This window comes from Mycolicibacterium sp. XJ662 (assembly GCF_053484035.1).
On record NZ_JBEFTL010000002.1, the window covers coordinates 680,589 to 738,259 of the forward strand.

A 57,671-nucleotide genomic window follows, 5' to 3' on the forward strand; every position below is an offset into this window, starting at 1 on the left:
CTCGGTCGGCGCCGGGCTCACACTGAAGCTCGAACACACCGCGTTCGACCGGGGCGCGGCCGGGCGGTTGCTGGATCCGGCCCGCAGCCTGATCGATTCGGGACTGCGGTCGGGTTCGACGATCAGCATCGTCGCCGCACCCGCGACGGTGCCGCAACGTCGCCGGGGGCGCACCGCCGCGGTGGTGCGGGTGTTGGAGGGCCCCGACGCGGGTCAGGAATTCGCGCTGCCTGCCGGCAATTCGTCGATCGGCACGGGAATCACCAACGATGTCACGCTCACCGACCACGGGATCACCAATGTGCATGCAGCAGTCAGCGTCGGCGAGAGCATCGAGATCGTCAATCTGGCCGGCCCGTCCGGGGTCCGCATGGGTGGTCAACCGGTGCAGCGTGCGATCGTGGGCACCACCGACGTCGTGCAACTGGCGAACACGTCGCTGGCGATCCTGACCACGGCGCGACAGGGTACGACTCAACACGACAGCGTGGCAATAGAATTCAATCGCTCGCCGCGGGTGGTTGCCCGGTTCGAAGAGCAGGAATTCGCCGCTCCGAAGCCGCCGCAGCTTCCCGACCCGGCCCGGTTCCCGATCGTCTCGATCTTGGCGCCGTTGATCATGGGGGTGGTGCTGTTCGCGGTCACCCGCAGCATGCTCGCCGTCGCGTTCATCGCGCTGAGCCCACTGTTGATGATCGGCATGTACATCGACACGAAGCTGCAGGCGCGCAAGAAATACCAGCAGGAGTCGCAGCGATTCGCCGACTCGCTGCGCGCTCTGGCCGGCGAACTCGAGGAGGCCCAGCGGGTCGAGCGTGCGGTGCGGTTGGCCGAAGCTCCGGCACTGGGTCAAGTGGTGGAGGCCGTCCATCGACTGGGGCCGCTGCTGTGGACACACCGGCCCGAACACCCGGCATTTCTCACCGTGCGCCTCGGGTTGGGCGATGTCGCCTCACGGTGCCGAATCCGGCTGTCTGACACCGAAAATGCCGAGATCAAGTACGTCGAACAGCTCAAGGACCTCCAGGCGCAGTTCGCCACCGTGAAGGACGTACCGGTCGTCGCGAGCTTGCCCGAATCCGGCGCGCTGGGGATCTGCGGGCCGCGCGGGGTGGTCGACGGTGTCGCACGGGGCATCGTGATGCAGTTGGCGGGGCTGCATTCCCCCGCCGACCTGACCATCACGGCGTTCAGTTCGGCACAGTCGCGGGCGTCGTGGCAATGGCTGGAATGGATGCCGCACACCGGATCGGTGCACAGCCCGCTGTCGGGTAACCATCTGACCGACAGCGCCAACGGTGGCCAGGCGCTGCTGTCTCGTCTCGAGGATCTGATCGATCAGCGTCGGTCCGGCGAGACGACGTCGGGTGCCTACACATTTGGTGACATCAGGGCCAACGACAGCGGTACCTCCCAGGCGTCCAAGGTCACCCCCGCGGTGATCGTGCTCGTCGAGGACACCGCTCCCATCGACCGGTCGCGGTTGACCCGACTGGCCGAACATGGCGGCGCGGTCGGGGTGTATGTCATCTGGGTAGCCACCCAGATTGCCAGCCTGCCGGCCGCCTGCCGGACATTCGCGTTGGTGGAAAGCGAGTCCGACGGCGCCACGGTGGGTCAAGTGCGGCACGGACAGCACAACTTTCCGGTGGCGTGTGACAGCATCGAGGTCGCCGACGCGCGCCAGGTTGCGCTGCTGTTGGCGCCGGTAGTCGATGTGGGTGCGGCGGTCGAGGACGCAACCGATCTACCCCGCAGCGTCTCGTATCTCACGCTGGCCGGGAGCAGGGTCGCCACAGATGCCACTGCCATTGCCGCGCAGTGGATCTCCAACGATTCCGTGCTGAACCGCAACGGTGAACCGCGGGCCGCCGCCGGACAGTCGGCCGGGCTGCGGGCACTGGTGGGCTCGACCGGCGCCCAGGAGTTCTACCTCGATCTGCGCGAACACGGCCCGCATGCGCTCGTCGGCGGCACCACCGGATCGGGCAAGAGCGAGTTCCTGCAGTCGTGGGTGATGGGCATGGCGGCGGCCCACAGCCCCGACCGGGTGAGCTTTCTGTTGGTCGACTACAAAGGTGGTACCGCGTTCGCCGACTGTGTCGGCTTACCGCACACGGTCGGTCTGGTCACCGACCTGTCACCGCACCTGGTCCGTCGGGCACTGACCTCGTTGGGCGCCGAGATCCGCCGTCGCGAACAACTGCTGAACGTCAAACGGGCCAAGGATCTGATCTCGCTCGAGCAGACCGGTGACCCCGACACGCCCCCCAGCCTGGTCATCATCGTCGACGAGTTCGCCGCACTGGCCTCCGAAGTGCCGGAGTTCGTCGACGGCGTCATCGACGTCGCCCAACGCGGACGCTCCCTCGGTCTGCATCTGGTGCTGGCGACCCAGCGACCGGCAGGAGTCATCCGCGACAATCTGCGTGCCAACACCAACCTACGGATTGCCCTGCGACTCAACGATGTCGACGATTCACTCGACGTGATCGATGATTCGCTGGCCGCCTACTTCCCGCCGGAAATCCCCGGCCGGGCAGCAGCGAAGACGGGCCCCGGCCGGTTGACCACCTTCCAGTCCGCCTACGTAGGCGGCTGGACCAGTGAACAACCCGCGAAGGCCCCCATCGACATCCTGGAGTTCGTGTTCGGCCGCCGTCGACCCTGGCACAATCTGATCGCCCCGAAAGGCGCGAGCAGGGCCACCGGACCTACCGACATCACCAGGATGGTGACCACGATTCGAGGCGCCGCGCAGCAGCTGCGCATTCCGCCGCCCCGAAAGCCGTGGCTGCCCCCGCTGGACGTGACCTATGCACTCGAGGGCCTTGTCCAGCAGACAGATACCCCAGAGTTGGTGGTCGGCAAGTGCGATGTTCCCACCGAGCAAGCCCAACCCATCAAGGTGTTCTCGCCTGACGACGCAGGCAATATGGCGATCATCGGCACCGGCGGATCCGGGAAGTCGACCGCGCTGCGCACGCTGGCGATCTCGGCGGCGCTGAACCCGCACGATGGCCCGGCGCACGTCTACGGGCTCGACTTTGCGTCCGGCAGCCTGAAGATGCTGGAAGCATTGCCCCATGTGGCCGCCGTGGTCGGAGCCGACGACGAGGAACGCATCGGCCGGGTCCTGCGTCGGCTCGTCGGTCTGCTGGAGGAACGCTCGCGCAAGTTCGCTCGGGCCAACGCCTCGACGCTGACCGACTACCGTAAGCGCATCGACCCGGACGAACCACGGGTGCTGCTGTTGGTCGACGCCATCGGCCCGTTCCGCGACCAGTACGAACATGTTTCGCACACACCGTTCTTCGCCATGCTCAGCCAGCTCGCCTCCGACGGGCGCATGCTTGGCATCCACGTCATCATCACCGCGGACCGCCCGGCGGCTATCCCGTCCTCGCTGGCGTCCACGATCCAGCAGCGTCTGGTACTGCGCTTGGCCTCCGATGACGACTACGTGCTGGCCGGTGTGCCCGGTGACATCCTGTCGGCCACCTCACCACAGGGCCGCGCCATCCTCGACGGACGGGAGCTGCAAGTCGGGGTGTTCGGTGGCGATGCCAACGTCGCGGTGCAGGCTCGTGCAATCGAGCAGTTGGCCCACCGGATGCGCCAGGACGGGTTCGTCCCGCCCGATCCGGTGGAGCGCCTTTCGGAGCGAATCGAGCTCGATGCGTTGCCGGCAAGCACCACGTCAGGTTCCGCGGTGATCGGGGTCGCCGACGAATCCCTTGCGCCGTTGGGGATCACGCCGACACGAGCTTTTATGGTGACCGGCCCATCGGGCAGCGGGCGGTCCACCGCGTTGGTCACTTTGGCCCAGGCGATGCGACGGCAGCATCCCACCGCGCGGATCGTGCACTTGGCGCCGTCGTCGTCAACCATTGCCGGCGTGGATGTCTGGGACGACACCGCGGCGGGCCAGGAGCCCGTCGCCGATCTGGTGAACCGATTGATGCTCGACGCGACGCCGAGTGGCAGCGGCGAGCTCATGGTCGTCATCGAGGGTGTCGCCGACTTCGGCGGCACCGCCGCCGAAAACGACCTGGCGCAGCTGATCAAGACGCTCGGCGACACCGCATTCGTTGTGGGTGAATCCGAAGTGTCCGGGTGGGGACAGGCCTGGCTGCTGGCGCAGCCGTTCAAGGCAGCTCGACGTGGACTGTTGTTGTGGCCCAGCGGTGTTGAGGCAGACAGTCTGTTCAGCACTCCGATCGGTGTGGTGCGTCGCAGCGAGTTCCCGCCGGGACGTGGGGTGCTCATCGAGCGGGGTAAGGGGGTGTGGATGCAGGTCGCCCAGCCCGTCATCTAAAGCAGACAAATCACCGGAAACAATGGGAGGAAAAGACATGGCACTCTACGGACAGGATATTGAGCAGGTTCGGCAGTTGGCGACGCAGCTCAACGCCAAGGCCGCCGACATCGAAGGCGTGATTTCACAGCTGACCTCGGCGGTGAACTCGGTTCAGTGGATGGGGCCCGACGCTGAGCGGTTCAAGGCGGACTGGCAGGGCCAACACGTACCTCAACTCAAGCAGGTGGTGACCGCACTGCAGAATGCTTCGCAGCACGCCAACCGCAACGCCAGCGAGCAGCAGCAAGCCAGCATCTAAGGCTGCTGCCGTGGATCACCTTGGGAGACGCGCGCCCTGGACGCTGTGTCCACGGTGCGCGTTCCCCCGGTGTTCGAGGAGGAACCCATGACGGTGATCGGCGCAGACCCCGATCAGCTCCGGGCGACCGCCAACCAGTTCATGCAGGCCGCTGACCGGTTGCAGGGCTCGCTGAAGGGACTGAACAGTTTCGTGTCCAATGCGGCGATCTGGCGTGGACCGGACTCGGAGCGGTTCCGTTCGGAGTGGAACGGCCAATCCATCTTTGCGCTCAACGGTGCCATCAACGCGTTACGCGCCGGTGCGGAAGTGTTGCGCCGCAATGCCGACGAGCAGGAGAACGCCAGCCGGGCCGATGCGGCAGGTGGCACTCAAGGTGCGAACAAGTCCGACGCCATGTGTTACCGGCCGGCCCCCAAGGGTTTGAACGGCATGTGGGACGAGATTCAGGACATTCCCAAGGAGTCTTCGGGCTATCGAGTGCAGAAGGTCATCGGTGCGGACAAGGTAGAGCGTTACATCGTCTACATCGCGGGCACCGACGCGGCCAAAGGCCAGACATTGGGCTCCAATGCGCCGGCCATCTATGGCGAACTCGATCAAGCGCAGTTCGACGCGCTGAAGAGGTTGATCCCCGAAGGCGCAGACGTCATGTTGGTCGGCTACAGCCAGGGCGGCATTGATGCGCAAAATATCGCAGCCAGAGACTATTTCAACGTCGAGCAGATAGTGACGTACGGATCACCTATCCGCAACGATCTGAATGTCGATGCCATTCACCTGCAATATTCCGAGGACCTCGTGCCCCATTTGTCGCTCGCCAATCCGGGCTTATACAGCGCCGCAGCCCAAGACGGTAACGAAAACGTCGAAGTTTTCTCGTCACAGCCGAACCTCCTGACTGTCTTCGGCCTCGGCGAGCACGCGGGCGGGTACGGCGACCTGTCCGAGAAGTGGGACGATGCAGCGAGCCAGGGGACAGACGTCCGTGCGGCGGAATCTGCCGACGGTCTGAAGAAGTTCCAAGGCGACATCGTTGGTCAGGTCGACATCGACGTAAAGGGCAACGGCTCCTGGTGACTGACGCCAACTTTGGGTGGGTGGATCCGAACCCGCCGGACCCGGTTGACTCGCGGACACCGGTGATCTTGGCGGTGTCCGGCGTCGTGCTGACCGTGTTGGTCGTGGCCACCCTGGTCGGCGTTGTCCTGTTCGACGCCGGTGACGACAACGGCAAGAGCGCCGACGAAGTTGTCCTGATCGCGGCGAACGCTCCGGTCGATGAGCCGTTTTCTCGTCCCATCGTCGTTACTCCCGTTACGATTTCGGCTCCGGCAGCCACAAAAGTTGCCGAACTACTCGGACAGGTCCCGGTACGCGCCGACCGCGGGGTGCGCTTGGTGTCCGGCCGCCAGGCCGGCCTCTACGGCGCCACCGGTCAGACCTATCCGTGTGATGCGGTCACACTGGCCAACGACCTGGATGCCGATCCCGCGACCGCGGAGGCCTGGGGATTGGCGCTCGGCATCACCGCGAATCAGATCCCGCACTATCTCAACACATTGACGGCCGTCGTGCTCATGGCGGACACCTGGGTTACCACGCACACGCTGAGTGATGGCGAAGCAGGTGCGAAACAAGCTGTGCTGCAAGCTGGAAACGCGGTGCTGGTGGACCCGCTTGGCGTTCCGCGAGTGCGCTGCGCTTCAAGCGCCCCGCTCAGCCCACCGGACAACGGCACGCTGACGCACTACCGCGTCGATGGCGATCAGTGGAGCAAGTTCGCCCCGCAGAACGTGGTCGCCATCAAGTACGCCGCAGCCGACACCGCCGACCCAGCCACCGAGTTCACCCTGATCGATATCAACACCGGCCAGCAGGTGATCCGCAAAGCCGGCGGCGTGATCGACCTCGGGGGTGCGTCGGTGCCGTTACCCAGCCCCGCCGTGATGAACATTCCGCCGCCTAACCGAGAAAGTGGAAACCGATGAACCCGGAATCACACGCCGACTACCGTCGGCAGGCCCAACGACACTTCAGCGAAGCCACGGAGAGTGCGCACCTCAGTCCGAGAAGCGCGGGTGCCACGCCGGGAAACTTTGAACACCAGAATATTGCGTTGTCACCCGGTGAGGAATCTCTGTACGCCGCAGACTTCACTCCATCGCCCCTTCTGCGGCACATCAAAACAGGTTTGGTGATAACTCGTGACCGCATCACCGTACGACACCCGCAGTACATGCTCTTCGTCATCAGAGTCGGATACGGGGAGTCGAGCGTCCCGATCAGGCACGTGTGCAACGTGATGACCGGTCGCCAACTGTCGCAGCAACGGATGCTGTTTGCAGGGATCGCCGGCTTTTCCGGCCTCTTCCTGTTGATGTCGAGCCTTTCGATGATGGGCTTCGGCTTCATGGGTCCGCTCGTGTTGCTATTCGCGTTGGCGCTGCTGGGGTTCGCGGCATTTCAGGCGTGGATGGCACGCGGCCTCGCCCTCGTTATCGCGCATGGTGGGGGCGGGACGATCCGCGTGGACGTCGATAAAGCCGAATATCAGGACATGCTCACGGCCGCCAACCTGATTCAGCAACTGGTCGTGGAGGCGCCTCGCGCTGCAACGATCGAGACGTTCTCCACACCGCCTACTGCGCCAGTTCAGGCCCCACCGCCGCCTCAGCGTCCGTCGGGAATACCGCATCCGGTTACTCCCCCGCAGTCTGCACCTGCGCCTGACCCGTCGACTCAGTGGCCGGGCGCCTCGCCGTCGATTTGGCGCGGCTAGTGTGGGTCCCGACAGCGAGCAGCTGAGTTGTCCGGCTCACCTCACAATCGCGTGGGCGGCACCTGCCTTGTGCGGGCGGTGCCGGATCAGGCACCACACCATGTCGTCGGTGGTGTAGACCTCGATGTGATCGGCTGCGTTGGTGCTGATCTCATCGGCCACCGCTGGCGCCGCATCACATACGATGCTCATGCTGACATCCTCGGGTGAAACCGTCACCACCAGCCGGGCCGACGCCACCGCGGCCGCAAGCAGACGGGCCGCCGGGGCCACCAGAGAATCGATTTCGTCGTCCGCGAGCTCCGGTAGCTGACCCGCGAGATCGACGACCACATCGATATGTCGGGCTTCTGCGACGTCGATGACGGGTCTGAGCCGCTGCATCAGCGGATGGTCGAACGTCTTGGCCTGATCGAACAGGGCACGCAGCCGGCGTGATTCGGCACGTGCGCGCCGTTGCAGGCTGCTATCAACCGGGTCGCCCTCGCTCAGCGACTCAATCAACGGCACTACGTTGGCGACCAACTTGGCGTACCGATGCTGATACTCATCGCGAAGCGCCTGCGCTACTCGGTCGCGGGTGATAAGTCGCTGGCGCGCCTCGGTATCCGCCTGGGCGTCAGCCGCCGCAGCGCGCATGAGGCCGTTGAATATCAGGGCGAACAACTGCACGCCCAGGATGCTGGCGCTGCCTAGACCGATGTTCACCAGGAGATCGCTCGACGGATTGCGAACGAGGGCAACCACCGCTCCGACGCTCCAGTACAACACCAAAATGGCTGCGCCGACGCGGGTCGCCAGACCGAGCACCAACGGCAATACGCACCACCCGATCGCGTTCTGCGCCCAATGGGCATATCCGCCGATGAGTTCGGTTGGCAGCAATGCAGGCTGAACGATGGTCACCACCATCAGCGCGGCCATCGCCGGCCACACCGCATATGAGCGTCCAAACCAAATGCCGATGACGGCAGCCAACGTGCTCACGGCTGCCACACCGGCCAGCACCGCATCGGCGCTCGCGTCACCTGCCGTCATGACCGCATGTGGTACCGCGAACCCGAGGTTCGCTAGGGCATACGCGGTCAGCGCCAACCCGTACCGCCCGCGGATGCGGTCGATCAGCCGGTCCGGATCCGTGGCCGCCGCTCCAGCCCCATCAGCGTTCGGCGGTGTCACCCAGAATAATTCGGTGATCGTTCCGGCACCGGGCGCCGACGTGATCTGGGCATGTCCGCCGCCGCGTTGCATCCGACCGATGATCGAGTAGGTGACGCCGTGGCCGCTTCGCGGCCGGTCCGGGTCGAAGCCGACGCCGTCGTCTTCAAGCCGAACCATGTCGGCGGTCACCGTGACTGTCAACCTGCTGGCGCCGGCGTGCCGGTCAACATTGTTCATCGCCTCGCGTGCAGCAGCGATGACGGTTCTTGCGGCCTCACCGGGCAACGACACTTCGGCCTTACCGCAGAACTGCACCGGTGTGGACAGAAGTGATGCGCAGTCACGGAGGGCCCCTACGAGTTCCACGCGCGGCGGCGGCGCCACCCATGGCCCTTCATCGAGCAGCTGCAAATCACGACGGGCCTGCGCGGCCAGCCGTTGCGGCGACAGCGACGTGCCCTGACCGACCATCAACAACGTAGACGCCGCGGTGTCATGCAGCAGCGCAAGCTGCTCCCGTTCGTAGTCGTGCAGTGCGTCGCTCACTTGCTGGTTGAGTTCGGCAGCATGCCGGTCGCTACGAGCACGGTCCACCGCGTCGGCCACGCGCAGCAGCATCATCCGGATGAGCGAGGCCGTCAGCCACTGCAAAGCGAAGTAGTACAACGCCGCAACCGAACCCAGGTTGTCGACGCCGACAACGGTGACCGATCCGAAGGCATACGCCGCGGCGACGCCAATTGTCATCGGCAGGCTCGCAGACAGCGGCACTGCGACAGAGATACTGATCACGGCCGTTCCAGCGATCGCCTGAGGCGCAGTGTTGAACGCGTAGAAGTGCGGATCGGGAATCAATAGCGGAATGCCTACACATACCGCCAGCACAAATCCGTAGTCAACGGCAAGAATTCGGTGACCGAGCGAGCGGGTCCCGATGCGGTACAGCGACCACACGGCAAGCGCTGCTAGCAGCCATTTTCCTGTCGGATGTGCCAACGAGTCGGGGCGGGCGACCGTGACCAGGGCGACAACGAGGTTGACGCAATTGCGCATCAGCAGCCCGACAACAGCGGCAGATTGCATAAGCCGGCGACGCGACGCGTCGAGCGGTAGCCCCGTTACGCGCGCCTCAGAGGCGATCTCCGACTCGACCAACGACCCTTGTTCCAACATCTTGCCTTGCCGCGCAGCACGTTCGTATCACGGCCGGGCGATACGTTAGCCCGTCGCAGCGCCTCCCGCGGGACAATCGCCGTAACGATTGAGTCCAGCGTGAACATAGTTACTGGTGTTTCATTTGTTTTTATTGTGGCAAATTATATTCGCGCGTGAAATTGTGAATCATTACGGCAATTGCGGTGTAGTACGAACATATCAATGGCACTGAAATGGAGTCGTCCGTTCGTATTATTTGGCGTGCTCAGGCTATTTATACATCTGATATCGCGGTAATTTCTTTCATATAACCATCAGAGCGGAGGACAGGGAGACGCCAGGGCCACGCGGACCAACTGATCGACCGTAACCCGTTGCAATGACGAATCTTACGGTTGTCAACCGGTCACTGACAACACAATCCGAACAGTCGGAATTCGACTCAACGGGACTCTTCAAGGTTATGAGTTGTCGCGGCGTAAATCCTTTTCTTCGCAGAAGATATGAAAGGAATGTGACAACCATGAAAAAGATCATCGTGGGTGCAGCGATAGCCTTTCTGACCGCGAGCGGCCTCGCAGTCGCTACCCCTGCAAACGCAGGCTGCCAAAGCGCATGGGTCGGCATTTTCGGCGGCGGGCAGCGCTGCGACGGACCGATCGACACGCTCGGAAACTTCACTCGCTGTGACCGCGGACATGGCATGGGGTTCGGCGGGTCGAACTGCTACGTGGTCAACGTCGGCGACCCCGGTCAGCCACCGCATATCCCAGGCTGAGCGCTCGGGGAGGAGCGCCTGCGATGCCGGGCGGTCGACAGCGAACCGGCTGTCGACCGCCCGGCCTGTCTACGGCTGGGCGACCACCACAACCCATTTGCCCCGAACGGTGGTAGACACCAGCGCTTTGCCCTCAGGCAGCCAGGTGATGGGGTCCAATCCGGACACCCGCACAGCTTCGTCAACGGTCCACATGGGCCGCACGGTGGTGAACTCCAGCCTGGTTGAGCTCGGCGCACCTAACTCCCGTGAACACATGGCGTGTTCATCGGCGCACACGTACACGAGCCTTCCCGCATCGTTGACGGCGATTTCGGAGCTTGAATCGATGTCATCGATCGCCACCGTCTCCAGATCACCGTCGTCGGAGATGCGCAGCAGCTTGGCAGTCTTCTCGCCCAACTGGCCGGCTTCGATGTGGAGCAGAACCTGCGAGCGTGAATCGACTGCGAGCCCCTGGACATAACCCGGAACCGTTGCGAGAACGTAGGGTTCACCCCGTGCCGATACGCGATACACCGTCGTCGTCGCTCGATAGTTGTCGTTCTTGTCTTCCACCGACACCGAATAGACAAGGCGACCGCGAGCGTCGATAGCTGCGTGTTGAGCCCGCTCGGAGGTGATTTGCTGGATGGTTCCGGTGTGTGGATCCCACAGATGGGATCCGGTGAACACGGATCCGTCCGGACCGACTGCCACCGGGAAGCGGTTCCGAAAAATTGAAAATGCTTCCGGTGGAATCGGAAGTGCTTGCGAGGCACCCGTCGCCGGATCGACCTTCAAGACGGCGGTATCGTCTGGACTGAGGTGATCCCCGGCTCCGGTCAGAACGTAGAGCGTTCCGTCGGGCGCCGTCGTCACCCCGTCGATATCCGTCCCCGCGCCTTCCACGTCGACGGTGGTCAGCGAAGCAACCAGAGCCTGCTCATTCTGGTATCGCAGCCACCCGAACAGTCCGCCAGCGCCACCGATGACCAAAATGGCGACTGCCGCCGCTACGCCCGGTCGGCGCCGCCGCGATGACGCGCGGACTGGGGAGCCACTCGAGAGCGGCGGCTGACGTTGCTCAGCAATCGGTGTCGCGTCTTCAATCCAAAACTGCCAGCCGGCCGGCGCAGGAGGCCAACTCGGATCCGGACTCCAGCCAGCTGGCGGGTCCCAGTTGGTCTGCGGTACCGGCCAACCCGGCGGGGGGTTGAAACGCATTCAATCTTGGTAGCAGATTTTATTTCCTTTCATACGTCGTACGCCCGATCGCCTCGGACTGTAGATCGCGGCTGAGTTGCTGATGGCGACAGTCTGGAGCACCCCATGACGGTTTGCTCTTCCGGGTGATGGGGTCTGACTGCTCACCGGATTCGCACCAGATCGCGGGTCAGCGCGTCGGACGCGGGACTGCACATGCGGTACACGCGCGGCGTTGCCCTGCATAAGCCCATTTTCTTTGCGATTGAGCAATCATCACGGCCGCCGAAGAGTAAGACTGAGGTAGCGCATTGTGCCATAGTCGCTCCGGTGCGGGAGGGGGATGGGGGATGTCACCCGAGAAAGACTTGTCAACTGCTGTAACGGTCGCGATCGTTGATGACCACGACGTCGTACACGCCGGTATCGAAGCGTGGTGCGCCGACGCCGATCCTCCGATCCGGATTGTCGGCAACTTTCTGAGACCAGGCGAACTTCTTACGACGTTTCCCGACATCACCGAGGAAGTCGATGTCGTTGTCCTGGATCTCCAGATCGAAGGCAACCGACCGGATTTCGATACGTTGCGAACGCTGTGTGAACGTAACCAAACTGTGGTCGTCTACTCACACATCACGGCCGACGAAGTGATCTTGACCTGTCTGGACATGGGTGCAGTGACGTACCTGGTGAAGTCAGAAGGCAAACATCACCTGATCGATGCGATCCACGCCGCTCACTCCTCCACTCCCTATGTCGGCCCGCGGATGGGCAAGGCGCTGTTGAACGACAACGCCTTGGGCCGTATCCGCTTATCCGAGCGCGAGAGGGAGGTGCTTGTTGCTTGGTTCCAGACCGAAAGCAAGGAACTCGTCGGCAAGCGGCTGTACATCGCGCCCACAACGGTCCGCACACACCTCCAGCGGGCTCGCGCGAAATACGCCAGCGTGGGACGAGCCGCGCCGACCAAGTCGGCCCTACTCGCCAGGGCGATCGAAGATGGCATCCTCAGCCTCAACGATCTCTAACGCGTCTGACAGTTGACGATGCCACGGGCACGCTTCAACCCACCACCGAACTGGCCGGAACTACCAACGGACTGGGAACCCGGCTCGCAATGGCAGCCGCCGCCGTCTTGGCCGGCGGCACCTCCCGGCTGGAAATTCTGGACGGATGATGACGGCGGCGCGGGTTCAGTGTCGAGCAGCACCGACACCGAGACAACCAGCGCCAAGAGTGGCTTTCGTTGGCATCTGGTGGCTCCGATCGCCGCCGTCGGTCTCGTTGCCTGCCTTGCGATCACATTCGTGATCTCACGCCCCACCGATCACCCAAGTTTTCGGATCAAGCTCCTGCCGGACACCGCGGCCATCATCCCGAGCGGGGCTGTTATTTCCGATTGGCCCGCGCCGGGGGCAGCGGAAGTCGATTTCGCGACCTGGACTGAGTTCGGTGGCGTCCACGCGGATTTCAGCAACCATGGAAGCTCGGTCATCCTCGACACCCCCGCCGCCGCGAATCCATCGCACACCCCGTGGTCCGGGCTGATTCAAGCGGATTCCCCAATGTGCGCGATGAGGCTCACGGGTCGCGTCCGCGACATATCGCACTCGCCGGGCGCCACCGGAGGTTTCGCCATTGGGTTGGCCACCCTCGGCTCCGGTGATCCCGCCAATGCCGCCCTGTCGGGGACCGCGATGCAATTTGACTTCGGAAGAGAAGGTTTTCGTATCGCGACCTACCCGAACGATGTAGATCACGGGTCAGCGCCTGGGTCACTGGATGGTGAATGGCACGAAGTCGAAGTCACCATCGACCAAAGTTCGCACACATTGATGGTTGACGATCAGACCGTGGCCCGCAGCGACACCGCAGGGCGCTGCGGTCATCCAGTTATCCACGTGTGGGCCGGAGCCGCCGAGTTTGCCGACTTCACTGTCACTCCTCTCGATCGATAAGGTCCCGAAAGGAGGCCCATAGCGAATTTGTGGCCGATGCCAAGCCCATGCTTGTTGGTCGTTGGGCAGGTCTTTTCATACGTTCGTATGACGAAGTATGCCTGTACAGCAAAGGTGCTTGATGTGAGGATAGAAGCATCGCGACCGCCCGAAGAAGGGACGAGATCATGTCGATGACACTCGAGACGCTGTGGAGTATCCACGGATTGTCGGAGCATGTCGACTTTTCGCAATCGACAGAGTTCGTCGCGCGCCGAGGCGGACGGGGGTTCAAGTTCTCGTTCTTCTATGGACCCATGTGGCTGTTTCTGCTCGCCGGACTCGGCGGCTGGTACTACCAGTACCGCAAGGGGAACCCCGAGAAAGCCAAGAGGATCGAGCAACGCCTTCGTGGCACGTCCGCGTCGACGGTGCAGCGCCTGAAGTCGGCAATGGATGACAAGAACCGGTCGAGTGCAACGACACAGCAACCTTACGGCGGACACCGACCCCTCGACCCCGGAAACGTCCACGGGACAATGCGATTCAACCCGCCACCCAATTGGCCGATACCTCCCTCGGGGTGGACCCCCGACGAGGACTGGCAACCAGATCCGTCCTGGCCGCCAGCACCGCCTGGGTGGCAGTTCTGGGTTGCATGACTGCGCTCTGACGCAACCGCACGATTCAAGGAGAATCACATGCCTCGCATTGCCCACGCTCGTCTAGGTCGAATCCTGCTGGTAACCAGCAGCATTGCGCTCGGAATAAGCCTAGGCACCGGCTGCGGAGGCGGTGAGGTCGATCTGTACCCTGCAATGAGCAGCAAGCTGCAGGAGATCAAGACCGAGCAGCAAGACAGCGGAGCTTCTCTCTACGGCACGTGGACATCTTCGGACGGAACTTCCACAAAGTCCTTCAGCGAGGACGGTAGATGCCGCGGCTTCTTCTACGTCAGCAGTACTGGCAAGCAACTGGACATCGGTGGGCCGATGTCGTGCCAGTTGTCAAGCTCACCAGACTCTTCCGGCCGATACAAGTTGCTGGTGACTCAGGGGCCCAACGAGGCAACCTATCTCGTCGAGTTCGACGGATCCGATGCGGCGACGGTCTTCACCAAATCAGGAAAGCAGTTGTATCAACTGTCTCGATTCTGACCACACCGACACGACAATCGGAGTGCCCACCACTCGACCCCGCAACCGCTCATAGCAAACTCGATTACCAGCGGCGAGCTATCTGACTAGCACTGCTATACAGTGCTTTTCATACGTTCATAGGATACCCCCGGGTGCCATGGCGAATAGACAATTGCGTTAGTAAAGCATCACGCCCGCTCGTAGAAGGGACGAGTCAATGTCGATGAACCTCGCTGCGCTGTGGCGCCTACACCGGGTGGCCGAACATCACGACATTTCGCAGCCGACGAGGGTGCCTCGTCGAAAAGGAGCGACTTTCAAGTCTCCACCTTCTAGGCCGCGATCTGGCTATGCCTCACCACCCTGCGCGGCGGATGCTAATGCCCTTACCCAAACACCAACCGAGAAACGGCAAGACAAGTCGACCGCTCCAGAACCGGACGGTACAAGTTCGTACGCCGTCTCGCCTGCGATCCCTGATCAACGCCCGAAGGCAATAGGCTCGGCGTTACGACTGGAGTGGACTGACGCCATCTACGCACTGTATTGGTGCATGTTCCTGATCATCGTGGGGCTCATCACCTGGTCATTTCTGAGTTAGCCTCGGCCCCGCCGCCTCAGCAAGGCTGGCTCTGGTTGTGAGCACGCCGACGACGTCGCCGTCGGACTCGTACTCGACCGTGAACCCGTTGTGGTTGTCGACGAGCCTGCTGACGTCGTAGCCGGTGCCCCAGCCGCGGTACCTGAGCACGGAACTGCCGATGACGCAGGAGAACTGGGGCACCTGGTCCCAGCGAGCGTCGTAGCCCGCGGCGGCGAGCCCGGCGACATAGCCCTGCTGGGCGGCGTCGCGCCAGTGCTCTGCGGGGATGTGCCTGCCCGCGGTGATGTTTCGGGCCAGCGCGACGTCACCGGCGGCGTACACGTTGCGCGCCGACGTGCGCATGTGTTCGTCGACGACGATGCGCCCGTCGCGCACGGCGATCCCGGCCTTGCGGGCCAGCGTGACGTCGGGCCGCACGCCGGTGGCCGTCACGACGACGTCGGCATCGATGGCCTCACCGCTGCGCAGCAGCACCCCGGTGTCGTCGATGCCGATGACGGTGGTTTCGCCGGCGAAGCGGACGTCGTTGTCGGACAGGATCTTCGCGATGCGCTCGCCGGCTTCCAGGCCGAAGCGGCGGTGCAGCGGGACGGGTTCGGGGGCGACCAGCGTCGTCGCGGCGCCCTGCTCGGCGAGGCAGGCGGCGGCCTCGCACCCGATCAGCCCGGCGCCGATCACGACCGCGGAGTCGGCGTAGCGGGCGGCCATCTTGAGCGCGACCGCGTCGGCGAAGGTGCGCAGCGTCAGCGCCGACTCGGCGCCCGGGATGTCGGGCCGCACCGCGGTTGCGCCCGACGCGATGACGAGGTGCCAGTAGGGGTAGCGGCTGCCGCCTTTGGTGATGACCTCCTGGCGGTCGGTGTCGATGGCGGCGACGGTGACGCCGCGGACCAGGTCGACGTGGTTGCGGGTGAACCAGGCGGGGCTGTGCAGGTCGCGTTTGTCCTCGCGGCCGCAGAGGTAGCCCTTGCTCAGCGGGGGTTTGGCGTAGGGCAGCGCGGGGTCGTCGGTCAGGATGCGCACGGGGATGTCGCGGTGTTTGGCGCGGAACGTCTCCGCGGCGCTGACCCCGGCCGGGCCGGCGCCGACGGCGATGAAACCCGCTGCCACCACACCGTCTTGATACCCATCTGGGGCGCTGGGCACGCTTTAGTCGTCGAAGTCCCAGACGAGGCAGAAGGTGTGGCCGGCCGGATCACGAAAGACCCGGAAATTTTCCTCGCCGACGGCTTCGGTGACCCGTGTGGCGCCGAGAGCCAGGATGTCGCGCTCGGCGGCGTCGGCGTCGTCGATCGCGATGTCGAGGTGGAACTGCTGGGAGCCATGCGGGTCGGGGAACGCCGGCGGCTCGTGCTCCGGCGAGTACTGGAACGCCAGCCGTCGACCCGACGGGTCGGTCAGCACCACCCAGGTGTCGTCTTTTTCGGTGATGGTGCCGCCGAGCACGCCGGCGTAGAACTCCGCCAACGCGCGTGGGTCTTTGCAGTCGACGACGACGGAGCGCACGGAGCCGATCATGGGGCCCGAGTTGCCGCAATTCCGCCGTCACAAACGCGGGTGTGCCAATATCGGCCTTGACGTCCTCCCTGGCTGAAGTCCGGGGATTTCCAACTCCATCTACCTACGTGGCGGGAGAGCAGAGTTGAGGTTCACGGTTCGCAGACCGGCTAGCGCCGAGGTCTCCCCGTGCTGTCACCGCCCGTCCGGCGGCGATGTTGCGTGCAGCGTTCACGTCGGCGTTGCACGGCCCCGCATTGCAGGCTTTGCACTCGAACACCGCTTGGTTCTTGCGGTTTTCGGCAGCGACATGCCCGCATGCACAGCATCGTTGCGACGTGTAGGCGGCCGGGATCTGCTCGACCCGACCAACCGCCTTGCGTTGCAGTCGCGTGGCCAACAGACCCCATCCGCTGCGGCTGATGCCACGGTTGAGGCCACGCTTTTGTGCCACGCGCTGACCGGGGTGCGCCGTGGTTCCTCGCGCAGATCGCGTCATAGCGCGCACATCAAGTGCTTCTATGCGGATCGTGTCGAAGCGCCGCGCGATGTCGGTGCTGGCCTTTTCGACCCAGTCCTTGCGCCGGTCGGCTTCGCGCGCCTTGAGCTTGGCGATCGACCGTTTCGTACGAGCTCGCCGCGTGGAGCCGCGTTGTGCGCGGGCCAGGCGCTGCTGCAGCACTCTCAACCGTTTCGATTCACCTGCAGTCAGGCTCGGGGCGTGCAGCAGTTCACCAGTCGACAACGCCGCCGACACCGCCACACCGCGGTCGATACCCACCACGCTCCCGTCACCGCGACCAGCGATCGGATCCGGTACGTGCGCGAACGCGACATGCCAGCGACCGGCCCGATCACAGGTGACGCGGTACGACTTCACCCCGCGCGGGACCGGCCGCGACATGCGCAAACGCACCCAGCCGACCTTGGGCACCCAGACCCGACCGAATCGGCGGTTGAGCTGCTCGATGTGACGCGTTTTGAGCCCGACTTGCCGAAAACCCTCATGTACACCGGCTTTGCGCCACGTCGGGCGGCGGTGCGTGCCCCCGAAGAAGTTACGCATCGCCTGCGCGAAATCGCGCAACGCCTGCTGTTGCACCGTCTGCGAGCCGGCCGCCAACCATTCGTGCTCGGCGCGGGCTGCGGTCAACTGAGCACACTGCTCGTTGTAGCCGGGCCCGCGGCGCCCCGGCTGCCAATGCCGCTGCTGCTCAACTGCCAGATTCCACACATACCGGGCATGGCGACAATGTTCCGCCAACAACACCGCCTGCTCAGCGGTAGGAACCAACCGGTATCGCGACACGTCAACAACGTAACTGCCGCCACTGACAACACACCGAAAGGAGATGCGGTGATTACTCCCCTGCCTAAAGCCAGGCGTTTCCACGCCGCAACGAACCCATGAATCCGCAGGACGACCCCGAGGAGCGCATCCGCCAGCTCGAGCAGATGCGGCTCGGACCGGGGGCCGTCGAGCTGGGCGCGACCCAGCCGGCGCCACCCGCACAGCCGCTGCCGCCGGCGGTGTATGCGGACCCGTATGCCGCGCCGCCGTACGGGGTGCCGTACCCGCAGCAGTCCCACAGCCGGACGCCGGCCACGGTGATCTTCGTGGTGATCGCGGTGGCCGTGCTGGCGGTCTTCGGTGTGATCGCGGCGATCGTGTGGAACATGAGCAGCCAGACCACGGCCTCGGTGGAGCGCGGGGTGGCCGGCGGGGGCGGATTGTTGGACCCGGCGCCGGCGCCCGACGCCGACTTCCCGGCCATCGAACCGATGCTGCCCGGCAACGACTCGGTGGTGGCCGCGCCGCCGGGCGGCAAGCTGAGCGTCGCGGGCGTGGACGGCACCAAGACCGTCGAATGCGACGACAGCGAGATCAACATCAGCGGGGTCAACAACACCGTCACGATCACCGGGCACTGCGCGTTGGTCAACGTGTCCGGCGTCGACAACCAGGTGACCCTCGACAGCGCCAAAACCATCATCGTGTCCGGGTTCGACAACGGCGTGATCTACCACTTCGGCGACCCCGACATCAACGCCTCCTCACGGAACTCGGTCGCACGGGGCTAAGGGCGGCTTCACCTCCGGGGTGGTGTCCCCCCTGGACGCGAGCGTGCGTGTCTGAGGCCGACACGCCGCCGAAATGCGCGAGTTTACGCACGCTCACGCCGCCCGCAGCAGCGAAAAATTCGCTCAGAGTGGGCACTTACGACATGCACCCCCGCAGCCGCCGCTACGGCGCGCCCGCGGAACTCCCAGGATCGATCAGGATCTTGGCGTGCGCCTCCGGATCACCCAGCGCGTCGAACGCCGCCTCGACCCCGCCCAACCCGACGGTGCCCGTGATCAATGGCGCGGCGTCGATCTTGCCGTCGGCCAGCAGATACAGCGTGTCGCGGAACTCCAGCGGCGTGTAGCCGAGCACGAAGCGCAGGTCGATCTCCTTGTTGATCGCCATCGACGGCCGAATGCGGTCGGCGCCCATACACACTCCGACGACCACCACGCGCGAGAACACCGGCGCGCTGGTGATGATGCTTTCGATAATGCCCGGCACGCCAACGCATTCGAAGATGACGGGATGCTTCGGCGTCGTCGCGCCGGCCTTGTCCGCGGCACGCCACACGTGCCACCACGGCAGCCGCGCCTTGTGCAGCTTCTCGATCGTGCTCAGCGCGAGGTCACCTGCGTCGGTGAAGGATTCGAGGAAGCCGTGCTCACCGGAGAACGGTGACTCCTGTGCGGGATCGACGACGACGTCGGCACCGCACCGGGTCGCCAGCGCGCGGCGCCCGGCCGAGAAGTCGCTGGCGATCACGGTGCGCACACCCTTGGCCTTCAGCGCCAGGATGACCGCCAGCCCGATGGGCCCGCAGCCGATGACGAAGGCGACCTGACCCTTGCCGACGTCGCCGCGTTGCACGGCATGCCAGCCGACGGCCATCGGTTCGGTGAGGGCGGCGATGTCGGCAGGTAGTCCATTGGGCACCGGGAAGGTGAGGGCCTGTTCGACGAGCATCTGTTCGGCGTAGGCGCCGGGCGCCTTGGCGGTCAGACCGATGCCATGGACGTCCTTGCCGCGCCGCAGCAGCGGCATCGCGACGACGGGTGTGCCGGGCTTGGGCGCCTTACGTGTCTTGGGCCCGTGGTCGACGACGGTGCCACAGAACTCGTGGCCGAACACGATCTGCTGATCGGAACGCATGAACTCGTCGTAGCCGGTTTCGGCCATCACGTCGGCGAGCTCATCCATGGAGTGGCGGGCGTGCAGGTCGGAGCCGCAGATGCCGCACCGTTGCACCTCGATGAGCAGCTGGCCCCGGGACGGGATCGGGGTGGGTTGTTCGACCACTTGCAGGTGCGCGTTGGTGCAGACGACGGTTTTCACCTGTCCGAGGGTATCCGCGCGGGCGTCGTCCTAGGGTGGGCATCGATGGCTCTGCATATCCATCGGGCGGAACGTACCGATTTGCTCGCTGACGGCCTCGGTGCGCTGCTGTCGGACCCGCTGGACGACCCGTTCGCCGAGGAGCTCGTCATCGTGCCCGCCAAGGGCGTCGAACGCTGGCTCAGCCAGCGGCTCTCGCACGTGCTGGGCCGCGGAAACCGCGACGACGGCGTCTGTGCGGGCATCGCGTTTCGCAATCCGCGCTCGCTGATCGGGGAACTCCTCGGCCTTGACAGCGCCGACGACCCGTGGGCGCCCGACGCCATGGTGTGGCCGCTACTGGAGGTGATCGACGCCAGCTGCACCGAAGCCTGGTGCAAGCCGCTGGCCACCCACCTCGGCCACTTCGAAGACGGTGAGGAAAAAGAACTGCGGCAGGGCCGGCGCTACGCGGTGGCGCGCCGGTTGGCCGGGCTGTTCGCCTCCTACGCCCGGCAGCGTCCGCAGCTGCTCGTCTCCTGGGAAGACGGCGACGCCGGCGACGTCGCCGAGGATCTGCAGTGGCAGCCGCCGCTGTGGCGGGCACTGCTCGACAAGGTCCCCGCCGACCCGCCTCACGTTCGGCACGCCAAAACCGTTGCCATGCTTGAGGAATCTCCGACCGACCTGCCGCCGCGGATTTCGTTGTTCGGCCACACCCGCCTGCCCAGCACGGAGATCGAACTGCTGCAGGCCCTGGCCACCCACCACGATCTGCACCTGTGGCTACCGCATCCCAGCGACCGGCTGTGGTCGTCGCTGCGCGGCGTACACGGGCACATCCCCCGCCGTGAAGACACCAGCCATCGCGAGGTCGACCACCCGCTGCTGGCCACCCTCGGTCGCGACCTGCGCGAGCTGCAGCGCGGCCTGCCCGCCGACACCCACACCGACGAATACCTACCCGGCCCCGACCGTCCCGACACCCTGCTCGGCTGGCTGCAGGCCGACATCACCGCCAACGCCGTGCGCCCGAACGGCCGGGCGCACAAGGCATCCGACCGCTCGGTGCAGGTGCACAGCTGCCACGGCTCGGCGCGCCAGATCGATGTGCTGCGCGAAGTGCTGCTCGGGCTGCTCACCGATGATCCGACGCTGGAACCGCGCGACATCGTCGTCATGTGCCCCGACATCGAGACCTACGCGCCGCTGATCGTCGCCGGGTTCGGCCTCGGCGACATGATCACCGGCGTGCACCCCGCACATCAGCTGCGCGTCAAACTCGCCGACCGTGCGCTCACCCAGACCAACCCGCTGCTGGGCGTGGCGTCACAACTGCTGGCGCTGGCCGGCGGACGCGCGACCTCCAGCGAGGTGCTCAACCTCGCGCACGCCGCGCCGGTGCGCGCCCGGTTCGGCTTCACCGACGACGACCTCGAGGACATCACCCGCTGGGTGCGCCAGGCCAACATCCGGTGGGGTTTCGATCAGGAGCATCGCCATCCGTTCGGCGTCGACTTCGTGCAGAACACTTGGCGTTTCGGCATCGACCGGGTGCTCGCCGGGGTGGCGATGTCCGACGACTCGCACGCCTGGATCGAGACGACGCTGCCGCTCGACGACGTCAGCAGCAACCGCGTCGAGCTGGCAGGCAAGCTGGCCGAATACGTCGACCGGCTGCAACAGGTCGTCGAATCCCTCACCGGTGCACAGCCGTTGAAAGTTTGGCTGAGCGCATTGACAAAGGGGATCGAACTGCTCGCCGACGTCGGCGACGACGACGCCTGGCAGATCAGCCAGCTGCAGCGCGAATTCGGCGACGTGCTCACCGACGCCGGTTCCCGCGCCGAGACCCTGCTGCGGCTGCCCGACATCCGCGCGCTGTTGGAGCGTCACCTGGCCGGCCGGCCGACCCGGGCGAACTTTCGCACCGGCACGCTGACCGTGTGCACCATGGTGCCGATGCGCTCGGTGCCGCACCGGGTGGTGTGCCTGGTCGGCCTCGACGACGGCGTGTTCCCGCGCCGCGGCATCGTCGACGGCGACGACGCGCTGGCCCGCGACCCGATGACCGGGGAACGCGACATCCGTTCGGAGGACCGGCAACTGCTGCTCGACGCGATCAGCGCGGCCACCGAGACGCTGGTGATCACCTACACCGGCGCCAACGAATACAACGGGCAGCAGCGCCCGCCCGCGGTGCCGCTGGCCGAACTGCTCGACACGCTCGACCACACCACCGAGCACCCCGTACGTAAGACCGTCGTCGTCAAACACCCGTTGCAGCCCTTCGACACCCGCAACGTCGTCCCCGGCGCGCTGATCCCCGAACGCCCCTTCACGTTCGATCCCACGGTGCTGCGGGCCGCCCAGGCCCGTACCGGCGAGCGCGCCGAGCGGCGGCCGTTCATCGCCGGACCGCTGCCCGCTCCCCCACCCGAGGACGTGGTGCTGGCCGATCTGCTCAACTTCTTCCGCGACCCGGTCAAGGGGTTCTTCCGCGCGCTGGAGTACACGCTGCCGTGGGAGGTCGACGGCGTCGAGGACGCCATGCCCGTCGACATCGACGCGCTCGAGGAGTGGACGGTCGGTGACCGGATGCTGCACGACATGCTGCGCGGCATGGGGCCGAAAGAGGCCAAAGACCTCGAATGGCGGCGAGGTACCTTGCCGCCGGGCCAATTGGGTTGGCGCACCGCGAATAAGATCTGTGAGCAGTCCGGGCTGATCGCGGATGCGGTGCGGCCCTACCGCAGTGCCGAAGCGGGCGCGGTCGACGTCGACATCGACATCGGCGGTGGGCGGCGCGTCACGGGTACGGTGGCGCCGGTCTACGGCGATCAGCTGGTGTCGGCGACGTATTCCAAGCTCGACGGGCGACATCTGCTGCAGCCGTGGATTCGGTTGCTGGCGTTGTTCGCCCACGCACCGTCGCGCAACTGGACCGCGGTGTCGGTCGGCAGGCCTCCGCGGGGCACCACCCCCCGCGTCGAGGTGATGGAGCGCCCCGAGGCGTCGGCCGTCGAGCTGCTGGCCGATCTGGTGGCGCTCTACGACGAGGGCAGGCGTGCACCGTTGCCGCTGCCGGTCAAGACGTCGTATGCGTGGGCCGAAGCCGTCCACGGTCAGGGCGATCCGGAACGGCGCGCCGGCTACCGGTGGCGTTCCGATCGCTACCCCGGCGAGGACGCCGAGCCGGCGTATCAGCGGGCGTTCGGCAAGAACGCTTGGCTGAAAGACCTTGTCTCCCGCGGCCTGGACACCTATGCGTGCCGGTTGTGGCTGCCGATGCTGGGGGCGCTGCGATGACCATGCCGCCCTTCGATCTGCTGGGCCCGTTGCCCGCCGACAAGTCGACCACGGTGCTGGAGGCCAGCGCGGGAACCGGGAAGACGTTCACGTTGGCTGGCCTGGTCACCCGCTATGTCGCCGAAGGGGCGGCGACGCTGGATCAGATGCTGCTGATCACGTTCGGCCGCGCGGCCACCCAGGAGCTGCGCGACCGGGTCCGGCGCCAAATCGTCGACGCGGTAGCGGCTTTCGACGCTCCGTCGCTTGCCGGCGACAACCAGGTGGTCAAACATCTGTTGGCCTGCGGCGCGGACGAGTACGCGAACCGCCGGCAGCGGTTGCGCGACGCGTTGGCGGCCTTCGACGCCGCGACGATCGCGACCACGCACCAGTTCTGCCAGACGGTGCTGCGCTCGCTGGGCGTGGCCGGTGACACCGACGCCGGCGTCGAGCTGGTGGAGAGCCTCGACGAGTTGACCACCGAGATCGTCGACGATCTGTACCTGCGCCACTTCGGCCGCGAACGCGAGGCCCCGCTGCTGGAGTACGACGACGCGCTGCGGTTGGCCCGTGAAGTGGTCAACAAGCCCGCTACGGAGTTGCGTCCGAAAGACCCGGAGCCCGACTCGCGCGCGGCGGTCTGTGTGCAGTTCGCCAACGACGTTCTGGCCGAGATGAATATCCGCAAACGCCGCCGCCGCATCCTCGGCTACGACGACCTGCTGGGCCGACTGGCCGAGGCGCTGGAAGAAGACGGCTCCCCCGCCCAGCTGCGGATGCACCAGCGCTGGCCGATCGTGTTGGTCGACGAGTTCCAGGACACCGACCCGGTGCAGTGGCAGGTGATCGACCGCGCGTTCAGCGGCCGTTCGACGCTGATCCTGATCGGTGACCCCAAGCAGGCCATCTATGCGTTTCGCGGCGGTGACATCGTCACCTACCTCAAGGCCGCCGAGACCGCGGGTGTGCGCATGACGCTCGACAAGAACTGGCGCAGCGACGGTGCGCTGGTCGGCCGGCTGCAGACCGTCCTCGAGGGAGCCGAACTCGGCGATCCCCGGATCATCGTGCACCGCGTCGACGCACACCATGCGGGATCGCGGTTGACCGGAGCCGGCGACCCGTTCCGGCTGCGAGTCGTACGCCGAGAGTCCTTCGGCCGCCGGGGAACCCAGGTGGTGCCGATCGCCGAGCTACGCTCGCACATACCGCGCGACCTGGCCGCCGACATCGGTGAACTGCTCACCGGCGGCGCCAGATTCGAGGGTGAGCCGCTCTGCGCCGGCGATATCGCCGTGATCGTGGAGAGCCACAAGGACGCTCGCGCGTGCTATCAGGCGCTGTGCGACGCGGACATTCCCGCGGTGTACACCGGCGACTCGGACGTCTTTCGTTCGGAGGCCGCCGAGGACTGGTTGTGTCTGCTCGAGGCGTTCGATCAGCCGCACCGGCCCGGGATGGTGCGCGCGGCGGCGGCGACGATGTTCTTCGGCAAGACCGCCGAGGAGCTGGTGCACGGCGGCGACGAGCTGACCGATGCCGTCGCGGACACGTTGCGGGAGTGGGCCGGTCACGCCCGCGAACGCGGGGTGGCCGCGATCTTCGAGGCCGCGCAGTTGAGCGGGATGAGCGACCGGGTGCTCGCGTGCCAGGGCGGCGAGCGGTTGATGACCGACCTGGCCCACATGACCCAGTTGCTGCAGGAGGCCGCTCACCGTGAGCATTTCAGCCTGCCGGCGCTGCGCGACTGGCTGCGCGCGCAACGCGAAGAGCGCAGCGGCGCGGTGGAGCGGTCCCGGCGCCTGGACCACGACGCGGCCGCCGTACAGGTCATGACGGTGTGGGTGGCCAAGGGCCTGCAGTATCCGGTGGTGTACCTGCCGTTCGCGTTCAACCGCAACGTGCAGACCCGCGAACTGGTGCTGTTTCACGACGGTGACACCCGGTGCCTGCACATCGGCGGCAGCGACAGCCCCGACTACGCCGACGTGGCCAAACGCGGACGCACCGAAGACGCCAGCGACGACAGCCGACTCACCTATGTCGCGTTGACACGGGCCCAATCCCAGGTGGTCGCGTGGTGGGCGCCGGCCTACGACGAACCCAACGGCGGGCTGTCACGGCTGCTGCGCGGCCGGCGTCGTGGCGAGGCCGCCGTGCCCGACCGCTGCTCACCGGACAAGGTGACCGACGAGGACGCGTGGGCGCACTTCAAGCAGTGGGAGGCCGCGGGCGGTCCGGTGGTCGAGGAGTCGGTGCCGCGGCGGATACCTCAGTTGCCCCAAGCTGCGACGCCGGACACGCTGGAGGCCCGGCATTTTCACCGCTCGATCGACACGTCCTGGCGGCGCACGTCGTACTCGGGGCTGATTCGCGCGGCGGAAGCCGCACCGGTGAGCAGCGAGCCGGAGGTCGCCGAGCTCGACGACGAGGTGGCCGAGATCCCGCTGACGTCGTCACCTGTCGGTGCCGATGTGCCGTCGCCGATGGCCGAGCTGCCCGCCGGCGCGAAGTTCGGCACGCTGGTGCACGCGGTGCTGGAGGACGCCGACCCGCTGGCGCCCGATCTGGCCGCCGAGTTGCAGGCCCGCATCGAAGAGCACTCGGTGTGGTGGCCCGTCGACGTCGCCGCCGAGGATCTGGCGGCGGCGATGGTCCCGCTGCACGACACCCCGCTGGGCCCGCTGGCGCCTTCGACGACGCTGCGCCAGATCGGGCTGGCCGACCGGATGCGGGAGATGGACTTCGAGTTCCCGCTCGGCGGCGGACGCCTGCGCGCGGTCGGTGAGCTGTTGGGTCGACACCTGCCCGGCGATGACCCGCTGGCGTCGTATGCGGAGCGGCTCACGGGTGCGGCGCTGGGCGGGCAGCCGTTGAAAGGGTACCTATCGGGTTCGGTGGATGCGGTGCTGCGCGTCGAGGACCGGTATCTGGTGGTCGACTACAAGACGAACTGGCTGGGCGACCCGTCGCGGCCGTTGACAGCCGCGGACTACGGGCAGCCGCGGCTGGTGGAGGCGATGTTGCATTCCGACTATCCGCTGCAGGCGCTGCTGTACAACGTTGTGCTGCACCGGTTCCTGCGGTTGCGACTGGCCGGATACGACCCGGAGCGGCATCTGGGCGGGGTGCTGTATTTGTTCCTGCGCGGGATGTGCGGACCGTCGACACCGGTGGTCGACGGGCACCCAGCGGGGGTGTTCAGCTGGAAGCCGCCCGCCGCGTTGACGGTCGAGATGTCGGAGCTGTTGGCATGACGAGTGTGGAATGGCGGCGCGCGACAGGTGCCACCGGTTTGCTGCGCACGTTCACCGACGCGGAGCTGATCGAGTCGTCGGATGTGCATGTGGCGCACCGGTTGACATCTTTGGCCCAGGAGTCCGACGAGCGGGTGGGGTTGGCGATCGCGCTGTTGGTGCGGGCGTTGCGGGGCGGATCGGTGTGCCTGGATTTGCCGACGGCCGAAGCCGAGGTCGAGGTGAGGGGCCTCGGCAAGGCGGTGCGCGCCAGCCCGCTGACCGGGGTGGCGCTGCGCGTCGACGGCGACCTGCTCTACCTCGACCGCTACTGGCGTGAGGAGGAGCAGGTTTGCAAGGACATCCTGGCCATGCTGTCCGCGACCCCGACCCAGGCGTCCGCCGACGTCGACCGGCTGTTCCCCGCGGGGTTCGAGGAGCAGCGCGCCGCGGCGGAAGTGGCGCTGTCGCAAGGGTTGACGGTGCTGACCGGCGGTCCGGGCACGGGTAAGACGACGACGGTCGCGCGGCTGCTGGCGTTGTTGGCCGGTGGCAGCAAGTTGCGTATCGCGTTGGCGGCGCCGACGGGTAAGGCGGCGGCGCGGCTGCAGGAAGCGGTGCAGGCGCAAGTCGACCAGCTGTCGGCGGCCGACCGTTCCGCGTTGGAAGGGCTGCAGGCGACGACCTTACATCGGCTGCTGGGCAGCCGGCCGGACACGTCGGCGCGGTTCCGGCACAACCGGGCAAATCGGTTGCCGCACGACGTGATCGTCGTCGACGAGACGTCGATGGTGTCGTTGACCATGATGGCGCGGCTGCTGGAGGCGGTGCGCCCGGAGGCGCGGCTGATCCTCGTCGGCGATCCGGATCAGTTGGCGTCGGTGGAGGCCGGCGCGGTGCTGGCCGACTTGGTGGACGGGCTGGGCGGCGCGCGGATCGCGGAGCTGAAGACGTCGCACCGGTTCGGCGAGTCGATCGGCGCGCTGGCGTCGGCGATCCGGTCAGGCGACGCGGACACCGCTCTGGAGGTCTTGCGTGACGGCGGTGACCACATCGAATGGGCCGACACCGACGAACCCGCCGAGCACCTGCGGAAGGTGTTGGTGCCCTGGGCGGTTAGCCTTCGGCAGGCCGCGATACTCGGCGACGACACCGCGGCGTTGGCGACGTTGAACGAGCACCGACTGCTGTGCGCGCATCGACGTGGGCCCTACGGTGTGCGGTTCTGGAACCATCAGGTGGAGCGGTGGCTGGCCGAGCGCACCGGCGAGCCGATCTGGTCGGACTGGTATGTCGGGCGGCCAGTGTTGGTGACGGCCAACGACTACGGGCTCGGCCTCTACAACGGCGACACCGGCGTGACGGTGCAGCGCGACGGGGTGTTGCGGGCGGTGATCGCGGGCAAGTCGCGGGTCGAGTTCGCCACCAGCCGGCTGGCCGACGTCGAGACCATGCACGCGATGACGATCCACAAGTCGCAGGGCAGCCAGGCCGACGAGGTGACGGTGCTGCTGCCGCCGCAGGACTCGCGGCTGTTGACCCGCGAGCTGTTCTATACCGCGGTGACCCGGGCGAAGACGCGGGTGCGGGTGGTCGGCCCGGAGGCGTCGGTGCGCGCGGCGATCGAGCGGCGGGCGGTGCGAGCGTCGGGCCTGGCCCGCCGCCTGGCAGGGTGAGGCACCCCTCAAGGCGCCCCCCCAAGGCGGCCGAACGTGGGTTACCCGCACGTCCTGGGGCCGTCGGGCGTGAAACAACCCCACACTCGGCGGCCAAAAGGAGCACGTTTAGCCGCGCTTTGTCCCGGTAATCCGCAACCGTCTCGAGTGTGAGGCAGCACACACCCGCGGGCGGATGGAGCACGCCATGACCACGCAAAACCAGGTCACGCCGACCGACGTCGACCAGGCCCTACTCGGCACCGCCACGTACCGCAGCCTCGGGGAGCAGAAGCTCTCACCGAAAGAGGAGCGCTTCGAGAAGGGCCGGCGCACCACCGGCCTGTTCCTCGCGCCGCTGTTGACGGCGGTGTTCCTCGTCCTGCCGATCGACATCCCCCGCAACCAACAGGTGCTGGGGGCGGTGCTGCTCGGCGTGATCGCGCTGTGGATCAGCGAAGCCGTGCCGATCCCGATCGGCGGGCTGATGGGCGTGGCAGTCGCCGTCTTCCTCGGTGTCGCACCGGTCGACGACGTGCTCGGCCCGTTCGGGTCGTCGACGATCTTCACGTTCATCGGCGCGTTCATCCTCGCCCAGGCGATGCTCAAACACGGTGTCGCGCAGCGCTTTGCCTTCCGCATCCTGGCGCTGAAGCGGGCCGGTCGCTCGACCACCGGGGTGATCCTGGCGTTCGGCGTCATCACCGCACTGCTGTCGGCGTTCGTGTCCAACACCGCCACCGTCGCGATGCTGCTACCGACCGCGATCGGGATCATCGCCGTCATCGCCAAGCTGCTACAGCAACGCGGCGACGTCGAAGCCGACTTCGATCCGCGCCGGTTACGCGTCGGCTCGGCCATCATGCTGATGCTGGCCTACGGCGCCAGCGTCGGCGGCCTGCTCACCCCGGTCGGCAGCCCGCCCAACCTGATCGGGCGCGGCCTCATCGAAGAAGCCACCGGTGAGCGAATCGGCTTCGCGCAGTGGATGATCATGGCCATTCCGATCTGCTTCGTGATGTTCGTACTATTGGCCTTCATCCTGATGCGGCTCAACAAACCGGAGATCAAACGCATCGACGGCGTCGCCGAGTACGTCGCCGAACAACGCGAAAAGCTCGGCTCACTAAGCCGCGCCGAGAAGAACACGCTGATCGCGTTCGCCGTCACGGTGACGCTGTGGATCACGCCCGGTGTCGTAGCGCTGATCACCGGAACCGAGTCCAGCGTCTACGAATTCATCAGCGGCCGCCTCGACGAAGGCGTCGTCGCCGTGTTCGGCGCGTCGCTGCTGTTCCTGCTGCCCACCGACTGGCAGAGCCGCGAGTTCACGCTGCGCTGGAGCGACGCCGCCAAGATCGACTGGGGCACAATCATTCTGTTCGGTACCGGCATCATCTTCGGCTCGCTGATCGCCGACACCGGCCTGGCCGAGACGATCGGCACGTCGATCAACGACGCGCTCGGCCTGTCCAGCGTCATACCCATCACGATCTTCGCGGTGATCCTGGCGATCATCGTCTCGGAGACCACCAGCAACACCGCGTCCGCGGCGGTGGTGGTGCCGATCATCATCCCGGTGGCGATGGCCGCCGGCGTCAACCCGTTCGTGCCCGCGCTGGCGGCGACGTTCGCGGCGTCGTTCGGGTTCATGTTGCCGGTGTCGACGCCGCAGAACGCCATCGTCTACGGCTCGGGCGTCGTGCGGATCACCACGATGATCCGCTCCGGCATCACGTTCGACATCGCCGGCGCCATCCTCATCGTCATCCTGCTGCCGCTGATGGTCAGCCTGCTAGGTTTGGGCGGATGAGTTCTATCGCCGTCATACCCGGAGACGGGATCGGTTCGGAAGTGATCGAATCGGCGCGCACCGTGCTCGACGCCGTCGCATCCAAACATCGAATCGACCTGTCCTACACCGAATTCGACTGGTCCTGCCAACGCTACGAGCGTACGGGCGCGATGATGCCCGACGACGGCATCGAAACGCTGGGCGGTTTCGACGCCATCCTGCTCGGCGCGGTCGGCTGGCCCGGCGTACCCGACCACGTGTCGCTGTGGGGGCTGCTGATCCCGATCCGGCGGGCGTTTCGGCAGTACGTCAACCTGCGGCCGATCCGGGTGTTCGACGGGGTCTCCAGCCCGCTGCGCCAAGCCGACGACGTTGACTTCGTCGTCGTCCGGGAGAACGTCGAAGGCGAGTACAGCGAGATCGGCGGGCGCCTCAACCGCGGCTTCCCCGACGAGATGGCCGTACAGGAGTCGGTGTTCACCCGCGTCGGCGTCGGCCGCATCGCCGACTTCGCGTTCGAACTGGCCACGAACCGGCGCGGATACGTCACGTCGGCGACGAAGTCCAACGGGATCGTGCACACGCTGCCGTTCTGGGACGAAGTGGTCGCCGAACGCGCCGCAAAGTTCCCCGATGTGCGGTTCGACAGCGAGCACATCGACGCGCTGGCCGCGAAATTCGTGCTGCAGCCGCAGCGGTTCGACGTCGTGGTGGGCTCAAACCTGTTCGGCGACATCCTCTCTGACCTCGCCGCGGCGGTCGCCGGGTCGATCGGCATCGCGCCGTCGGCCAACCTCGACCCGACCAAGCAGTACCCCTCGATGTTCGAACCGGTGCACGGGTCCGCGCCCGACATCGCGGGGCAAGGGATCGCCAACCCGGTCGGCGCGGTGTGGTCGGCGGCGCTGATGCTCGAGCACCTCGGCCACCCGCAGGCCGCCGCCGACGTGGTGGCCGCGATGGAGTCGACGCTGGCCGATCCGCAGACCCGCACCGCCGACCTCGGCGGCACCGCGTCCACCGCCGACGTCACCGAGGCCCTCGTCGCCGGGGTGGTTTCGGCGCGCTAAACGCCCGTCAGCGTCCATAAGCGCGCCGAAATCGCTAACTTGGGGGGCATGGGACGCCTGCTGATCAAGAACGTCGAGATCTTCGACGGCCGCTCCGACCGCTTGACCTCCGGGCATGTGCTGGTCGACGGCCACACCATCGCCGCGGTTGAGACCTCTCCGATCAGCGAAGACGGCGTCGACGACGTCGTCGACGGCAACGGTCGCACCCTGATGCCCGGCATGACCGACGCGCACGTGCACCTGGTCGGGATGGCCAACACGCTGATCGACTTCGTCATGGCCTCGCAGACCCAGCTCGCCGCGATGTCGCTGGCCAAAGCCAAAGACGTCGTGATGCGCGGGTTCACCACGGTGCGCGACATGGCCGGCGACACCGCGGGCATCAAGAAGGTGATCGACGCCGACCTCGCGGTGGGCCCGCGCATCTACCCCAGCCAGGCGGCCCTGTCCCAGACGGCGGGCCACGGCGACTTCGGTTGGGTGTATCAGACGCCGACGGCGTTGGGCGGCAAGGAGTCTCGGGCCGAGCAGATCGGCTTCATGCGGGTGGCCGACGGCCCCGAGCGGGTACTGGCCGCGGTGCGCGAGCAGCTCAAGCTGGGCGCGTCGCAGATCAAGTTGATGGCCGGAGGCGGCGCGGCCTCGCTGTACGACCCGCTCTACACGCTGCAGTTCACCGAGGCCGAACTGCGCGCCGCGGTGATGGCCGCCGAGGACTACGGCACCTACGTGGCCACCCACGTCTACAACGTCGCGGGCATCCGACGTGCGGTGGAGGCGGGAGTGAAGTCCATCGAGCACGGCCACCTCGCCGACGAGGCGACGGTTGCGCTGCTCGCCGAGCGCGACGTGTGGCTGTCGATGCAGCCGTTCGAGGAACACGACCACGGCTTCATCAACGAGGAGAGCGCTGCCAAGAACCGCGAAATCTGCGGCGGTACAGTGCAGGTCTATGACTGGGCGAAAAAGCACGGCGTGAAAACCGCCTGGGGCACCGACCTGCTGTTCGAGCCGGAGCACGACGCGCGGCAGAGCGACATGATGGTGCGGCTCGGCGAGTACTACACCAACGCCGAGGCGCTGAAGATGGTGACGTCGGGCAACGCCGAGCTGTTCCGGCTGGCCGGTGAGCGCGACCCGTACAAGTCCGCGCGACTGGGTGAGGTCACCGCCGGCGCGTGGGCGGACCTGCTGCTGGTCGACGGCAACCCTCTGGCCGACCTCAGCGTGCTCGGCGACTCCGGCAAGAACCTGGCGCTGATCGTTAAAGGCGGGGCGGTCGTCAAGAACACATGCGATATTGGTAGCCGTGGCAACGACTGACCGCACCCGTACCATCGCGGCGCCGATCAAGGAAATCTGGGACGTACTGGCCGATTTCGGCGCGATCAGCACGTGGGCCGACAACGTCGAGCACTCGTGCATCCTGGTCGGCGGAGCCGAACCGGTCGGCACCACGCGGCGCCTGCAGGTCGGGCGCGAAACCCTGGTCGAGCGCATCACCGAGTTCGACCCGCCGCACACGCTGGCCTACGACATCGAGGGCCTGCCCAAACGACTCGGTGCGCTCACCAACCGCTGGACGCTGCAGTCCGCCGGTTCCTCGACCACCACGGTGACGCTGACCAGCACCGTCGAAATCGGCTCGCGCGTAGATCAGCAACTCGCCGAACGCGTGCTGTGTCGCGTGCTGGCCCGACAGTCCGACTCGATGCTGGCCGGACTGGCTCAACGATTGGAGAACGCACGTGTCTAAACCCGACATCGTCATCATCATGACCGACGAGGAACGTGCGATCCCGCCCTACGAGACACCCGAGGTGCGGGCGTGGCGCGACCGAACCCTGCACGGCCGCAAGTGGTTCGACGAACACGGCGTCAGCTTCCAGCGGCACTACACCGGTTCGTTGGCGTGCGTGCCCAGCCGTCCGACGATCTTCACCGGGCAGTATCCCGACCTGCACGGCGTCACCCAGACCGACGGCATCGGCAAGGTGTACGACGACACGCGGATGCGCTGGCTGCGCGAAGGCGAGGTGCCCACGCTGGGCAACTGGTTCCGTGCCGCCGGCTACGACACCCACTACGACGGCAAGTGGCACATCTCCCACGCCGACCTGCACGACCCCGCGACCGGCGAACCGCTGGCCACCAACGACGAGGACGGCGTCGTCGACCAAGATGCCGTGCAGCAGTACCTAGACGCTAATCCCCTTGATCCGTTTGGCTTTTCGGGCTGGATCGGCCCGGAGCCGCACGGGGCGCCGCTGGCCAACGCGGGTATCCGGCGTGACCCGCTGGTCGCCGACCGCGTCGTCGCCTGGCTGATGGACCGCTATGAGCGGCGTCGCGCAGGAGATCCGGAGGCGCTGCGCCCGTTCCTGCTGGTCGCCAGCTTCGTCAACCCGCACGACATCGTGCTGTGGCCGCTGTGGTCGCGCAACAACCCGTTGTATCCGTCGCCGCTGGATCCGCCGTCGATACCGGAAGCGCCCACCGCGCACGAGGACCTGTCGACCAAGCCGGCCGCGCAAATCGCCTACCGCGAGTCGTACTACTCGGGCTACGGCGTGGCGCCCGCGATCGAGCGGGTGTACACCAAGAATGCGCAGGCCTACCGCGATCTCTACTACCGGTTGCACGCCGAAGTGGACACCCCGATCGACCGGGTGCGACGCGCGGTGACGCAGGGCGGTTCGCAGAACGCGGTGTTGGTGCGCACGTCGGATCACGGCGATCTGCTCGGCGCGCACGGCGGCCTGCACCAGAAGTGGTTCAACCTCTACGACGAGGCGACGCGGGTGCCGTTTGTCGTCGCCCGCATCGGCGAGCAGGCGACGGACGCGCGCACGGTGTCGGCGCCGACGTCGCACGTGGACATCGTGCCGACGCTGCTCGGGGCGGCAGGGGTCGACATCGACGCGGCGGCGGCCAAGTTGGCGGAGACGTTCAGCGAGGTGCATCCGCTGCCGGGCCGCAACCTCATGCCCGTCGTCGACGGTAAGCAGGCCGACGACTCGCGGGCGGTGTACCTGATGACCCGCGACAACGTCCTCGAGGGTGACACGCTGGCCTCCGGCCTGGCACGTCGGCTCAACCAGACGGTGAAACCGCTTGCGCCGCTGCGGATCCGGGTGCCGGCGTATGTCGGGTCGAACTTCGAGGGCCTGGTGGTACGCGTCGACGACGTGCCCGGCGGCGAGGGTCACCTGTGGAAGCTGGTGCGCACCTTCGACGATCCGGGAACGTGGACGGAGCCGGGCGTCCGGCACCTGACGGCCAGCGGGGTCGGCGGCGAGACGTACCGCAGCGAACCGCTCGACGACCAGTGGGAGCTGTACGACCTGACCGCCGATCCGGCCGAGGCGCAGAACCGGTGGACCGATCCCGCGCTGCACGAGCTGCGCCAGCACCTGCGCATGGAGCTCAAACAGGCACGGGCGGTGTCGATTCCGGAACGGAACAACCCGTGGCCGTACGTGTCGCGCAGGGCGCCTGAGCCGACGAAGCGGGGCGTGCGCGGTGTGCTGGAACGGGTGGGAATCCTGCCGAGTTGACGAACGCGACCAGCCCTGCGCCGAGCCGCAACTCGCCGCGGGTGACGACGTGGCGCTTGATCGCCGCGGTGTTGGCGCTGACCCAGTTGGCCGCGCTGTTCGTCACGCGGTCCGTGACGGGCGACGTCCTGGTCAGCGTGATCACGGTGCTCAGCGCGGTGACGATGCTGGCGGTGCTGCGCTACGGGCTCGGCTCGTGGTGGGAGAGAAGCGTGCTGGTCGACGCCAGCGTGGTGTTCGTCGGGTTCAGCCTGTGGCTGCTGGTGGCCGCGCAGGGGTGGCTGTGGGTCAGCGTCGTGGTGTTCGCGGTGATGGTGGCGGCGTTGAGCCATATCATGCGGCTGCTGGTGCGGCGCCGCCACGACTTGACGTGTCAGCGGTGGCTGGCGGTGTTGGCGACCGTGACGTTCGGGCTGTATCTGGGGTGGAGCAGCATCGCGGTGTTCGCCAACGTCACCGCGGCGCTGATCGACACCGGCGCGCCGGCGGCGGTGGTGTGGTGGCAGCTGGCGGTGTTGGTGGCGGCCGCGGCGTTCGCGATCGCATTGGCGACGCTGCTGCGCGGGACGCCGGGTTATGTGGTCGGGGTGCTGTGGGCGCTGGTGGCGATCGCCATCGGCGCGGCTCAGCGCGACAGCACGGTGTTGTCGACGACGGCGGTGGTGGCCGCGGTGCTGGTCGGCGCCGCGGCGGTGTCGGCGATGCGCCGCAGGAGGGTGCCGTAACGTCTCGGCGCGACCCGACGATGATCTTGACGTAAGACCGTTCGGAGTCGGGGAGGCCGTGTGCGTCGTCGCTGGTGTGCCGCTCTTGTAGCACTGGCACTGTCAGTCGCCGTCGTCGTCGGAGAGTTCACGCCACCTGTGGCGCAGGCTCAGCCGACGGCCGCGGCGAAGGACTTTTCCAAGCCGGCGATCGTCATTCTGGGGTACGGCCTCCATCCGAACGGCACCATGCGCCCGGTGTTGCGTCGTCGCGTGCTGATGGGTCTGACCGTGGCGCAGTTCTTTCCGCAGTCGCCGGTCATCGTGACCGGCGGCAACCCGCGCAACGGCATCACCGAGGCCGCGCAGATGCGCAGGATGCTGACGCTGCTGGGCTTTCCGCCGCACCGGATCATCGTGGAGGACAGGGCCAACAGCACCGTGCAGAACGCGCGGTTCTCGGTTCCGCTGGCCAAGGAGGCGGACACGTCGGGCATCATCCTGGTGACGTCGTCGTCACACCAGGACCGCGCCGACACCAACTTCATCCACGAAGGCGCCGACATCCTTGCCACGGTGAGCTTTCCCGATGACAACCCGCAGACCAACGTCGTGCAGTTCGTGCACGACGTGATGAGCCCGTTCATCGCCGTGCGGTAGGTAGGTCCGCGTAGGCGTGCTAGGACCGAGATTGACGTCAGGGCTGTTGGACTTCCAGCACAGCCCTGGCTGCAGTCTCGCCCATAGCATCAATTTCGGTAACAAGCTGATCACTGCCCGCGCGGGGGGCGCGGGTCAGAGCGGAGGCCCTGTTAGTTTCGCGCGGTGACGAACGGGTTGGGGCGTGCCGTGCGCCGGATGGGCGCAGTGATGGCCGCCGCGGTGACGACGGCGGCGCTGGTCGTCGCGCCGCAGGCGTCGGCGTATTCGCGTGAGGGCCTGCCGGTGGAGATGCTGCGCGTGCCGTCGCCGTCGATGGGCCGCGACATCCTCGTGCAGTTCCAGGGCGGCGGGCCGCATTCGGTGTATCTGCTCGACGGCCTGCGCGCCCAGGAGGATTTCAACGGCTGGGACATCAACACCGGGGCGTTCGAGTGGTTCTATCAGTCGGGCATCTCGGTGGTGATGCCGGTCGGCGGGCAGTCCAGTTTCTACAGCGACTGGTACGCCCCGGCCAAGGGCACCCACGGCACCGTCACCTACAAATGGGAGACGTTCCTGACGCGGGAACTGCCCATGTGGTTGGCGGCCAACAGGGGTCAGGATCCGCGCGGCAACGCCGTTGTCGGGCTGTCGATGTCAGGTGGGGCGGCGTTGACGTTGGCGGCGTGGCATCCGCAGCAGTTCATCTTCGCCGGGTCGCTGTCGGGGTATCTGAACCCGTCAAAGGGGTTGTGGCCGACGCTGATCGGGTTCGCGATGAAAGACGCCGGCGGCTATTCCGCGGTCGACATGTGGGGTCCGCCCAACAACCCGGCGTGGCAGCGCAACGACCCGATGCTCAACATCAACCGGCTGGTGGCCCACCGCACGGCGATCTGGGTCTACTGCGGCAACGGCGCGACCAGCGATCTGGACGCGGGCGGGGATTTCGGCACGCAGTTCAGCGCCCAGTACCTGGAGAACATCACGCTGAGCACCAACAAGGAGTTCCAGGAGAAGTACCTGGCCGCGGGTGGCCGCAACGCGGTGTTCAACTTCCCGCCCAACGGCACACACAGCTGGGGTTACTGGGGTGCGCAATTGCAGGCGATGAAACCGGATTTGGTGCGGATCCTCACGACGCCGATTCCGCCGCCGCCGCCCCCACCGCCGCCGATGCCCGTGCCCGCGGCGCCCATGCTGCCGCCCGCGTTGCCGCCGCCCGCGGGTTAAAGCTCGCCGTGGCGGTGCAGGTGGCGCCACCACCGCGTGCCGCCGGCGAACGCCACCAACAGACCGATGCCGCCGATCACAATCCCGGTGAACAGCGACAGGAACATCGGGTCGACGAAGTCGCCGGTCTCCCCGGCGCCGAACATGCCGCCGACCAGGAAGCCGAACAGCGGGGCCAACACCGCGACCGCCAACCCGAGCAGCGTCTGCCACATCCCCGGCGGGGTGGGTTGGAGCACGACGGGACGCCCGGATTCGTCGATCGATTCGTGATCGGGTGGGGTGCTAGTCATCGGACCTCACTCTTCTGATGTGCGGGACGCCCTCGCCCGCACCGGGTGCGTGCTGTCCGCTTTCGAGGAACGGGCGGACGATGTCGATCGGAATGGGAAATACGACGGTGGAGTTCTGGTCGGCGCCGAGTTCGAGCAGCGTCTGTAAATAGCGCAGCTGCAACGACGCCGGGCTCTCGCTGAGCGTGATCGCGGCGTCGCGCAGTTCGGTGGACGCCTGCAGCTCACCGTGCGCGCTGATCACCTTGGCGCGTCGTTCCCGTTCGGCCTCGGCCTCACGGGCCATCGCACGCTGCATCATCTCGGGGATCTCGACGTCCTTGATCTCCACGACCTCGACCCGGATCCCCCACGGCTCAGTCTGTTTGGCGATCGAGGCGGCCAGGTCCTCGTTGAGGTCGGCGCGGTGGGCCAGCAGCGTGTCGAGGTCAGCGCGGCCGACGACCGACCGCAGGGTGGTCTGGGCGATCTGAGAGGTGGCGACCGCGAAGTTCTCCACGGCCATCACCGATTTCGTCGGGTCGGTCACCCGGAACAGCACGACGGCGTTGACGCGGGCGGTGACGTTATCGCGGGTGATGACCTCCTGCGGCGGGATGGTCAGCGTGACCGTGCGTAGGTCGACGCGGACGAGCTTGTCGATACCGGGCAGCACGGCGATGATGCCCGGCCCCAGCGGCCCGCGCAGTCGGCCGAGACGAAACGCCACACCGCGCTCGTACTCCTTGATGATGCGCACCGACGCGACCGCGACCGCCACGACAACGACGGCCAGAAAGACCGCGACCACCGCCCACGCGCTCATCCGCGCGGCTCCCGTCGATCCGATGCGTAAGTGCTGCGGCGGCGCATTTCAGCTTCGGCCAATCGATTTCGTTCCTCGAGGTTATCGTCGAGGGACTGGAACACCACACCCTCGGGTACCGCCGGAGTGCGACGCAGATGCGACCACAGCGGCAACGACACCAGCCCCGCCAGCACCGCCGTGCCCACCAACAGCAGCGCCTCGGGTGCGGTGTCGGCGGCCAGCGCCATCGCCAGCGGCCAGATGACCGCGATCGCGCTGACTGCACAGGCGATTCCGCGGTGGAAGCGGGCGGCCTCCGACGCGGGCCAGCTGTCGATCGCGCGGCTGACCTCGCGGCCATCGTGCGAGGTCGTGCAGGTTTCCTTCACCGGGCAGGCGTTGCAGATCGACGGGGTGCCGCGATAGCGCATGACCCGGTTGTCCGGGTCGAACGAGGTGGGCCACAACCACTGGTCCTCGGGACACTGCCAGGCGTCGTGGTCCTCGTGGTAGACGAACGGCCCCGTGCGGTGTCCTTCCGCCTTGGCCGCCGCACGTCGCGCGAATGTGTCGATGCCGTAGGCAATTAGGACCAGCACCGCGGCGTAGCCCATCGCCAGCCACGTGGCGGCCTGCATGCCCGCGATCATGGGCTTGCCTCGGTGTCGCGGTCGTCGGGCGCCGGCGGACGCCGATCGGAGGCATACCGCGACGCCGAGCCCCCGCCGGTGCCGGGTCCGGTGCCGGTGGCGGCCAACCCGGTGCGGTCCTCCTCGGCCTCGGCGTGCTCCTCGACGAACAGGGTCTCCGGCGGCAGCCTGTGCGTCGTCGCCTTGATGCCGTAACGCACACCGAGCCAGGTGATCCAGAGGAACGGCAGCACCCCGCCGATGATGAACAGGAAGTCACCGGGCATGCGCAACCACTCCAGCACCGCGTTGCCAGGCTCGGTGATGTAGCCCAACGTGCGCGCCTCGTAGTAGCCGTCGTTCACCGAATGCCACAGCTGCAGCACACCGAGCGGGAGCAGGGTGGCGAACACCATCCACGCCAGACCGAGGTTCAGCGACCAGAACGAGATCTTCGCCAGCCTGTCGGGCCATCGCTCCGGCGGAATGACGTAGCGCAGCGCGAACAGCGCCAGGCCGACGGCGAGCATCCCGTAGACGCCCATCATCGCGCCGTGCGCATGGTTGGCGGTCAACGCCGTACCGATCTGGTAGTAGGACACGATCGGCAGGTTGATCAGGAAGCCGAAAACGCCTGCGCCCACGAAGTTCCAGAAGCCGACCGAGACCAGGAACAGCACCGCCCACCGGTGCGGGAACGGCGCGCTGCTGCGCGACTGCTGGCGCGAGCCCAGCTGCAGGAACGTCCACGCCTCGACGGTCAGGAACGTCAGCGGTATGACCTCCAGCGCCGAGAAGAACGCGCCAAGGGCCATGTGCTCCACCGGAGTTCCGGAGAAGTACAGGTGGTGCATGGTGCCGATGACGCCGCCCATCGAGTAGAGGATGACGTCGAGGAAGATCAGCTGGATCGCGATCTTGCGGCGCACCACGCCCAGCATCACGAAGATGTAGGCCACCATGACCGTGGTGAACAGCTCGAGGAAGTCCTCGACCCACAGGTGCACCACCCAGAACCGCCAGAACTCGGCGACGGTCAGATGTGTCTCGGTGCCTGCGAGTAGACCGACCGCGTAGAACGCGGGGATGGACAGGCCGGCGTAGAAGAACAGCCACGGCATGTTGAACTTGCTCTCGGTCTTCAGCCGCGACCGGATCGATCGGAAGACGATGGCGATCCAGATGAACAGCCCGAGAACAAGCAGGATCTGCCAGAACCTGGGCAGGTCGAGGTACTCCCACTGCTGGTCGAAGAAGATCGAGCCCTTGGCCCAGTCCACGCCGAACGTGCTCAGCGCGGTGCCCACCACGGTGCCGCCGACGACGACCACCAGCGCGCCCAGCAGCGCGTAGGCCAGCCAGGACTGCCGTTTTGGCTCACGTCCGGAAATGATGGGCGCCAAGAAGATTCCGGCGGCCAGGAACGCACCCGCCGTCCACAGCAGCGAGAGCTGCACGTGCCAGGTGCGCGCCAGGTTGAACGGCAGGAGCCGGGCCAGGTCTATACCGAAGAAGTCGCTCAGGTCGGCGCGGTAGTGCTCGATGGCGCCGCCCAGCAGCGCCTGGCCGAGGAAGAGCACGGCGATGACGAGGAAGAACCAGGCCGTCGCCTTCTGCGACGGGGTGATCTGGACTTCGCCGGGTTGGCGGAACCGCAGCGACGGGGTTTCTGTTGCGTGCCAACCGATCCGGCGGCTCCACCGGCCGTAGAGGGCGAACAGTGCGCCGAGCCCGGCCAGCAGCGCGATCAGCGACATCGCCGACCAGACCAGGATGTCGGCCGTCGGGGAGTTGTTCACCCGGTGTTCGGGTGGCCAGTTGTTCGTGTAGGAGTAGGCGTGGCCTTCGCGTTCAGCGGCGGCCGCCCAGGAGGTCCACGCGAAAAACGCGGTCAGCTCCTTGATTTCCTGCGGATCCGTGATGACGCGCGGAATCAGGCCGTACTCGGTGGAGTCGGTCCCGAAGATGTCGGCGTAGTGGGCTTGGATCGCGTCGAAGGCGCGGGCCTGCTCGGCGGTGAACTGCAGTGTGCCGGTGGACTCGTCGTAGCGGTTGGTGCGCATCATCTCCGCGACGGCGGCGGTGGGGTCCTGCACGCCGCGGTCGCGCAGCTGCTGGCCGACGTGGTCGGAGGACAACCGCAGATACTCCGCGGTGTAGTCGGGCCCGAGGTAGCCGCCGTGGCCCATCACCGAGCCGTACTGCTGCAGGCCGCGGCGCAGAAAGATCTGCTGTCCGGCGGTGATGTCCTCTCCGGTGAACAGGGTCTGGCCAGTCGGGCCGACCACCTGTTGGGGCTGCGGCATCGAGTCGGTGTAGGTCCTGGCGGCCAGGATGCCCATGATCGTGAAGCCGAAGATCATGACGAGCGCGACGCCCTGGACCCAACCTTTCGAGATGGCGAGCTCGGCCTTCGTCGGCTGAGGTTCCAGGAACTGATCCGTCATGCCACACCCCCCGCTGGGATTTAACGCATTCTGCTAGTAAAAATAGCGGTATGCGTTGAGTAATGGGTTGTTCTGGTCGATTCCGGCCGCATCACGATTCGGCGGCGGTCCAATCGTAGGGCAGGAACTTGCCGTCGAAGGTGACCACCACACGGTCCCCGGACGGATGCGGCTTCTTCTCGACGTCGACGCTGAAGGTGATCGCGCTCATGATGCCGTCGCCGAACTGTTCGTGGATCAGCTCCTTGATCGCGCCGCCGTAGACCTGAAGGGCCTCGTAGAAGCGGTAGATGGTGGGGTCGGTGGGCACCGCGGTGGGCAGCCCGCCGCGCATCGGGACGGCGGCCAGGATGGGCACGACCGACTCGTCGAGGCCGAGCAGCTCGACGAGTGTGCGCGCGGCTTCCGTGGGGATCGGGTGCTGGCCGAGCAGGGCGGCGGTGGTCCACACGACGGGTTTGTCGATGGCGTCGGCGAGCTGCTGCCAGGTCAGGCCTTTGGTCAGGCGGGCGGTGACGATCTGTTCGGTGATCTGCTCTCGGGTCATGCCCTCATGGTGCCGACCGTGCCGCGAAACGTACAGCGGGGTCGCGCTCGCGACAGCTACACCAGGGTCGCTCTCGCGACACCTCGCGTTCGCGAAAGTTACACCAGGGTCGCTCTCGCGGGTGAATCAACAACCCTGGGGTAGCTTTCGCGAACGGTTACCAGAGGACGGCGACGGCGGCCGCAGCGAAGGACAGCACGCCGACGGCGACGAAGACAGGACGCGGCACGGCTTCGCCCGTGCGTTTCTGGCGTGCGCTGCCCATGCCGAGCAGCCCGCCGAGGATCACCAGGAGGACGAGCTTCACGCCGATCTTCGGGTAGTTCAGCTCGATGCCCGCGGGCCAGGGCGCAGCCAGGGCGAGCCCAGTGATCAGCGACAGCAGCAGCCCGTAGTCCATTGGGCGGGCGATGCGGAACCGTCGGGCGGCGGCCTCGGCGACCCAGGCGCCGAACGTGACGGCGAAGCCGACGATGTGGAGCAGTACGACTACGTTGCGTAGTAGTTCCATGGTGAGAGCTTAACCCGCGTAGCGTCCGAGCCATGTATGTCGACGTGATGACGCCCCCGCAGCCGTTAGGACAGATCGGCGACCTGGCGAAACGCACGCAGCAGGCGGGGTTCAACGGGCTGTTGTTCACCGAAACCGGTCGCACCGCCTACCTCAACGCCGCGGTGGCGTCGCAGGCGGCGCCGGGGCTGGAGCTGTCGACGGGTGTGGCGGTGGCGTTTCCGCGCAGCCCGTTCGTGACGGCGGCGGCGGCGTGGGAGTTGCAGGAGGCGACGGACGGCAGGTTCCGGCTCGGCCTCGGCACGCAGGTACGCACCCATGTGGTGCGGCGCTACGGGGTGGAGTTCGAGCGGCCGGGCCCGCGGCTGCGCGACTACGTGCGGGCGGTGAAGGCCTGCTTTTCGGCGTTTCGGACGGGCACGCTGGATCACCACGGCGAGTTCTACGAGCTGGACTTCATCACGCCGCAGTGGAGTGCGGGTCCGATCGACGCGCCCGACCCGAAAGTCGATGTGGCAGCTGTGAATCCGTGGATGCTGCGGATGGCCGGCGAGGTGGCCGACGGTGTGCATGTGCATCCGCTCGGCGAGCCCGGGTACATCGCGCGGCATGTGGTGCCGAATATCGCTGCGGGAGCGCAGAAGGCGGGCCGGACACCGGGTGATGTGGCGGTGATCGTGCCGGTGATGACGATCGTCGGCGACACCGACGAGGAACGTGCTCGGGAGCGTGAACTCGCGCGCACAGCGATGAGCTTCTACGGGAGTACGCCCAACTACGCGTTCATCTGGGACGAGGCGGGATTCGAGGGGACGACGGCACGGATCCGGGAGAAGCAGAAGACCGGCGACTTCAAGGGGATGGCGGCTCAGATCACCGACGAGCACCTCGCGACGTTCGCGACGGAGTCGACGTGGGACGACCTGGCGGACACGCTGGTCTCGAAGTACGGCGGGGTGGCGACGCGTCTGGTGCTGTACAACGCGTTGGCCGATCGCGAACGCTTCGAGCGTTACGGCGAGGTGGCGCGGCGGATCGCCGACGGGTAGCTCGTATCATCGCTGTCAGAGATGACAGAACATGCCCTGGCGACCGCTTCGTCGACTCGCCGTATCGCCGCCGAAGCCGCCCGTCGCAGGACGTTTGCGGTGATCAGCCACCCCGACGCAGGTAAATCGACGCTGACCGAGGCGTTGGCCCTGCATGCGCAGGCCATTACCGAGGCGGGCGCGGTGCACGGCAAGGCGGGCCGACGCGCCACGGTGTCGGACTGGCAGGAGATGGAGAAGGCCAGGGGTATCTCGATCACGTCGACGGCCCTGCAGTTCCCGTACCGCGACTGCGTGATCAACCTGCTCGACACCCCCGGCCACGCCGACTTCTCCGAGGACACCTACCGGGTGCTGACCGCGGTCGACTGCGCGGTCATGTTGGTGGATGCGGCGAAGGGCCTTGAGCCGCAGACGTTGAAGCTGTTCCAGGTGTGCCGGCATCAGGGGATTCCAATCATCACGGTGATCAACAAGTGGGACCGGCCGGGCCGGGACGCCCTGGAGTTGATGGACGAGATCCACGCGCGGATCGGGCTACGTCCCACTCCCCTGACCTGGCCGGTTGGGATCGCCGGGGACTTCAAGGGGGTGATGGACCGCCGCGGCGGTCACTTCATCCGGTTCACCCGCACCGCGGGTGGGGCCAAGGTGGCCCCGGAGGAGCACATCGCCGCCGTCGACGCGCACGCTGCGGCCGGTGACAACTGGGATACGGCGGTCGAGGAGTCCGAACTGCTGTCGGCCGACGGCGCCGACTACGACCGTGACGAGTTCCTCAGCGGCACAGCGTCTCCGGTGTTGTTCACGTCGGCGGCGTTGAACTTCGGGGTGAACCAACTGCTTGATGTACTCGTCGAGTTGGCGCCGGCGCCGGGCGGCGCTGTTGATGTCAACGGGGTGCACCGCAGCACCGAATCGGCGTTCAGCGCTTTTGTTTTCAAGGTGCAGGCGGGTATGGATTCGGCGCATCGCGACCGGATCGCGTATGCGCGGGTGGTGTCGGGCACGTTCGAGCGTGGGGATGTGCTCACGCATGCGGCGACCGGGAAGCCGTTCGTGACGAAGTATGCGCAGTCGGTGTTCGGGCAGCAGCGCTCGACGTTGGATACCGCGTGGCCCGGGGATGTGATCGGGCTGGCGAACGCGGCGGTATTGCGCCCGGGCGACACGTTGTATCGCGATGAGCCCGTGGCGTATCCGCCGATTCCGAGCTTCTCGCCGGAGCATTTCGCGGTGGCGCGCTGCAAGGATCCGAGCAAGCATAAGCAGTTCCGTCGGGGCATCGAGCAATTGGAGCAGGAGGGCGTGGTTCAGGTGCTGCGCTCGGACCGTCGCGGTGATCAGGCGCCGGTGCTGGCGGCGGTGGGCCCGATGCAGTTCGAGGTGGCGTCGCATCGAATGGCGGCCGAGCTGAGCGCGCCGATCTCGTTGGAGTCGCTGCCGTATCAGGTCGCGCGGGTGGTCTCGCCGGAGGACGCCGACTTCATGGACAAGCAGGTGTCGGCGGAGGTGCTGACCCGCACGGACGGGATCAAGCTGGTGTTGTTCTCGACGCCGTGGCGGCTGGAGGGTTTCCAGCGGGACAACCCGGACGTCGAGCTGGGGTCGTTGGTGGCCGCGGGGGCCTAGCTTTTCGGCGAAAGATTTGGCTTCGGTGTCAGGGGGCATCGCTAGTCTCCGATGCATGGAACCCGTGCCGGCGGCCATGGTGGCGACGCTTGAGACGCGGGTCGCGCGGATCGCTGAGGCGACGATGGCCGAGCAGCGATTCGTCCGGCCCATCGACGTCCTTGTCGGCCTTGGCTGGCTGGCGCAGCCGAACGTCGAGCGGTGGAAGCAGGGCCGCGTCCCGGCGTTAACCCGGTGCGTGGGGGTGGATGAGGACAAGGCCGCCGCGGCCATCGAAGCGTTGCAGCAGTGGGCTCGCTATCGCGAGCTGAGGCCAATGGAGGCCGACTACCGGCGGTTGCAGTTCACCGATGACGGCGACCCCGAGATCGAGCGGGCTTACCGAATCCATTGGGAGCAGAATGAACTCGCGGGTCCGGCATCCGAGCGGCCACGCCTTCGGGCCCGCGACAACGTGGTCATCTCACCGCACAACGCGTGGACGTGTGATGCCTGCGGAGAGCCCGGGGAGCTACTCATCAAGTGCAAGACCGGCGCGTTGTGCCTGGGCTGCGCAGACCTCGGTCATCTGGAGTTCCTGCCGTCCGGTGACGCGGCGTTGACGCGTCGTGCGCGCAAGGCCAGCCGGCTGTCTGCGGTGGTCGTGCGGTGGAGCACGCGGCGTATACGCTATGAGCGACAAGGGATTCTGGCCGAACCAGCGGCTATCGAACGGGCTGCGCAGGAATGTTTGTCGGATACCGATACGCGTGCCGGGCGGAAGCAACGAGATCAGGGCCGGCGGGCAGAAGAGGATGCGCGGTTCCGGGAAGAGTTCGCCGCCGCGATTCGTAACCAGTTTCCCGGTTGTCCGGCCGTCCGCGCCGAGGCCATCGCATGGCACGCCGCGGCGCGTGGCAGTGGACGGGTGGGGCGAAGCGCGGCGGGGCGGTCATTAGACCCGGACGCGGTATACCTTGCCGTCGCGGCGTCGGTGCGCCATATCGACACCGACTACGACGAGTTGCTGATGTCGGGGCACGACCGCGAATCGGCGCGCACACAGGTGCATGCGCGGGTCGAAGATGTCTTGAGGGCGTGGCGGGATGGAGTTGTGACGCTCGACGAATAGCCGTCGTCCCGTTCAGCTTCGTTCGCCTTTTCTGGCGAGCAGCCACGCCTTGCCGTCAGCTTCGTCCGCGGCAATGATCTCCAACCGGGCGAACGCGGTCGTCAACTCCCCCGGGGCAACTCGGGCGCGCCCGGGGCCGGCGCCGACGGCGCTTCGTGCCGAGATCGCCAGCAGCCCACCGGGTGCCAGCCGCTCGATGATCGGTTGGTCAAGGCGATGGTCGCGGAACAGGCGGCAGACGATGAGGTCGACGGGCGGGCCCGGAGGCAGGCCGGAATCGAGATCGACGACATCGAACCGGCACCGATCGTCGACACCATTGAGCGCAGCCAGGTCCCGAGCATGGCTGATTGCCGTCGGCGAGATGTCGAGGCCCCAGACCTCCATGCCGCGGCGCGCAAGCCATACGCTGAACCGCCCTTGTCCGCATGCCAGATCGAGCGCTCGTCCTTCGGGCGGAAACAAGTCCGCGAACGGGGCGAACACCGCGGGGATGCTCACCGCTTCTGCGGGCGGCGCCCCGCGGCTTCGATAGCGCTCCTCCCAGCGGATGCGGTCCTGCTCGCTCATCAAAGCCAGGGTACTCAGGGCCGCGAAACTCTTGAGCCCGCTGCGACCGTTGTCATAAGCACCAAGCTCGTGTCGCATCCTGCCTCTGGTCGCCTATGCAGTAGTGACAACAGCCGGCAAATTGACTGAAATAATGTCGGGGACCGACGCGTTGCATCGGGCGGGAGGGGAAGACGTTGTACTACTACTATAAGGCGAACGACGGGACCACCTACCGTTTTCCAGAACCCCTGCGCGGCAGTAACACCCCCAAGGGGGAAACGCTTGGCGTAGACGGCAATTGGTATCCGGGTCGGCCGGGTCTGGCCGCAACGGTGTACTTCAGCGGCGACTTCGTGCCGGTGAACGCCGAAGATGCTGAACCGCAGGCGAAAGGTGCCCCAACGGAAACGGATAAGCCTTCTGACAGGGATGCGTAACCCTGAGCGCTCTCAACCCGGAACGCCCAAGCGCCGCGCCAGATCCGGTCCGCCCACCTCTCGGATAAACTCGGCGTCCCCGCAAACCACGAGTTGGTCACGCGCTCTGGACAACCCCACATAAAGCCGCTCGCGGGACCGGTCGAACGCGGACTCCTCGTTGACCACGAGCACAACCGCCCGTCGCTCAAGGCCCTTGAAGCCAAGGACGTGGCCGTAGAACACTTGCTCGGCATCCCAGAAGCTGTCCCAGTAGGCCTTGTGGCCGGCTTTCTGGCGCTCGACCTGCTCGGGATGGCGGCTGCCGGTCGTCAACAGCGCGACATCTTCGGGACGCCAGCCCGCCTCAAGCAGCCGCTCGACCTCGTCGTCGCCGGCACCCATCGCATCCTCGCGCGCACAAGCGACGAACCGCACCGCAGGCCCCTCCCCGCCGAGATAGCGCATCGGGTGATCGACAAGCGGCTGAAACGCATTCGCGATCTGACGGGTGTTGCGCAGGTTGTGGTCGAGCAGCAGCGGCACCAGAGGAACCGGCGGTGCGCCGTACCGGTTGAACACCCGCTGGCCCTCGTCAGTGAAGACGTAGATGCCGCCGGTCTCGTCGTCCTTGAGCGCGGCCAGCAGCGGATCCCACCAGGCGTCGGCGAAGTCCTGCGCCTCGTCGACGACGATCGAGTCGAACCGATGCCCCGGCTCGAGTTGCGTTGCCAAATCGGTCATCTGCAGCGGCAGGTCGTGCTCCCAGAACTGCACGGTCTCCTCGGTGCGCAGCGCCTCGTCGGGTCCTTCCGGCGCGCCCCACAACTTGCCGAGGTCGTGGAACTCGCCGACGTAGGCGGGCTGCTGCCGGCGCGGCCAGGTGGCGCAGATGCGCTCCAGGTACGACGCCAACCCATGCGAGTAACACACCAGCGCGACGCGCTGTCCCTTCGCCGAAAGCCGCCGCGCCTGCTCCATCGCCAGAAACGTCTTACCGCTGCCCGCTCCCCCACGCACCTCCACCCGGTTGAGCAGCTGCACCGCGTCGAGGATGACGGCCTGGTGTTCGGTCAACGCATCGGCGGAGTCCTCGTTGGCCAACGCGCGGGCGACGATGCTGCGCTGCGGTAATCCCCTGCCGCTCAACGCCGTCGACAGCTGCTGGACACCTTCGGCGGAAAGCAGCGGGCGGTCGAGTTCCTGGCGGACGAGCACATACTTGAGCTTGTCGACGAGCGTCGAGAGGTCGTTGCGGTCGATCACCTTCCAGCGCGGACACTCCGGCAGCGCGAAGTCGGCGTCGATCTCGGCGTTGGGGAACACCACGACGTGGTCCCAGCGCAGCCGGCCCTGTGTCCAGCGGTCGTCCTTTTCGATGAACTCGCGCAGTGCGTAGCAGGCCTCGCGCGCCTGGCGCACCGGGTTGATCTTGTGTTCGTGGCCGCGGCGGCGCTGCCACCAGGACTCGCCGTCGTGCCACACGTCGTTGCCCTTGACCTCCAGGCAGACGATGCCGGCGCCCTCGATCGCGACGACGAAGTCGACCTCGTGGTCCTTGAGGTGGTCGGTGACGCGCTGGCCGGCGATCACCGCATCGTTGGGCTCGAGTTGCTCGAGCAGGCACTGGTAGACCCGCCGCTCGGCGGCGTTGGCCAAGCGGGGCGTCTCGTCAGGCGTCATCGTCATCGTGTCCCCCTATCTACGACGATATGCCTAACGCAATACTTGCGCGAAGATCTGGCATCGTCAGTTCACGGCACGTAGTTTTCGCCTCGGATTTGCTCCTCGCCCGACCAGCGGTAGGCGGTCAGTGTTCCGCCTTTGACGGCGCTGAAGTCCACGCAAGCGGCATCCCGTCGCGCTTGCTTTGCCTGGCGTCGTCTGCGTCCGTCCTTCATGATGCGGACGCTACGCGGGGGCACTGACAACTCCGCTGCGACGACGTCGACATGTCGGTGCCCGCGCGTACAGTTCGGTCAGAGCGCCACAGGGGGTTTCGATGACGACGGATGTTGCGCCAGAACGGCTACATGTGGTCGTCGGGTCACCGTGGAAGGACGCGGTGATCAGCTTTTTGGAGCCGGGCTCGCCGTATCGGCCGTGGCCGACGGTGCCCGATGTACGACGCGACGACGGCGTCGTGGTGATCTTTGACTGTGAGCCGCGGTTGGTGCTCACTGACGTGGGTGTGGTCGAAAGTGACCTCGATGCGACCATCGCCCGGCTGCGGTCCGCGCCGGCGGTGCCGGTTTCGCGTGTGGGAGCAGGACTGGATGAGGTTCGTGGCACGTACGGGTTCTTCGAGGACGACGCCGCCGCTGCGTTGTTGAGCGCTTTGGACGCTCACCGGTTCGGCTCCCTACCGCTGGACAGGTTCGGGGACTCGTCGATGGCGGCAGCGCTTGCCCTGCTCGAATCCGACGGCGCCTGCGGTGGGTGCCGCGAGGCGTTGAACCTCCGTGGCGATGATGCGCGCGACCAGGTAGCGATCTGGCTGGCTGAGGCGGCCGACGAGCCTGTCGACTGGCCTGCGGCACCGTGCCGTCGGTGCCAAAGCGCCATGCGCGACGGCGGTTTCGCGACGTTTCTCGAGTACAACTTCGCTCGCCACCCCGTCTGCCCGAACTGTGGTGGACGACGGACCCAGCGGGCGATCTATGGGATGCTCGCGAATTTCGACCGCATCCCGCCGTGGCAGGACACCCGTGGGTGCGTTGTGATGCCCGAGGGCTGGACCTGCACGCTGTGCGGTCACAGATGGTGAGGTAACTCAACCGCAGTCCTCTAGCCACAACCGATCGTCGAAACCACCTCTCTCCGCACGCTTCTGCCGTGCAGCCTCGATCAGGCTATCGAGATCGGCGCCATGTTCGACGACGATCGCCGTCAGCACTTCGAGTACGTCTGCCCCCTCCTCCAGCACCGCCCGGTTGGTCGTTGCGGCGGCGAGCTCGGCGACCTCTTCACGCAGTTTGTCCATCAGCGCCGCACGGTAGGAGTCTGCAGAAAGCGTCGTCACCAGCGGCGTACGCCCGGACTGCCGAATGATGTCCGGAATCTTGTCTCGGACAAGTTTGCCCACGATGTCACTTCCTGTAGCGATAATGCAGGTGATGCAGTTCTACCGCGAAGCTCTGACATCGAGGACTCGCCGTGTCCGGTGAAGTCGTCGATCCGCTTCTGCTGGGGCAGCGCGTCGTCGCGATTCTAGAAACCGGTCTGCGAACGGCGACGTACAAGCTGGCGACGTTGATGGCGCTCGTCGAGCATTGCATCGAGAACCTGCCGGAGCGGCCCGAGGACACTCTGTTGGTGCCGCTGCCGGAGCTGGCACACCGGGTGTTGGAGATCTACTGGCAGCAGGTGCGGCCGTTCGACGGACACGAGCTCCGTCAGTCGACGCAGCCGCGTGCGCGGATACTGATCGCCACCAACACGTTACGGGAGGCGTCAGGAAGATCGACCGGCTCGGTTGACGTCGCACAGTTGCGCGCACCGGAGGCGTACCGGCGTGCGATCGACGACATCGCGTTGTGTCTGGCACAGCAGCCATTGCATCGGCTGCAGAGGTTGCCGGGCGCGTTAAGCAGCGATCCGTTTCTCTATGACGACTCGTTTCTGCACGACCGGGTCTCGCGATCGACCTTGCGCGCCCACGGCGACGCGATCGAGCTGAAGGCCGGTGTCGCCCACGGTCTAGCGCGGCTGGCGGGGCTGCTCAAGCCGACGCTGGAGATCATGTGGGTCGAGGATGTGCGCCGGATGAACAAGTTCCTCGACGCTGAGGTTCCCGACGTCGCGGGTCATCTGTTCGGTCGTGAGCGCACTGGCTTGGCAGTCGTGCGTGAGCCGTTCAAGGAGGCATTCGGTCCCCATTGCTTCTACTGCGGGACCCATCTACCGGCCAACAACCCGATCGATCACGTGCTGCCGTGGTCGTTGGTGGGGATCGACGGGTTGTCGAACCTGGTGCTGGCGTGTGCACGGTGCAACGGCGACAAGAGCGGGGCGTTGCCGGCGGTCGGGATCGTCGACCGTGTGCTCGGCCGCGAACGGGCGGTGCTCGAGGAGATCGCCGCCGAATTGCAGTGGCCGACACAGCATCGACGCGTGATCGCCGCTGCCCGAGGTATTTACCGGGGACAGCCGCCGGGCGTGCCGACATGGTCGGGATACCAACAACGTGAGCGACTGGACATCAGCTTTCCGACCTGGTGGTCGTGACGTTCATACTCCCCATCGGGGACTTTGTTTGAAGCCCACGCCTCGGCCGGCGCCGATTCGACGTAATGGCGGTTCGCACTCGTACAAATCCGCCCAAATGTCCCTTTCGGCGACCCTGCGGCGACGAACTTGTCGGTGGGCGGAGTTACTGTCACCTCGGAAGCGCTAATCAAGGGGGGATGATGCGCGGACGTGGGGTTATTTGCGCGGCGGTAGTCGCGGTGTGCGGTGCAGTGGCACTGGCAGTTCCGGCTCGAGCCGATCAGTACGACTTTCTCATGCAGCTCGACAACATGGGCGTGTACTACGACTCAGCCGCCGACATGATCGACATCGGCAAGGGTATCTGTCACGAACTGCGCTTCGGCGTGCCGCCACCGTACGTGCTGGGCATGCTGGACAGAGCGGGGTTCGCACCGGCGGAGTCGGCGATCGTGTTGGTGTCGGCCGTCGACACCATGTGCCTGGACGCCAAGCCGGCGGTCGCGGAGTGGGCCCGCAGCATCGGTCCCACCCAGCCGCTGTAGGACGGCCGATGGCAAGGCGCGGTTCGGAGTCCAGCTGGGGTGCAGCGATTTTCGGTGTGCTGATCCTGATCTGGGTGGTCATCACGTACTACTGGATCATCCTCGGAGTGGCGGCTGCCATTGGGCTGTTCTTCGGAGTACGCGCACTTGTCCGCCGCGAGCAGGAACGCCGGCTCGAGGCAGCAGACGTAGCCAAACTCCTGGCTCTACGTGCCGACCGACAGCATCGATGGGCGTCGCGCGGCGACAAAAGGGGCGTCTACGGCGTCGAAGGGGCCGAGCTGATGCGGTCGATCACATCTCAGCCCGAGGTACCGCCGGCTGACACACCCGACGAGAAGCCTCGTGTCGCTGCGATCGCCTACACCGCAGCGGAACTCGATGCGCTGCTTCGCGAAAAGCCGGCGGAGTGGCGTTGGACCGTTTTCGTGTCGATACTCGTCCAGCGATCCGCAAAGCTGCGTTCGCGTATCCGCGATTGCGAACTGCACTATTCGTCAACGCCGGGCCGGTATCTGCGGACCGGCAAGGAGGTCGCCGCGTTCGTCGAGGGCCGCATTGCTGACGTGGCCGAGCTCACCAGCCGACTGGAATCCTTCATCAAAGCCCCGGCGTTCATGCGGGTGTTCGGTGAGGACGACAGCGACGCCGACGCCGACGGTATCTTGCATGTGGCCAACCGGCTGATGGACTTCTACGAGCGCTATCTCGACCTGGCTGAGCGGTGCCGTGACGCCAGCGTGCCCTCGGCGTACACCGGGCTCATGCGAGACTGCTCAGCGCTGATGGCCGTGCCGCTCGAGGGCATTCAGAGGTTCATCGACGAAATGGTCGAGGTTGTGGAAGAGCTGCCCACGATGAAGCGATACACCGCTGACGCAGTCGATTTCGGAACGATCACGATCGAGATCGTCGCCGATGAGAAGCTCGTCAAGCGCATCCACAAGCAGCTGCGGGCCGCCGCGAGAAGTTAGCGCCGTCGCACAAAACCGGCGAAAGATCAACGCTGGGATCGCACTGGCGGGATCGCGCTAAATCGGCATCCGGTAGCCGAAGAACTCGTGATCCTCGTTATAGCCGCCCTGGCCTAGACCGAGGTGTTCGAAACTCTCCACGAACTCGATCGCGGCGATCCATTTGACCTGCTTGAAACCCAACTCGACCTCGTTGCGCAGTCGCAGTGGGGCGCCGTGGGTTTCGGTGAGGGGTTCGCCGTTCATCTCATACGCCAGCAACGCCATCGGGTCGCGCATGTGCTCGATCTTGTGGCAGTCGTAGTAGCGGCCGGCGCCGGGTTCAGAGCCGTCGGCCAGCGAATAAAAGACCGCCCACCGAGCCGTCGGCAACGGCCGTACGATCTCGAGTAAATCCGAGACCCGCACCCCGCCCCACTTGGCGATCCCCGACCAGCCCTGAATGCAGTAGTGCTGAGTGATCTGCTCGTGCTTGCCCATCGCCAGCAGATCCGAATAGCTGAATTCCGTGGGGTTTTCGACCAGCCCACCGACCCGTAGCCGGTAGTTGCGCCAGCCGTCGGCCTGCAGCCGGCGATACTCCTCTGAGGTGGGCAGTGTGCCGTTGGCCCAGAAGTAGGGTGAGATGTCCTTCTCGGAGTAGTCGGCGTGGGGATGGAACCATTCCATCAGCCCCTTGATCCAGCCGACCGCGTGGCGTCCGACGCGCTGGACAATGCGCGGGTAGCGCAGCGTGAACGGGGATGCCAGCAGCCACAACGCGGCGATGACGGCCATCGCGACGAGGTAGATCACCAAGGCCCAGTACGAGTCGGTGTCGGTGCCGAACACGATGTGGTTGAGGTTTCCGATGAGCCCGGTGCTGTACACCATCACCGTGTGCACCGCGATGAACATGACCATCCACGCCAGGACCAGAAAGTGGATCGAGCGCGCGACCTGCCGGTTGGCCGGTCCGCGGCCCAGGCCGAACCGCGCGGCGATCGCCGGGGCCTGCAGCAGCCCGGTGATGAATGCCAACGGGGCGAACACGAACACCGTCAGGAAGTAGGCGATCAGCTGCAGGCCGTTGTAGGCGACGAAGCCCTCGTTGACCGGGAAGTCCAGCGAGAGATACTGCACGGCCGTGGATGCCGCGTTGGGCAGCACATCCCACGACTGCGGGACGATGCGCCGCCACTGCCCGGTGCTGAACAACAAGATGTAGAAGACCAGCCCGTTCAGCAGCCACAGCCCGTCGAAGGTGAAGTGCCACCAGCGGGCCAGGCCGATGGTGTGGCGGACCCCGGGCAGGCCCAGCCAGGTCGGCAACGACACCGAGTCATCCTTGGCGGTCCACACTTTCGTCGGGTCGGTGGGATCGAGCCGATCCGGCGGGATCGGACCGCGCAGCCGCAACCATGCGGTACCCGGCGTGCTGCCGGGATTCAGGTACAGGCGCGGATGATCGGCCAAGATCTGCAGCCCGGCCCGAATGATGAACATCATGAAGACAATGTTGAACAGGTGGCTCCACCGCAGCCACGCCGGAAAGCCCTGCTCGATCCCACCACGGGTGGCCGCGGTGCCCGGATAGCGCAGGATGAACTCCTGCATCCACTCGAACTGGCGCAGGTGCTGGGCAATGGCCACCGCCACGGCGAGCCCGGCAACCGTCAGCGGCACCAGCCACAGCGTGCTGATCCAGCGTCGGCCGAGCCGAACCGACGGGACCTGGGCCGGCTCGTCGGCGATGCCACCGGCCCACTCTCCAGGCCGGACACGCTCAGTCACGGCCTGTGGGTTCGATTGCACAGACCCGGGACCGTCCTCGCAGCAACATCGATCCGCCGCACGGCTGCCACCTTAGGGTAAAAGGCGTGCTTGTTGGCCCGAATCGCGTACGCCGACACCGGATGCGCTGAGGAACCTTGGCCGGCTCGTCTGAACATGTTGTGCGGCAACGGGTCAGCGCCAAGCGGCCGCCGAGGTTGTCACGCGCTCGCGAATCAGGTTCGAGCGTCGCGAAGCGACGGCCGCGACGACGAGGTCAGCGTCGCCTCGTAAGGTGACCGAATGCGCAAGGATCGAGTTCTCCACCTCGCCCGCCAGGTGGCGGCGTTAGCTGTGGCGGCCATGACGGCCGCGTCGACCTTGAACGGATACCGGCCGCTGGCGCGGCGCGGCTACCCGTCGATGGCCTCGTTCGGGTACGGCCTGGTGGTCAGCGAGTTGCCCCTGCAGACGCTGGCCAGCCAGCTCGGCGGGTTGGCGTTGACCGGCCGCCGGCTGACCCGTCCGGTGCGGATCATCGCCTGGGTGGTCGCCGCGATCTCGGCGGTGGGCCTGCTGAACTTCAATCGTTCGGGCCACCAGGCGGGCACCCCGCTGAAGGACGCGTTGGACCGCGGTCTGGGCGCCGATCGGCGCACCGACTCGACCGGCCTGTGGCGTCGGCCCGCCGGAGCGGGCACCGCCAAGAGCCCGGGCGCGCTGCGGATGCTGCGGATCTACCGCGACTACACCCACGACGGCAACATCAGCTACGGCCCCTACGGCAGCGCCAACCACCTCGACATCTGGCGTCGACCGGATCTGGACCGAAACGGCAAGGCGCCGGTGCTCTTCCAGGTCCCGGGCGGCGGCTGGGTGACGGGAAACAAACGCGGACAAGCACATCCGTTGATGAGCCACCTTGCCGAGCTCGGCTGGATCTGCGTGGCGATCAACTATCGGCACAGCCCGCGCAACACCTGGCCCGACCACATCGTCGACGTCAAGCGCGCGCTGGCATGGGTGAAGACGCACATCGCCGAATATGGCGGCGACCCCGACTTCATCGCGATCACCGGCGGCTCGGCCGGCGGGCATCTGTCGTCGCTCGCGGCGCTGACGCCGAATGACGCGCGGTTTCAGCCGGGCTTCGAGGGCGCCGACACCCGGGTGCAGGCCGCGGTCCCGTTCTACGGGGTCTATGACTTCACCCGTTTCGAGGATGCGATGCATCCGTCGATGCCGGAGCTGCTCGAGGAGATGGTGATGAAACAACCCCATGCGACGAACGTCCAGGCGTATGCCCAAGCCTCGCCGGTGAACTACGTCGCCGCTGACGCTCCGCCGTTCTTTGTTCTGCACGGCACCAACGATTCGTTGGTGCCCGTCGAGCAGGCCCGGTCGTTTGTCGCCAAGCTGGAAGATGTCAGCACCCAGCCGGTGGTGTACGCCGAATTGCCGTTGGCTCAGCACGCTTTCGACATGTTCGGCTCGGCGCGCGCCGCGCACGCGGCCGTGGCCGTCGAACAGTTCCTGGCCGAGGTCTACACGAACTGGCAGCAAGCGGCGAAGCAGCCGTGAACGCGCGGCATCTGCGGCGCCATCGCGAGCGCAAGATGCGGATGGCCGACGATCCACTCCACGTCGCCTGACATGTCACCGTCCGTCGAACCCCGGCGAATATTTTGGTGCATCAGTCCACCGTCGCGATCGTATTTAAGTAGCACAGGTGCTACGCTGTGGCATGACCCAGGAGATCACGCAGCGGGAGCTGCGCAATAACAGCGGCGAGATCATGCGCCAGCTTGACCAAGGCAAGTCGTTCGTCGTGACCAGGAACGGAATCCCAGTAGGCGAGCTTTCCCCGCGGCGTCGGCATCGGTTTATCAGCGCCGAGGCGGCCGTCTCCGCGTTCAAGGGCGCCCCGCGCGTGGAATTCGACCATTTCCGAGCAGACCTCGACCGCGTCGCCGGCCAGGAAATCGTCCCTCGTGGCTGAGGCTCAACGGCCACTGCGAGGTCTCATCGACACGTCGGTCGTCATCGATCTGGGTCACATCGACGCCGAACAACTGCCCATCGAACTCGCCATCAGCGCACTGACGATGGCAGAGCTCGCCGCCGGCCCGCACGCAACCGTCGATAACGACGAGCGAGCACGACGCCAAGACCGCTTACAGCGCGCCGAGGCCAACTTTGACCCCCTGCCGTTCGATGACGACTCGGCAAGGGCCTATGGACGCGTGTATGCCGCGGTCGCCGCGACGGGCCGCAAGGCGCGTGGTCCTCGAGCCGTCGATCTATTGATCGCTGCCACTGCCCTTGCCGCCAACCTCCCGCTCTATACGCGCCGCGTCGATGACTTCCGCGGGCTAGAAGAAATCCTCTCAATCGTCGGCGTCTGAAGAGCCGTTTCTAGGACGCCGACGCGCCGAGCTCCGTGTAGACCGCCGCCTCGAAACCGAGGATTGTCTCGACCATCTTGTCGTCGAAAAAGGGCAGCAGCTGGGTGGCGATCACGGCGCCGATGCCGGTCTTGTGGTCGATCCAGAAGAAGCTGTTGAACAGCCCCGACCAGTCGGCCGAGCCGGCGCTTCGCATGCCGGGCAGGTCGACCAGGTACAGGTGGAAGCCCAGCCCCCAGCCCTGCGGCACGTCGAGCGACTCGACCGGGTTGGCCAGCTCGGGGACGGTCGGCTCCAGCTTCTTGGGCAGCGGCGCCCCGTCGAGGTGGTCGCGTAATGCGAGTTCGACCGTCTCCTGTTTGAGGATGCGGGTGCCGTCGAGTTCGCCGC

Annotated in this window: 50 protein-coding genes (2 of these 50 cut by a window edge); 32 read left to right on the forward strand and 18 right to left on the reverse strand. The window is 66.2% G+C overall.

Features of this window, described 5'->3' with window-relative positions; genetic code table 11:
• From ABQE93_RS10565 to ABQE93_RS10585, 5 genes are all read left to right on the forward strand, one after another.
• On the forward strand, positions 1-4,318 hold the 3' portion of the coding sequence (locus ABQE93_RS10565) for a type VII secretion EssC family protein (RefSeq protein ID WP_448406626.1). Its footprint begins 131 nt before the window's first position; the window shows 4,318 of its 4,449 coding nt (coding positions 132-4,449); its start codon lies beyond the left edge, outside the window; it ends in the stop codon at positions 4,316-4,318.
• Positions 4,319-4,355: 37 nt separating this feature from the next.
• The gene (locus ABQE93_RS10570; protein WP_448406625.1) at positions 4,356-4,619 is read left to right on the forward strand and encodes a WXG100 family type VII secretion target; all 264 of its coding nucleotides are present in this window, start codon (positions 4,356-4,358) and stop codon (positions 4,617-4,619) included.
• An 87-nt stretch (positions 4,620-4,706) separates the two neighbouring features.
• Positions 4,707-5,699, forward strand: coding sequence for a WXG100 family type VII secretion target (locus ABQE93_RS10575; RefSeq protein ID WP_448406624.1), 993 nt, complete (start codon positions 4,707-4,709; stop codon positions 5,697-5,699).
• Between the two features lie 20 nt (positions 5,700-5,719).
• A complete protein-coding gene (locus tag ABQE93_RS10580) occupies positions 5,720-6,610 on the forward strand; it encodes a DUF6777 domain-containing protein (protein ID WP_448438058.1) in 891 nt (296 codons plus the stop codon).
• Entirely contained in the window at positions 6,607-7,401 is a 795-nt protein-coding gene (locus ABQE93_RS10585; protein ID WP_448406622.1) for a hypothetical protein, read from the forward strand. The genes ABQE93_RS10580 and ABQE93_RS10585 overlap by 4 nt, the downstream gene beginning before the upstream one ends.
• A gap of 36 nt (positions 7,402-7,437) precedes the next feature.
• On the opposite strand, the gene ABQE93_RS10590 is transcribed toward ABQE93_RS10585, so the two are convergent.
• Positions 7,438-9,309, reverse strand: a complete 1,872-nt coding sequence (locus ABQE93_RS10590) for a sensor histidine kinase (RefSeq protein WP_448406621.1) — start codon at positions 9,307-9,309, stop codon at positions 7,438-7,440.
• Between the two features lie 931 nt (positions 9,310-10,240).
• Here ABQE93_RS10590 and ABQE93_RS10595 point away from each other — a divergent pair.
• Entirely contained in the window at positions 10,241-10,495 is a 255-nt protein-coding gene (locus ABQE93_RS10595) for a CDGP domain-containing protein (protein WP_448406620.1), read from the forward strand.
• 69 nt (positions 10,496-10,564) lie between these two features.
• On the opposite strand, the gene ABQE93_RS10600 is transcribed toward ABQE93_RS10595, so the two are convergent.
• Positions 10,565-11,701 (reverse strand): SMP-30/gluconolactonase/LRE family protein, encoded by a 1,137-nt coding sequence (locus ABQE93_RS10600; protein WP_448406619.1) that lies wholly within the window; start codon positions 11,699-11,701, stop codon positions 10,565-10,567.
• Positions 11,702-12,030: 329 nt separating this feature from the next.
• Between ABQE93_RS10600 and ABQE93_RS10605 the strand changes: the two genes are divergently transcribed.
• The 3 genes from ABQE93_RS10605 (at position 12,031) to ABQE93_RS10615 (ending at position 14,774) form a co-directional block, all read left to right on the forward strand.
• Positions 12,031-12,708: a response regulator gene (locus ABQE93_RS10605; protein WP_448406618.1), complete on the forward strand. Its 678-nt coding sequence runs from the start codon at positions 12,031-12,033 to the stop codon at positions 12,706-12,708.
• An 18-nt stretch (positions 12,709-12,726) separates the two neighbouring features.
• Positions 12,727-13,638, forward strand: a complete 912-nt coding sequence (locus tag ABQE93_RS10610; RefSeq protein WP_448406617.1) for a LamG domain-containing protein — start codon at positions 12,727-12,729, stop codon at positions 13,636-13,638.
• Between the two features lie 680 nt (positions 13,639-14,318).
• Positions 14,319-14,774 carry a hypothetical protein gene (locus ABQE93_RS10615; RefSeq protein WP_448412369.1) on the forward strand — a complete coding sequence of 152 codons (456 nt, stop codon included), beginning with the start codon at positions 14,319-14,321 and terminating at the stop codon, positions 14,772-14,774.
• A gap of 568 nt (positions 14,775-15,342) precedes the next feature.
• On the opposite strand, the gene ABQE93_RS10620 is transcribed toward ABQE93_RS10615, so the two are convergent.
• The 3 genes from ABQE93_RS10620 to ABQE93_RS10630 form a co-directional block, all read right to left on the reverse strand.
• Positions 15,343-16,473 (reverse strand): NAD(P)/FAD-dependent oxidoreductase, encoded by a 1,131-nt coding sequence (locus ABQE93_RS10620; protein WP_448407239.1) that lies wholly within the window; start codon positions 16,471-16,473, stop codon positions 15,343-15,345.
• Positions 16,474-16,509: 36 nt separating this feature from the next.
• The gene (locus tag ABQE93_RS10625; RefSeq protein ID WP_448406615.1) at positions 16,510-16,866 is read right to left on the reverse strand and encodes a VOC family protein; all 357 of its coding nucleotides are present in this window, start codon (positions 16,864-16,866) and stop codon (positions 16,510-16,512) included.
• 115 nt (positions 16,867-16,981) lie between these two features.
• Positions 16,982-18,370 carry an RNA-guided endonuclease InsQ/TnpB family protein gene (locus ABQE93_RS10630; protein ID WP_448438059.1) on the reverse strand — a complete coding sequence of 463 codons (1,389 nt, stop codon included), beginning with the start codon at positions 18,368-18,370 and terminating at the stop codon, positions 16,982-16,984.
• Here ABQE93_RS10630 and ABQE93_RS10635 point away from each other — a divergent pair.
• Positions 18,265-18,939, forward strand: coding sequence for a DUF3060 domain-containing protein (locus ABQE93_RS10635; RefSeq protein WP_448406614.1), 675 nt, complete (start codon positions 18,265-18,267; stop codon positions 18,937-18,939). The genes ABQE93_RS10630 and ABQE93_RS10635 overlap by 106 nt on opposite strands.
• Before the next feature lie 163 nt (positions 18,940-19,102).
• Here the strand turns inward: ABQE93_RS10635 and ABQE93_RS10640 are convergent, their stop codons facing one another.
• Complete coding sequence (locus tag ABQE93_RS10640; RefSeq protein WP_448406613.1) at positions 19,103-20,257, reverse strand: zinc-binding dehydrogenase; 1,155 nt, start codon at positions 20,255-20,257, stop codon at positions 19,103-19,105.
• Between the two features lie 45 nt (positions 20,258-20,302).
• Here ABQE93_RS10640 and recC point away from each other — a divergent pair, with 45 nt between their 5' ends.
• The 11 genes from recC to ABQE93_RS10695 all read left to right on the forward strand — a co-directional run bounded on the left by recC (position 20,303) and on the right by ABQE93_RS10695 (position 37,422).
• Complete coding sequence (recC, locus tag ABQE93_RS10645) at positions 20,303-23,545, forward strand: exodeoxyribonuclease V subunit gamma (protein WP_448406612.1); 3,243 nt, start codon at positions 20,303-20,305, stop codon at positions 23,543-23,545.
• A gap of 2 nt (positions 23,546-23,547) precedes the next feature.
• Entirely contained in the window at positions 23,548-26,784 is a 3,237-nt protein-coding gene (gene recB / locus ABQE93_RS10650; RefSeq protein WP_448407235.1) for an exodeoxyribonuclease V subunit beta, read from the forward strand.
• A complete protein-coding gene (recD, locus tag ABQE93_RS10655) occupies positions 26,781-28,439 on the forward strand; it encodes an exodeoxyribonuclease V subunit alpha (RefSeq protein ID WP_448406611.1) in 1,659 nt (552 codons plus the stop codon). Before recB ends, recD begins: the two co-directional genes overlap by 4 nt.
• A 187-nt stretch (positions 28,440-28,626) precedes the next feature.
• The gene (locus ABQE93_RS10660; protein WP_448406610.1) at positions 28,627-30,231 is read left to right on the forward strand and encodes an SLC13 family permease; all 1,605 of its coding nucleotides are present in this window, start codon (positions 28,627-28,629) and stop codon (positions 30,229-30,231) included.
• The gene (locus tag ABQE93_RS10665; RefSeq protein ID WP_448406609.1) at positions 30,228-31,283 is read left to right on the forward strand and encodes a tartrate dehydrogenase; all 1,056 of its coding nucleotides are present in this window, start codon (positions 30,228-30,230) and stop codon (positions 31,281-31,283) included. Before ABQE93_RS10660 ends, ABQE93_RS10665 begins: the two co-directional genes overlap by 4 nt.
• Before the next feature lie 48 nt (positions 31,284-31,331).
• Entirely contained in the window at positions 31,332-32,609 is a 1,278-nt protein-coding gene (locus tag ABQE93_RS10670) for a metal-dependent hydrolase family protein (RefSeq protein WP_448406608.1), read from the forward strand.
• On the forward strand, positions 32,596-33,042 hold the full coding sequence (locus ABQE93_RS10675) for an SRPBCC family protein (protein ID WP_448406607.1): 447 nt from the start codon (positions 32,596-32,598) through the stop codon (positions 33,040-33,042). The genes ABQE93_RS10670 and ABQE93_RS10675 overlap by 14 nt, the downstream gene beginning before the upstream one ends.
• 19 nt (positions 33,043-33,061) lie before the next feature.
• Positions 33,062-34,843: a sulfatase-like hydrolase/transferase gene (locus tag ABQE93_RS10680; protein ID WP_448407233.1), complete on the forward strand. Its 1,782-nt coding sequence runs from the start codon at positions 33,062-33,064 to the stop codon at positions 34,841-34,843.
• A complete protein-coding gene (locus tag ABQE93_RS10685; RefSeq protein WP_448406606.1) occupies positions 34,840-35,568 on the forward strand; it encodes a TspO-related membrane protein in 729 nt (242 codons plus the stop codon). Before ABQE93_RS10680 ends, ABQE93_RS10685 begins: the two co-directional genes overlap by 4 nt.
• 60 nt (positions 35,569-35,628) lie before the next feature.
• Complete coding sequence (locus ABQE93_RS10690) at positions 35,629-36,207, forward strand: YdcF family protein (protein ID WP_448406605.1); 579 nt, start codon at positions 35,629-35,631, stop codon at positions 36,205-36,207.
• 198 nt (positions 36,208-36,405) lie between these two features.
• Positions 36,406-37,422, forward strand: a complete 1,017-nt coding sequence (locus tag ABQE93_RS10695; RefSeq protein ID WP_448407232.1) for an esterase family protein — start codon at positions 36,406-36,408, stop codon at positions 37,420-37,422.
• Here the strand turns inward: ABQE93_RS10695 and ABQE93_RS10700 are convergent.
• The 6 genes from ABQE93_RS10700 to ABQE93_RS10725 all read right to left on the reverse strand — a co-directional run bounded on the left by ABQE93_RS10700 (position 37,419) and on the right by ABQE93_RS10725 (position 42,636).
• Positions 37,419-37,715, reverse strand: a complete 297-nt coding sequence (locus tag ABQE93_RS10700; protein ID WP_448406604.1) for a cell division FtsX domain-containing protein — start codon at positions 37,713-37,715, stop codon at positions 37,419-37,421. The genes ABQE93_RS10695 and ABQE93_RS10700 overlap by 4 nt on opposite strands.
• Positions 37,708-38,520 carry a slipin family protein gene (locus ABQE93_RS10705; RefSeq protein WP_448406603.1) on the reverse strand — a complete coding sequence of 271 codons (813 nt, stop codon included), beginning with the start codon at positions 38,518-38,520 and terminating at the stop codon, positions 37,708-37,710. Before ABQE93_RS10705 ends, ABQE93_RS10700 begins: the two co-directional genes overlap by 8 nt.
• On the reverse strand, positions 38,517-39,140 hold the full coding sequence (locus tag ABQE93_RS10710; protein ID WP_448406602.1) for a hypothetical protein: 624 nt from the start codon (positions 39,138-39,140) through the stop codon (positions 38,517-38,519). Before ABQE93_RS10710 ends, ABQE93_RS10705 begins: the two co-directional genes overlap by 4 nt.
• An 8-nt stretch (positions 39,141-39,148) precedes the next feature.
• Positions 39,149-41,578 (reverse strand): nitric-oxide reductase large subunit, encoded by a 2,430-nt coding sequence (locus tag ABQE93_RS10715; RefSeq protein WP_448406601.1) that lies wholly within the window; start codon positions 41,576-41,578, stop codon positions 39,149-39,151.
• 91 nt (positions 41,579-41,669) lie between these two features.
• Positions 41,670-42,125, reverse strand: a complete 456-nt coding sequence (gene cynS, locus ABQE93_RS10720) for a cyanase (protein ID WP_448392121.1) — start codon at positions 42,123-42,125, stop codon at positions 41,670-41,672.
• Positions 42,126-42,282: 157 nt separating this feature from the next.
• Entirely contained in the window at positions 42,283-42,636 is a 354-nt protein-coding gene (locus tag ABQE93_RS10725) for a Fe-S protein (RefSeq protein WP_448406600.1), read from the reverse strand.
• Positions 42,637-42,668: 32 nt separating this feature from the next.
• Here ABQE93_RS10725 and ABQE93_RS10730 point away from each other — a divergent pair, with 32 nt between their 5' ends.
• The 3 genes from ABQE93_RS10730 to ABQE93_RS10740 are packed head-to-tail and all read left to right on the forward strand — an operon-like array spanning position 42,669 to position 46,428.
• Positions 42,669-43,685, forward strand: coding sequence for a TIGR03617 family F420-dependent LLM class oxidoreductase (locus ABQE93_RS10730; protein ID WP_448406599.1), 1,017 nt, complete (start codon positions 42,669-42,671; stop codon positions 43,683-43,685).
• 21 nt (positions 43,686-43,706) lie between these two features.
• Positions 43,707-45,317, forward strand: a complete 1,611-nt coding sequence (locus ABQE93_RS10735; RefSeq protein ID WP_448406598.1) for a peptide chain release factor 3 — start codon at positions 43,707-43,709, stop codon at positions 45,315-45,317.
• 55 nt (positions 45,318-45,372) lie between these two features.
• Positions 45,373-46,428, forward strand: a complete 1,056-nt coding sequence (locus tag ABQE93_RS10740) for a DUF2293 domain-containing protein (protein WP_448406597.1) — start codon at positions 45,373-45,375, stop codon at positions 46,426-46,428.
• 12 nt (positions 46,429-46,440) lie between these two features.
• Here the strand turns inward: ABQE93_RS10740 and ABQE93_RS10745 are convergent, their stop codons facing one another.
• A complete protein-coding gene (locus ABQE93_RS10745; protein ID WP_448406596.1) occupies positions 46,441-46,998 on the reverse strand; it encodes a class I SAM-dependent methyltransferase in 558 nt (185 codons plus the stop codon).
• Positions 46,999-47,174: 176 nt separating this feature from the next.
• Here ABQE93_RS10745 and ABQE93_RS10750 point away from each other — a divergent pair, with 176 nt between their 5' ends.
• Positions 47,175-47,417 carry a hypothetical protein gene (locus tag ABQE93_RS10750; protein WP_448406595.1) on the forward strand — a complete coding sequence of 81 codons (243 nt, stop codon included), beginning with the start codon at positions 47,175-47,177 and terminating at the stop codon, positions 47,415-47,417.
• A 12-nt stretch (positions 47,418-47,429) separates the two neighbouring features.
• On the opposite strand, the gene ABQE93_RS10755 is transcribed toward ABQE93_RS10750, so the two are convergent.
• Both ABQE93_RS10755 and ABQE93_RS10760 read right to left on the reverse strand, forming a co-directional pair.
• On the reverse strand, positions 47,430-49,085 hold the full coding sequence (locus tag ABQE93_RS10755) for an NERD domain-containing protein (RefSeq protein WP_448406594.1): 1,656 nt from the start codon (positions 49,083-49,085) through the stop codon (positions 47,430-47,432).
• A gap of 65 nt (positions 49,086-49,150) precedes the next feature.
• Positions 49,151-49,297, reverse strand: coding sequence for a hypothetical protein (locus ABQE93_RS10760; protein ID WP_448407299.1), 147 nt, complete (start codon positions 49,295-49,297; stop codon positions 49,151-49,153).
• 101 nt (positions 49,298-49,398) lie between these two features.
• Here ABQE93_RS10760 and ABQE93_RS10765 point away from each other — a divergent pair, with 101 nt between their 5' ends.
• Entirely contained in the window at positions 49,399-50,163 is a 765-nt protein-coding gene (locus ABQE93_RS10765) for a hypothetical protein (protein ID WP_448406593.1), read from the forward strand.
• A 6-nt stretch (positions 50,164-50,169) separates the two neighbouring features.
• Here ABQE93_RS10765 and ABQE93_RS10770 read toward each other — a convergent pair whose 3' ends face one another.
• Complete coding sequence (locus ABQE93_RS10770) at positions 50,170-50,481, reverse strand: nucleoside triphosphate pyrophosphohydrolase (protein WP_448406592.1); 312 nt, start codon at positions 50,479-50,481, stop codon at positions 50,170-50,172.
• Positions 50,482-50,552: 71 nt separating this feature from the next.
• On the opposite strand from ABQE93_RS10770, the gene ABQE93_RS10775 reads away from it, so the two are divergent.
• From ABQE93_RS10775 to ABQE93_RS10785, 3 genes are all read left to right on the forward strand, one after another.
• Positions 50,553-51,623: an HNH endonuclease gene (locus ABQE93_RS10775; RefSeq protein ID WP_448406591.1), complete on the forward strand. Its 1,071-nt coding sequence runs from the start codon at positions 50,553-50,555 to the stop codon at positions 51,621-51,623.
• Positions 51,624-51,805: 182 nt separating this feature from the next.
• Entirely contained in the window at positions 51,806-52,150 is a 345-nt protein-coding gene (locus ABQE93_RS10780) for a DUF732 domain-containing protein (protein ID WP_448406590.1), read from the forward strand.
• Positions 52,151-52,158: 8 nt separating this feature from the next.
• A complete protein-coding gene (locus ABQE93_RS10785) occupies positions 52,159-53,124 on the forward strand; it encodes a hypothetical protein (protein WP_448406589.1) in 966 nt (321 codons plus the stop codon).
• A gap of 57 nt (positions 53,125-53,181) precedes the next feature.
• On the opposite strand, the gene ABQE93_RS10790 is transcribed toward ABQE93_RS10785, so the two are convergent.
• Positions 53,182-54,897, reverse strand: a complete 1,716-nt coding sequence (locus ABQE93_RS10790; RefSeq protein WP_448406588.1) for a molybdopterin-dependent oxidoreductase — start codon at positions 54,895-54,897, stop codon at positions 53,182-53,184.
• A 282-nt stretch (positions 54,898-55,179) separates the two neighbouring features.
• Here ABQE93_RS10790 and ABQE93_RS10795 point away from each other — a divergent pair, with 282 nt between their 5' ends.
• From ABQE93_RS10795 to ABQE93_RS10805, 3 genes are all read left to right on the forward strand, one after another.
• Positions 55,180-56,457 (forward strand): alpha/beta hydrolase fold domain-containing protein, encoded by a 1,278-nt coding sequence (locus ABQE93_RS10795; protein WP_448406587.1) that lies wholly within the window; start codon positions 55,180-55,182, stop codon positions 56,455-56,457.
• Positions 56,458-56,620: 163 nt separating this feature from the next.
• Positions 56,621-56,875: a type II toxin-antitoxin system Phd/YefM family antitoxin gene (locus tag ABQE93_RS10800; RefSeq protein ID WP_448406586.1), complete on the forward strand. Its 255-nt coding sequence runs from the start codon at positions 56,621-56,623 to the stop codon at positions 56,873-56,875.
• Positions 56,868-57,281: a type II toxin-antitoxin system VapC family toxin gene (locus tag ABQE93_RS10805; protein WP_448406585.1), complete on the forward strand. Its 414-nt coding sequence runs from the start codon at positions 56,868-56,870 to the stop codon at positions 57,279-57,281. The genes ABQE93_RS10800 and ABQE93_RS10805 overlap by 8 nt, the downstream gene beginning before the upstream one ends.
• 10 nt (positions 57,282-57,291) lie before the next feature.
• Here the strand turns inward: ABQE93_RS10805 and ABQE93_RS10810 are convergent, their stop codons facing one another.
• Positions 57,292-57,671, reverse strand: the 3' portion of a protein-coding gene (locus ABQE93_RS10810) for a serine hydrolase domain-containing protein (protein ID WP_448406584.1). The gene runs 772 nt beyond the window's last position; only the last 380 of its 1,152 coding nucleotides appear in the window; its start codon lies off the right edge, out of view; it ends in the stop codon at positions 57,292-57,294.

Bases quoted from the DNA above. Each gene is read 5' to 3' on its own strand.
- ABQE93_RS10570 (WP_448406625.1), top strand. From the start codon at position 4,356: ATGGCACTCTACGGACAGGATATTGAGCAGGTTCGGCAGTTGGCGACG.
- ABQE93_RS10575 (WP_448406624.1), top strand. From the start codon at position 4,707: ATGACGGTGATCGGCGCAGACCCCGATCAGCTCCGGGCGACCGCCAAC.
- ABQE93_RS10585 (WP_448406622.1), top strand. From the start codon at position 6,607: ATGAACCCGGAATCACACGCCGACTACCGTCGGCAGGCCCAACGACAC.
- ABQE93_RS10590 (WP_448406621.1), bottom strand. From the start codon at position 9,309: ATGACAATTGGCGTCGCCGCGGCGTATGCCTTCGGATCGGTCACCGTT.
- ABQE93_RS10595 (WP_448406620.1), top strand. From the start codon at position 10,241: ATGAAAAAGATCATCGTGGGTGCAGCGATAGCCTTTCTGACCGCGAGC.
- ABQE93_RS10600 (WP_448406619.1), bottom strand. From the start codon at position 11,701: ATGCGTTTCAACCCCCCGCCGGGTTGGCCGGTACCGCAGACCAACTGG.
- ABQE93_RS10605 (WP_448406618.1), top strand. From the start codon at position 12,031: ATGTCACCCGAGAAAGACTTGTCAACTGCTGTAACGGTCGCGATCGTT.
- ABQE93_RS10610 (WP_448406617.1), top strand. From the start codon at position 12,727: ATGCCACGGGCACGCTTCAACCCACCACCGAACTGGCCGGAACTACCA.
- ABQE93_RS10615 (WP_448412369.1), top strand. From the start codon at position 14,319: ATGCCTCGCATTGCCCACGCTCGTCTAGGTCGAATCCTGCTGGTAACC.
- ABQE93_RS10635 (WP_448406614.1), top strand. From the start codon at position 18,265: ATGAATCCGCAGGACGACCCCGAGGAGCGCATCCGCCAGCTCGAGCAG.
- recC (WP_448406612.1), top strand. From the start codon at position 20,303: ATGGCTCTGCATATCCATCGGGCGGAACGTACCGATTTGCTCGCTGAC.
- recB (WP_448407235.1), top strand. From the start codon at position 23,548: ATGCCGCCCTTCGATCTGCTGGGCCCGTTGCCCGCCGACAAGTCGACC.
- recD (WP_448406611.1), top strand. From the start codon at position 26,781: ATGACGAGTGTGGAATGGCGGCGCGCGACAGGTGCCACCGGTTTGCTG.
- ABQE93_RS10660 (WP_448406610.1), top strand. From the start codon at position 28,627: ATGACCACGCAAAACCAGGTCACGCCGACCGACGTCGACCAGGCCCTA.
- ABQE93_RS10665 (WP_448406609.1), top strand. From the start codon at position 30,228: ATGAGTTCTATCGCCGTCATACCCGGAGACGGGATCGGTTCGGAAGTG.
- ABQE93_RS10670 (WP_448406608.1), top strand. From the start codon at position 31,332: ATGGGACGCCTGCTGATCAAGAACGTCGAGATCTTCGACGGCCGCTCC.
- ABQE93_RS10680 (WP_448407233.1), top strand. From the start codon at position 33,062: ATGACCGACGAGGAACGTGCGATCCCGCCCTACGAGACACCCGAGGTG.
- ABQE93_RS10695 (WP_448407232.1), top strand. From the start codon at position 36,406: ATGGGCGCAGTGATGGCCGCCGCGGTGACGACGGCGGCGCTGGTCGTC.
- ABQE93_RS10700 (WP_448406604.1), bottom strand. From the start codon at position 37,715: ATGACTAGCACCCCACCCGATCACGAATCGATCGACGAATCCGGGCGT.
- ABQE93_RS10705 (WP_448406603.1), bottom strand. From the start codon at position 38,520: ATGAGCGCGTGGGCGGTGGTCGCGGTCTTTCTGGCCGTCGTTGTCGTG.
- ABQE93_RS10710 (WP_448406602.1), bottom strand. From the start codon at position 39,140: ATGCAGGCCGCCACGTGGCTGGCGATGGGCTACGCCGCGGTGCTGGTC.
- ABQE93_RS10715 (WP_448406601.1), bottom strand. From the start codon at position 41,578: ATGACGGATCAGTTCCTGGAACCTCAGCCGACGAAGGCCGAGCTCGCC.
- cynS (WP_448392121.1), bottom strand. From the start codon at position 42,125: ATGACCCGAGAGCAGATCACCGAACAGATCGTCACCGCCCGCCTGACC.
- ABQE93_RS10725 (WP_448406600.1), bottom strand. From the start codon at position 42,636: ATGGAACTACTACGCAACGTAGTCGTACTGCTCCACATCGTCGGCTTC.
- ABQE93_RS10730 (WP_448406599.1), top strand. From the start codon at position 42,669: ATGTATGTCGACGTGATGACGCCCCCGCAGCCGTTAGGACAGATCGGC.
- ABQE93_RS10735 (WP_448406598.1), top strand. From the start codon at position 43,707: ATGACAGAACATGCCCTGGCGACCGCTTCGTCGACTCGCCGTATCGCC.
- ABQE93_RS10740 (WP_448406597.1), top strand. From the start codon at position 45,373: ATGGAACCCGTGCCGGCGGCCATGGTGGCGACGCTTGAGACGCGGGTC.
- ABQE93_RS10745 (WP_448406596.1), bottom strand. From the start codon at position 46,998: ATGAGCGAGCAGGACCGCATCCGCTGGGAGGAGCGCTATCGAAGCCGC.
- ABQE93_RS10755 (WP_448406594.1), bottom strand. From the start codon at position 49,085: ATGACGATGACGCCTGACGAGACGCCCCGCTTGGCCAACGCCGCCGAG.
- ABQE93_RS10760 (WP_448407299.1), bottom strand. From the start codon at position 49,297: ATGAAGGACGGACGCAGACGACGCCAGGCAAAGCAAGCGCGACGGGAT.
- ABQE93_RS10765 (WP_448406593.1), top strand. From the start codon at position 49,399: ATGACGACGGATGTTGCGCCAGAACGGCTACATGTGGTCGTCGGGTCA.
- ABQE93_RS10780 (WP_448406590.1), top strand. From the start codon at position 51,806: ATGCGCGGACGTGGGGTTATTTGCGCGGCGGTAGTCGCGGTGTGCGGT.
- ABQE93_RS10785 (WP_448406589.1), top strand. From the start codon at position 52,159: ATGGCAAGGCGCGGTTCGGAGTCCAGCTGGGGTGCAGCGATTTTCGGT.
- ABQE93_RS10795 (WP_448406587.1), top strand. From the start codon at position 55,180: ATGCGCAAGGATCGAGTTCTCCACCTCGCCCGCCAGGTGGCGGCGTTA.
- ABQE93_RS10800 (WP_448406586.1), top strand. From the start codon at position 56,621: ATGACCCAGGAGATCACGCAGCGGGAGCTGCGCAATAACAGCGGCGAG.